This is a genomic window from Staphylococcus sp. LKG4-2, from assembly GCF_050955665.1.
Lineage (GTDB): Bacteria > Bacillota > Bacilli > Staphylococcales > Staphylococcaceae > Staphylococcus > Staphylococcus saprophyticus.
The window spans coordinates 1,153,433-1,211,103 of record NZ_CP194532.1 but is presented as its reverse complement, the minus strand read 5'-3'; the positions used below and the strand labels follow the sequence as shown (position 1 = coordinate 1,211,103).

Annotated in this window: 55 protein-coding genes, 28 tRNA genes and 3 rRNA genes (1 of these 86 cut by a window edge); 12 read left to right on the top strand and 74 right to left on the bottom strand. The window is 34.0% G+C overall.

The annotated features are described in order from the left end of the window. Window positions 1-130 precede the first annotated feature (130 nt). On the top strand, window positions 131-439 hold the full coding sequence (locus ACM6UH_RS06030) for a hypothetical protein (RefSeq protein WP_002482884.1): 309 nt from the start codon (window positions 131-133) through the stop codon (window positions 437-439). Window positions 440-585: 146 nt separating this feature from the next. On the opposite strand, the gene ACM6UH_RS06025 is transcribed toward ACM6UH_RS06030, so the two are convergent. The 4 genes from ACM6UH_RS06025 to ACM6UH_RS06010 form a co-directional block, all read right to left on the bottom strand. Then, window positions 586-765, bottom strand: coding sequence for a hypothetical protein (locus ACM6UH_RS06025; RefSeq protein WP_047502286.1), 180 nt, complete (start codon window positions 763-765; stop codon window positions 586-588). A 439-nt stretch (window positions 766-1,204) separates the two neighbouring features. Continuing rightward, window positions 1,205-2,494: a dicarboxylate/amino acid:cation symporter gene (locus ACM6UH_RS06020; protein ID WP_047502289.1), complete on the bottom strand. Its 1,290-nt coding sequence runs from the start codon at window positions 2,492-2,494 to the stop codon at window positions 1,205-1,207. A gap of 125 nt (window positions 2,495-2,619) precedes the next feature. Then, on the bottom strand, window positions 2,620-3,243 hold the full coding sequence (locus ACM6UH_RS06015) for a response regulator (RefSeq protein ID WP_011302810.1): 624 nt from the start codon (window positions 3,241-3,243) through the stop codon (window positions 2,620-2,622). 14 nt (window positions 3,244-3,257) lie between these two features. Further along, window positions 3,258-4,373, bottom strand: coding sequence for a GAF domain-containing sensor histidine kinase (locus ACM6UH_RS06010; protein WP_433912014.1), 1,116 nt, complete (start codon window positions 4,371-4,373; stop codon window positions 3,258-3,260). A gap of 184 nt (window positions 4,374-4,557) precedes the next feature. Here ACM6UH_RS06010 and ACM6UH_RS06005 point away from each other — a divergent pair, with 184 nt between their 5' ends. Next, on the top strand, window positions 4,558-5,385 hold the full coding sequence (locus ACM6UH_RS06005) for an RluA family pseudouridine synthase (protein ID WP_011302808.1): 828 nt from the start codon (window positions 4,558-4,560) through the stop codon (window positions 5,383-5,385). Between the two features lie 202 nt (window positions 5,386-5,587). Here ACM6UH_RS06005 and fumC read toward each other — a convergent pair whose 3' ends face one another. The 44 genes from fumC to ACM6UH_RS05785 all read right to left on the bottom strand — a co-directional run bounded on the left by fumC (window position 5,588) and on the right by ACM6UH_RS05785 (window position 25,787). Then, complete coding sequence (fumC, locus tag ACM6UH_RS06000; protein ID WP_011302807.1) at window positions 5,588-6,973, bottom strand: class II fumarate hydratase; 1,386 nt, start codon at window positions 6,971-6,973, stop codon at window positions 5,588-5,590. Window positions 6,974-7,350: 377 nt separating this feature from the next. Then, entirely contained in the window at window positions 7,351-7,767 is a 417-nt protein-coding gene (locus ACM6UH_RS05995; protein WP_011302806.1) for a hypothetical protein, read from the bottom strand. Between the two features lie 156 nt (window positions 7,768-7,923). Further along, entirely contained in the window at window positions 7,924-8,109 is a 186-nt protein-coding gene (locus ACM6UH_RS05990) for an SAS053 family DNA gyrase inhibitor (protein ID WP_011302805.1), read from the bottom strand. Between the two features lie 21 nt (window positions 8,110-8,130). Further along, window positions 8,131-8,730 (bottom strand): 6-phosphogluconolactonase, encoded by a 600-nt coding sequence (locus ACM6UH_RS05985; protein ID WP_011302804.1) that lies wholly within the window; start codon window positions 8,728-8,730, stop codon window positions 8,131-8,133. A 180-nt stretch (window positions 8,731-8,910) separates the two neighbouring features. After that, on the bottom strand, window positions 8,911-9,381 hold the full coding sequence (gene trmL / locus ACM6UH_RS05980; RefSeq protein WP_002482875.1) for a tRNA (uridine(34)/cytosine(34)/5-carboxymethylaminomethyluridine(34)-2'-O)-methyltransferase TrmL: 471 nt from the start codon (window positions 9,379-9,381) through the stop codon (window positions 8,911-8,913). Between the two features lie 4 nt (window positions 9,382-9,385). After that, the gene (gene queG / locus ACM6UH_RS05975; RefSeq protein ID WP_433912013.1) at window positions 9,386-10,513 is read right to left on the bottom strand and encodes a tRNA epoxyqueuosine(34) reductase QueG; all 1,128 of its coding nucleotides are present in this window, start codon (window positions 10,511-10,513) and stop codon (window positions 9,386-9,388) included. Between the two features lie 160 nt (window positions 10,514-10,673). Then, on the bottom strand, window positions 10,674-11,393 hold the full coding sequence (locus ACM6UH_RS05970) for an amino acid ABC transporter ATP-binding protein (RefSeq protein WP_433912015.1): 720 nt from the start codon (window positions 11,391-11,393) through the stop codon (window positions 10,674-10,676). After that, on the bottom strand, window positions 11,389-12,852 hold the full coding sequence (locus ACM6UH_RS05965; protein ID WP_433912012.1) for an ABC transporter substrate-binding protein/permease: 1,464 nt from the start codon (window positions 12,850-12,852) through the stop codon (window positions 11,389-11,391). The genes ACM6UH_RS05970 and ACM6UH_RS05965 overlap by 5 nt, the downstream gene beginning before the upstream one ends. Window positions 12,853-13,489: 637 nt before the next feature. After that, entirely contained in the window at window positions 13,490-14,557 is a 1,068-nt protein-coding gene (locus ACM6UH_RS05960; protein ID WP_011302800.1) for a PTS transporter subunit IIC, read from the bottom strand. Window positions 14,558-14,758: 201 nt separating this feature from the next. Next, window positions 14,759-14,841, bottom strand: a tRNA-Leu gene (locus ACM6UH_RS05955). A 299-nt stretch (window positions 14,842-15,140) separates the two neighbouring features. Continuing rightward, complete coding sequence (panD, locus tag ACM6UH_RS05950; RefSeq protein ID WP_047502305.1) at window positions 15,141-15,527, bottom strand: aspartate 1-decarboxylase; 387 nt, start codon at window positions 15,525-15,527, stop codon at window positions 15,141-15,143. Window positions 15,528-15,738: 211 nt separating this feature from the next. Continuing rightward, window positions 15,739-15,813, bottom strand: a tRNA-Gly gene (locus ACM6UH_RS05945). A 9-nt stretch (window positions 15,814-15,822) separates the two neighbouring features. After that, window positions 15,823-15,897, bottom strand: a tRNA-Gly gene (locus ACM6UH_RS05940). Between the two features lie 21 nt (window positions 15,898-15,918). Next, window positions 15,919-15,993 (bottom strand) — tRNA-Gly (locus ACM6UH_RS05935). A gap of 10 nt (window positions 15,994-16,003) precedes the next feature. Further along, window positions 16,004-16,074 (bottom strand) — tRNA-Cys (locus ACM6UH_RS05930). A 9-nt stretch (window positions 16,075-16,083) separates the two neighbouring features. After that, window positions 16,084-16,155 (bottom strand) — tRNA-Gln (locus ACM6UH_RS05925). An 11-nt stretch (window positions 16,156-16,166) separates the two neighbouring features. Next, a tRNA-His gene (locus ACM6UH_RS05920) sits at window positions 16,167-16,239 on the bottom strand. A 2-nt stretch (window positions 16,240-16,241) separates the two neighbouring features. After that, a tRNA-Trp gene (locus tag ACM6UH_RS05915) sits at window positions 16,242-16,315 on the bottom strand. A gap of 15 nt (window positions 16,316-16,330) precedes the next feature. After that, a tRNA-Tyr gene (locus ACM6UH_RS05910) sits at window positions 16,331-16,414 on the bottom strand. Window positions 16,415-16,420: 6 nt separating this feature from the next. Continuing rightward, window positions 16,421-16,496 (bottom strand) — tRNA-Thr (locus tag ACM6UH_RS05905). A 12-nt stretch (window positions 16,497-16,508) separates the two neighbouring features. Next, window positions 16,509-16,581 (bottom strand) — tRNA-Phe (locus ACM6UH_RS05900). A gap of 8 nt (window positions 16,582-16,589) precedes the next feature. Continuing rightward, window positions 16,590-16,665: transfer RNA gene (locus ACM6UH_RS05895), tRNA-Asp, on the bottom strand. Window positions 16,666-16,674: 9 nt separating this feature from the next. Continuing rightward, window positions 16,675-16,748, bottom strand: a tRNA-Met gene (locus ACM6UH_RS05890). A gap of 13 nt (window positions 16,749-16,761) precedes the next feature. Further along, window positions 16,762-16,854, bottom strand: a tRNA-Ser gene (locus ACM6UH_RS05885). A 44-nt stretch (window positions 16,855-16,898) separates the two neighbouring features. Further along, a tRNA-Ser gene (locus ACM6UH_RS05880) sits at window positions 16,899-16,991 on the bottom strand. A gap of 9 nt (window positions 16,992-17,000) precedes the next feature. Further along, window positions 17,001-17,074, bottom strand: a tRNA-Ile gene (locus tag ACM6UH_RS05875). 27 nt (window positions 17,075-17,101) lie between these two features. Further along, window positions 17,102-17,175: transfer RNA gene (locus ACM6UH_RS05870), tRNA-Met, on the bottom strand. 25 nt (window positions 17,176-17,200) lie between these two features. After that, window positions 17,201-17,276, bottom strand: a tRNA-Ala gene (locus ACM6UH_RS05865). A 20-nt stretch (window positions 17,277-17,296) separates the two neighbouring features. Continuing rightward, window positions 17,297-17,370 (bottom strand) — tRNA-Pro (locus ACM6UH_RS05860). Window positions 17,371-17,378: 8 nt separating this feature from the next. Beyond that, window positions 17,379-17,452: transfer RNA gene (locus tag ACM6UH_RS05855), tRNA-Arg, on the bottom strand. Between the two features lie 18 nt (window positions 17,453-17,470). Beyond that, window positions 17,471-17,556 (bottom strand) — tRNA-Leu (locus tag ACM6UH_RS05850). A gap of 7 nt (window positions 17,557-17,563) precedes the next feature. After that, window positions 17,564-17,638 (bottom strand) — tRNA-Gly (locus ACM6UH_RS05845). A 3-nt stretch (window positions 17,639-17,641) separates the two neighbouring features. Then, window positions 17,642-17,723: transfer RNA gene (locus ACM6UH_RS05840), tRNA-Leu, on the bottom strand. Between the two features lie 16 nt (window positions 17,724-17,739). Continuing rightward, window positions 17,740-17,815 (bottom strand) — tRNA-Lys (locus tag ACM6UH_RS05835). 7 nt (window positions 17,816-17,822) lie between these two features. Further along, window positions 17,823-17,898: transfer RNA gene (locus ACM6UH_RS05830), tRNA-Thr, on the bottom strand. A gap of 13 nt (window positions 17,899-17,911) precedes the next feature. After that, window positions 17,912-17,987 (bottom strand) — tRNA-Val (locus ACM6UH_RS05825). 9 nt (window positions 17,988-17,996) lie between these two features. Further along, a 5S ribosomal RNA gene (gene rrf / locus ACM6UH_RS05820) occupies window positions 17,997-18,111 on the bottom strand. 78 nt (window positions 18,112-18,189) lie between these two features. Continuing rightward, window positions 18,190-21,112 (bottom strand): 23S ribosomal RNA (locus ACM6UH_RS05815). A gap of 193 nt (window positions 21,113-21,305) precedes the next feature. Then, window positions 21,306-21,381, bottom strand: a tRNA-Ala gene (locus ACM6UH_RS05810). A 21-nt stretch (window positions 21,382-21,402) separates the two neighbouring features. Continuing rightward, a tRNA-Ile gene (locus ACM6UH_RS05805) sits at window positions 21,403-21,479 on the bottom strand. 100 nt (window positions 21,480-21,579) lie between these two features. Beyond that, window positions 21,580-23,132 (bottom strand): 16S ribosomal RNA (locus ACM6UH_RS05800). The 16S, 23S and 5S rRNA genes sit together here with 27 tRNA genes alongside, the layout of an rRNA operon. A 700-nt stretch (window positions 23,133-23,832) precedes the next feature. Continuing rightward, window positions 23,833-24,279, bottom strand: coding sequence for a peroxide-responsive transcriptional repressor PerR (gene perR / locus ACM6UH_RS05795; RefSeq protein ID WP_002482869.1), 447 nt, complete (start codon window positions 24,277-24,279; stop codon window positions 23,833-23,835). Between the two features lie 95 nt (window positions 24,280-24,374). After that, window positions 24,375-25,325: a phosphoglycerate dehydrogenase gene (locus ACM6UH_RS05790; RefSeq protein ID WP_011302797.1), complete on the bottom strand. Its 951-nt coding sequence runs from the start codon at window positions 25,323-25,325 to the stop codon at window positions 24,375-24,377. Window positions 25,326-25,331: 6 nt separating this feature from the next. Then, entirely contained in the window at window positions 25,332-25,787 is a 456-nt protein-coding gene (locus tag ACM6UH_RS05785) for a peroxiredoxin (protein WP_011302796.1), read from the bottom strand. A gap of 82 nt (window positions 25,788-25,869) precedes the next feature. Between ACM6UH_RS05785 and ACM6UH_RS05780 the strand changes: the two genes are divergently transcribed. Both ACM6UH_RS05780 and ACM6UH_RS05775 read left to right on the top strand, forming a co-directional pair. After that, the gene (locus tag ACM6UH_RS05780; RefSeq protein ID WP_002482866.1) at window positions 25,870-27,159 is read left to right on the top strand and encodes a glutamate-1-semialdehyde 2,1-aminomutase; all 1,290 of its coding nucleotides are present in this window, start codon (window positions 25,870-25,872) and stop codon (window positions 27,157-27,159) included. Between the two features lie 75 nt (window positions 27,160-27,234). Beyond that, on the top strand, window positions 27,235-28,329 hold the full coding sequence (locus tag ACM6UH_RS05775) for an FUSC family protein (protein WP_011302795.1): 1,095 nt from the start codon (window positions 27,235-27,237) through the stop codon (window positions 28,327-28,329). 283 nt (window positions 28,330-28,612) lie between these two features. Here the strand turns inward: ACM6UH_RS05775 and ACM6UH_RS05770 are convergent, their stop codons facing one another. The 3 genes from ACM6UH_RS05770 to mutY all read right to left on the bottom strand — a co-directional run bounded on the left by ACM6UH_RS05770 (window position 28,613) and on the right by mutY (window position 32,203). Beyond that, the gene (locus ACM6UH_RS05770; RefSeq protein ID WP_011302794.1) at window positions 28,613-30,349 is read right to left on the bottom strand and encodes an ABC transporter ATP-binding protein; all 1,737 of its coding nucleotides are present in this window, start codon (window positions 30,347-30,349) and stop codon (window positions 28,613-28,615) included. 194 nt (window positions 30,350-30,543) lie between these two features. Continuing rightward, the gene (gene ntdP, locus ACM6UH_RS05765) at window positions 30,544-31,086 is read right to left on the bottom strand and encodes a nucleoside tri-diphosphate phosphatase (RefSeq protein ID WP_002482863.1); all 543 of its coding nucleotides are present in this window, start codon (window positions 31,084-31,086) and stop codon (window positions 30,544-30,546) included. Window positions 31,087-31,156: 70 nt separating this feature from the next. Further along, on the bottom strand, window positions 31,157-32,203 hold the full coding sequence (mutY, locus tag ACM6UH_RS05760; protein WP_011302793.1) for an A/G-specific adenine glycosylase: 1,047 nt from the start codon (window positions 32,201-32,203) through the stop codon (window positions 31,157-31,159). Window positions 32,204-32,322: 119 nt separating this feature from the next. On the opposite strand from mutY, the gene ACM6UH_RS05755 reads away from it, so the two are divergent. Next, on the top strand, window positions 32,323-33,300 hold the full coding sequence (locus ACM6UH_RS05755; RefSeq protein ID WP_047504973.1) for a metal-dependent hydrolase: 978 nt from the start codon (window positions 32,323-32,325) through the stop codon (window positions 33,298-33,300). A gap of 73 nt (window positions 33,301-33,373) precedes the next feature. Here ACM6UH_RS05755 and ACM6UH_RS05750 read toward each other — a convergent pair whose 3' ends face one another. The 7 genes from ACM6UH_RS05750 to ACM6UH_RS05720 all read right to left on the bottom strand — a co-directional run bounded on the left by ACM6UH_RS05750 (window position 33,374) and on the right by ACM6UH_RS05720 (window position 38,947). Next, window positions 33,374-34,207, bottom strand: a complete 834-nt coding sequence (locus ACM6UH_RS05750; RefSeq protein WP_047504970.1) for a sugar ABC transporter permease — start codon at window positions 34,205-34,207, stop codon at window positions 33,374-33,376. Between the two features lie 9 nt (window positions 34,208-34,216). After that, window positions 34,217-35,749, bottom strand: a complete 1,533-nt coding sequence (locus tag ACM6UH_RS05745) for an ATP-binding cassette domain-containing protein (protein ID WP_047504967.1) — start codon at window positions 35,747-35,749, stop codon at window positions 34,217-34,219. A 14-nt stretch (window positions 35,750-35,763) separates the two neighbouring features. Continuing rightward, window positions 35,764-36,078, bottom strand: coding sequence for a YfhH family protein (locus ACM6UH_RS05740; RefSeq protein ID WP_011302789.1), 315 nt, complete (start codon window positions 36,076-36,078; stop codon window positions 35,764-35,766). Continuing rightward, entirely contained in the window at window positions 36,056-36,874 is an 819-nt protein-coding gene (gene recX, locus ACM6UH_RS05735) for a recombination regulator RecX (RefSeq protein WP_002482857.1), read from the bottom strand. The genes ACM6UH_RS05740 and recX overlap by 23 nt, the downstream gene beginning before the upstream one ends. Before the next feature lie 212 nt (window positions 36,875-37,086). Next, window positions 37,087-37,899, bottom strand: coding sequence for a monofunctional peptidoglycan glycosyltransferase SgtB (sgtB, locus tag ACM6UH_RS05730; protein ID WP_047504965.1), 813 nt, complete (start codon window positions 37,897-37,899; stop codon window positions 37,087-37,089). A gap of 261 nt (window positions 37,900-38,160) precedes the next feature. Then, window positions 38,161-38,679: a type 1 glutamine amidotransferase domain-containing protein gene (locus ACM6UH_RS05725; protein WP_011302786.1), complete on the bottom strand. Its 519-nt coding sequence runs from the start codon at window positions 38,677-38,679 to the stop codon at window positions 38,161-38,163. Window positions 38,680-38,770: 91 nt separating this feature from the next. Continuing rightward, window positions 38,771-38,947 carry an SE1561 family protein gene (locus ACM6UH_RS05720; RefSeq protein WP_002482854.1) on the bottom strand — a complete coding sequence of 59 codons (177 nt, stop codon included), beginning with the start codon at window positions 38,945-38,947 and terminating at the stop codon, window positions 38,771-38,773. 202 nt (window positions 38,948-39,149) lie between these two features. On the opposite strand from ACM6UH_RS05720, the gene yfkAB reads away from it, so the two are divergent. Further along, window positions 39,150-40,289: a radical SAM/CxCxxxxC motif protein YfkAB gene (gene yfkAB / locus ACM6UH_RS05715; protein ID WP_002482853.1), complete on the top strand. Its 1,140-nt coding sequence runs from the start codon at window positions 39,150-39,152 to the stop codon at window positions 40,287-40,289. Window positions 40,290-40,364: 75 nt separating this feature from the next. Here yfkAB and ACM6UH_RS05710 read toward each other — a convergent pair whose 3' ends face one another. From ACM6UH_RS05710 to ACM6UH_RS05700, 3 genes are all read right to left on the bottom strand, one after another. Then, window positions 40,365-40,886: an acyl-CoA thioesterase gene (locus ACM6UH_RS05710; protein ID WP_011302785.1), complete on the bottom strand. Its 522-nt coding sequence runs from the start codon at window positions 40,884-40,886 to the stop codon at window positions 40,365-40,367. A gap of 213 nt (window positions 40,887-41,099) precedes the next feature. Beyond that, window positions 41,100-42,338: an aminopeptidase gene (locus tag ACM6UH_RS05705; RefSeq protein WP_011302784.1), complete on the bottom strand. Its 1,239-nt coding sequence runs from the start codon at window positions 42,336-42,338 to the stop codon at window positions 41,100-41,102. Between the two features lie 13 nt (window positions 42,339-42,351). Further along, window positions 42,352-42,555 (bottom strand): DUF1128 family protein, encoded by a 204-nt coding sequence (locus ACM6UH_RS05700; protein WP_002482850.1) that lies wholly within the window; start codon window positions 42,553-42,555, stop codon window positions 42,352-42,354. A 134-nt stretch (window positions 42,556-42,689) separates the two neighbouring features. Between ACM6UH_RS05700 and ACM6UH_RS05695 the strand changes: the two genes are divergently transcribed. From ACM6UH_RS05695 to ACM6UH_RS05685, 3 genes are all read left to right on the top strand, one after another. After that, entirely contained in the window at window positions 42,690-43,154 is a 465-nt protein-coding gene (locus tag ACM6UH_RS05695) for a low molecular weight protein-tyrosine-phosphatase (protein ID WP_011302783.1), read from the top strand. 6 nt (window positions 43,155-43,160) lie between these two features. Next, entirely contained in the window at window positions 43,161-43,445 is a 285-nt protein-coding gene (locus tag ACM6UH_RS05690) for a hypothetical protein (RefSeq protein WP_002482848.1), read from the top strand. A 410-nt stretch (window positions 43,446-43,855) separates the two neighbouring features. Then, window positions 43,856-45,028: a YihY/virulence factor BrkB family protein gene (locus ACM6UH_RS05685; protein ID WP_047504960.1), complete on the top strand. Its 1,173-nt coding sequence runs from the start codon at window positions 43,856-43,858 to the stop codon at window positions 45,026-45,028. Between the two features lie 156 nt (window positions 45,029-45,184). On the opposite strand, the gene vraR is transcribed toward ACM6UH_RS05685, so the two are convergent. From vraR to map, 5 genes are all read right to left on the bottom strand, one after another. Continuing rightward, a complete protein-coding gene (vraR, locus tag ACM6UH_RS05680; RefSeq protein ID WP_047504957.1) occupies window positions 45,185-45,814 on the bottom strand; it encodes a response regulator transcription factor VraR in 630 nt (209 codons plus the stop codon). Beyond that, window positions 45,804-46,847 carry a sensor histidine kinase VraS gene (gene vraS, locus ACM6UH_RS05675; protein WP_011302781.1) on the bottom strand — a complete coding sequence of 348 codons (1,044 nt, stop codon included), beginning with the start codon at window positions 46,845-46,847 and terminating at the stop codon, window positions 45,804-45,806. Before vraS ends, vraR begins: the two co-directional genes overlap by 11 nt. Continuing rightward, the gene (gene vraT, locus ACM6UH_RS05670; RefSeq protein WP_011302780.1) at window positions 46,844-47,545 is read right to left on the bottom strand and encodes a cell wall-active antibiotics response protein VraT; all 702 of its coding nucleotides are present in this window, start codon (window positions 47,543-47,545) and stop codon (window positions 46,844-46,846) included. Before vraT ends, vraS begins: the two co-directional genes overlap by 4 nt. Window positions 47,546-47,561: 16 nt before the next feature. Then, window positions 47,562-47,948, bottom strand: a complete 387-nt coding sequence (locus ACM6UH_RS05665; RefSeq protein WP_047504955.1) for a hypothetical protein — start codon at window positions 47,946-47,948, stop codon at window positions 47,562-47,564. A gap of 103 nt (window positions 47,949-48,051) precedes the next feature. Next, a complete protein-coding gene (gene map / locus ACM6UH_RS05660; RefSeq protein WP_011302778.1) occupies window positions 48,052-48,804 on the bottom strand; it encodes a type I methionyl aminopeptidase in 753 nt (250 codons plus the stop codon). A 174-nt stretch (window positions 48,805-48,978) separates the two neighbouring features. On the opposite strand from map, the gene ACM6UH_RS05655 reads away from it, so the two are divergent. Beyond that, complete coding sequence (locus ACM6UH_RS05655; protein WP_002482841.1) at window positions 48,979-49,965, top strand: FUSC family protein; 987 nt, start codon at window positions 48,979-48,981, stop codon at window positions 49,963-49,965. A gap of 77 nt (window positions 49,966-50,042) precedes the next feature. Here ACM6UH_RS05655 and ACM6UH_RS05650 read toward each other — a convergent pair whose 3' ends face one another. From ACM6UH_RS05650 to ACM6UH_RS05630, 5 genes are all read right to left on the bottom strand, one after another. Further along, on the bottom strand, window positions 50,043-50,906 hold the full coding sequence (locus tag ACM6UH_RS05650; RefSeq protein WP_231097709.1) for an IS3 family transposase: 864 nt from the start codon (window positions 50,904-50,906) through the stop codon (window positions 50,043-50,045). Window positions 50,907-50,911: 5 nt separating this feature from the next. Then, window positions 50,912-51,217: a helix-turn-helix domain-containing protein gene (locus ACM6UH_RS05645; protein ID WP_064205823.1), complete on the bottom strand. Its 306-nt coding sequence runs from the start codon at window positions 51,215-51,217 to the stop codon at window positions 50,912-50,914. Window positions 51,218-51,234: 17 nt separating this feature from the next. Next, window positions 51,235-51,450, bottom strand: coding sequence for a helix-turn-helix domain-containing protein (locus tag ACM6UH_RS05640; RefSeq protein WP_103301910.1), 216 nt, complete (start codon window positions 51,448-51,450; stop codon window positions 51,235-51,237). Between the two features lie 91 nt (window positions 51,451-51,541). Next, the gene (locus ACM6UH_RS05635) at window positions 51,542-52,261 is read right to left on the bottom strand and encodes a type 1 glutamine amidotransferase (RefSeq protein WP_002482838.1); all 720 of its coding nucleotides are present in this window, start codon (window positions 52,259-52,261) and stop codon (window positions 51,542-51,544) included. Then, complete coding sequence (locus ACM6UH_RS05630; RefSeq protein ID WP_047503213.1) at window positions 52,258-53,577, bottom strand: Mur ligase family protein; 1,320 nt, start codon at window positions 53,575-53,577, stop codon at window positions 52,258-52,260. Before ACM6UH_RS05630 ends, ACM6UH_RS05635 begins: the two co-directional genes overlap by 4 nt. A 166-nt stretch (window positions 53,578-53,743) precedes the next feature. Between ACM6UH_RS05630 and ACM6UH_RS05625 the strand changes: the two genes are divergently transcribed. Together ACM6UH_RS05625 and ACM6UH_RS05620 are read left to right on the top strand one after the other, a co-directional pair. Next, on the top strand, window positions 53,744-54,247 hold the full coding sequence (locus ACM6UH_RS05625; RefSeq protein ID WP_048787462.1) for a ferritin: 504 nt from the start codon (window positions 53,744-53,746) through the stop codon (window positions 54,245-54,247). A 171-nt stretch (window positions 54,248-54,418) separates the two neighbouring features. Beyond that, the gene (locus ACM6UH_RS05620; protein ID WP_011302772.1) at window positions 54,419-54,973 is read left to right on the top strand and encodes a 3'-5' exonuclease; all 555 of its coding nucleotides are present in this window, start codon (window positions 54,419-54,421) and stop codon (window positions 54,971-54,973) included. 61 nt (window positions 54,974-55,034) lie between these two features. Here the strand turns inward: ACM6UH_RS05620 and dinB are convergent, their stop codons facing one another. The 3 genes from dinB to rlmD all read right to left on the bottom strand — a co-directional run. After that, a complete protein-coding gene (dinB, locus tag ACM6UH_RS05615; RefSeq protein WP_011302771.1) occupies window positions 55,035-56,105 on the bottom strand; it encodes a DNA polymerase IV in 1,071 nt (356 codons plus the stop codon). 196 nt (window positions 56,106-56,301) lie between these two features. Next, window positions 56,302-56,862: a DUF3267 domain-containing protein gene (locus ACM6UH_RS05610; protein WP_011302770.1), complete on the bottom strand. Its 561-nt coding sequence runs from the start codon at window positions 56,860-56,862 to the stop codon at window positions 56,302-56,304. 224 nt (window positions 56,863-57,086) lie between these two features. Next, window positions 57,087-57,671: the 3' portion of a 23S rRNA (uracil(1939)-C(5))-methyltransferase RlmD gene (gene rlmD / locus ACM6UH_RS05605; RefSeq protein ID WP_011302769.1), read on the bottom strand. It continues 777 nt past the right edge of the window; the window shows 585 of its 1,362 coding nt (coding positions 778-1,362); the start codon falls outside the window, past its right edge; the stop codon is at window positions 57,087-57,089.

Below are 57,671 nucleotides of genomic sequence, written 5' to 3'. Positions count from 1 at the left end.
CCACCATTATCCGACATTTCATATATGTAATTTGTAATAGACTATTCTCATGTTATACTCAATTAAAATAATTTATAAGTAAATGTTTTGTCAATATATGACAAATAAACTTTAGATTGGGGAATTAATTATGCAAGTAGATATCAATCATCCCGTCATTGCTATAAGTGCTTCGTTAAAATTTTTTCAATTACAAACTGTTTCAGGGCAACTCATTTTGCTAGATGATCGTATCATCTTTAAATCTCTAGAGACAATGCAAATTGGAAATATTAAGGAGACATTTTTATTTACAGATATCAAAAGCTTGAAGACAGGTTTCTCACTTTCACCTTTTAGAATTACAATAATGGACCATGATGGTGAAACATGGATATTTGATCAAGTCCATCGTAAAGATGCAAAAAAATTTGTAGAACTGTATCATGCTATTACATAATACCCATTTAGCCTTCATCATTTTTAATACAAGTTACTAAAAAAATGTTTGTAACAGACAACTGATTATCAATTAAATTTGCCTATCAAACGTGCAACTTACTTATGTTATTGCACATATATTGCATCTAATTTAATCGGCTGTCACTACTTATCTTTATCATCTTTTCTGCCAAAGAAATAATCAATAATTAAAATGATTAAAGGTATAGATAATGTTATGAATACTGAATAATGACCTCTCTTTATAAAAAAGTATGTGCATATCACCGTTATTATTAAACAAATTGCTAAGACAATCAGTACATATAATTTATTTTTATTCATATGCATAGTTCTCCTTCAAATTTAGTTCAATCACAAGATAACATATGATGCAAATCACTTCTAATTTGATGATATCCGTGTTTCAGTGTTTATGATTATTAAAAATACGAACCTATTAAAGCATATCAGTACGCATTAAAAAGTCTGAGACAAAATAGATGTCTCAGACTTTTTCAATTAGGCAGTAGATGATTGAGTTGAAAATATAAAGACTCACTTATTTATAAAAACTATTTTTCCATTTTTATAGAAACAAATCGTTCTTTTGCATAAGCTAAAGCTTAGATATGCCACATAAAAATGCTAGTGAGACTTATGTATGCACGTTAGCTCAGGTAAAGCTTTATTCTAGTCATCTTTGCCTTGATTGCATAGGTAGGACGACGTAATCTATATTAGAAAATTTGATTTCTATGCCCTACCCTTTATTAATCTATATTTATTCATTAAGTGTACGTTCTTTTGCTAACTTTCTTTCTTCAGCATTTGAAATAACTAAAGCACATGCTGCGTCGCCTGTTATATTGACTGATGTTCTTGTCATATCAAGTAATCTATCAATCCCTAAAATAATACCGATGGCTGCTGGATCTAGTCCTACTGCATTTAATACCATTGCGAGCATAATCAATCCTACGCCAGGAACCCCAGCTGTACCAATAGATGCCACAACTGCTATAACGACAACTGTTATAATTTGCGAAACAGATAAAGTCACGCCAGAAATTTGAGCGATAAATATCGTTGCAACACCTTGCATTATGGCAGTACCATCCATGTTAATCGTTGCGCCTAAGGGTTGAACAAATGAAGCAATTTCCCGTCTAACCCCCATTTTTTTCGTGCATTCTAATGATACAGGTAAAGTAGCCGTAGAACTTGAAGCACTAAAACCTAATGTGATAGCTGGAATAAAGTCTTTGAAAAACTTTAATGGACTTGATTTTGCCATAAATTTAACGGCAGCACCATATACCACAAAGAAATGAATCCCTAACCCCAGTAAGACAATAAAGAAATACATACCTAATTGCTGGATTGCCCCAAATCCAGCACCAGTAAAGGCATGTGCTACAAGACCAAATGTACCAATTGGTGCAAAGACACTCATAATCATTGTTACAATATACATGAGTACATCATTGGTTTGTTCTAAAAATTTATGAACCATTTGTGCCTTTGAACCCACCATGATAATACCTACACCAATGAAAATAGCAAATGAAATAATTTGCAACATATTTTCATCCGTCATGGCTTGCAATGGATTTTTAGGAAATAGATTAATTAAAGTTTGATCAAATGTTTGTTTGGCGGCTGAATCTTGTGAACTGTCTTCTTTCTCTAATGTTTGTTGATAACTGGATACATCATCACTATTTAATAGTTCTGATTTTCCAGCACCGGGTTGTAATACTAAAGCCAATGTAATACCAATGATAATTGCAATCGCTGTCGTTGTTAAAAAGAAGGTAATCGTTTTTATACCTATGCCCCCTAATAATTTTGGATCACCTACACCGACTACCCCTAAGACGATGGAAACAAAAACAACTGGCACTACTAACATAAAGATTAAATTCAGAAAGATTTGTCCGATAACATTAAATAGGTATTTATCTACGTTTTCTACAAAAGCTGTATTCGAAAATACATTAAAGATAGAACCAATTGCAATACCTAATACTAACGCTATGACGATCTTTAATGAAAGATGCTTCGTTTTCATAGCAATATCCCCCTTTTAGTTATTACTATTTATTATATAGTATTTTTATATAAATTAAAGTAAGAATTCACCAAAATAGATATATTACCATGCCATGACATTATTTATGATCGTTTTATTACACACTATATTAAATTGTTTTGCATAGCATAAATTGCCGCCTGTGTACGATCCGTTACTTGAAGTTTACTAAATATATGGCTAACATGCGTTTTAATTGTTTTCTCTGATACAAAAAGTGTTTCTGCAATTTCTTTATTTGTTTTACCTTTTGCCATTTCCGTAAGTACTTCTGATTCCCTTTTTGAAAGCTTGTTTGCATAATGTGGCTTTTTACTTACTGTTTCAATGACATGTTGTGCTTGAGGATGAATAATTTTTTCTCCTGCAAGAACATGTTTTATTGTTTTTATTAATTGCTCAGGCTCTACATCTTTCATCTCATAACCATCTGCACCTTTATCAATTGCAGAAATAACATGTTCATCATCAATATAACTTGTTAACACTAATATTTTTACATTTGGATATTTTTTCTTCATCCATTCTGTAATTTCAATACCATTCATTTCTGGCATTACTAAATCTAATAATACAATATCGGGTAACGTGTTGTTTTCTAGATAATCTAAAAAGGTTTGACCATCTGAAAATCCACCTATAACCTCTAAATCTTCTACCGTTGATAATAAAAATTCTAATCCTTGCCTAACAATATGATGATCATCTACAAGTATAATTCGACTCATAACTTTCTTCCTTCCTATAACGACAACGGCACGCTTATATATATTTTAGTACCCTTGTTTTCAATTGATTCAATATCTAAATTACCATTTATCGCTTTCGCACGTTGTCTCATATTATTGATTCCATGTGAATAATTAAAATTTGATTGATTCATATTAAAACCTTTACCAAAATCTTTAATTTCCACGATTAAAGATTGATGATTTTGCGTCAATTTCACATTAATCTCATTTGTATTCGCATGTTTCTTAGTATTATTCATAGCTTCTTGGATAATACGGTAGACATTTTCTTCTATTAAGCTTGGTAAATTAATCAAACCTTCAACTTTTACACTTAACTCAATTTGTAAAATATCACTATAGTTATTTAATGCATTTACTAATCCTTGTTCTAATCCAACAGGTTTAAGTTGCCAGATCAATGACCGCATCTCATTCACGGCTTGTTGACTTGTATCTTCTATTACATTAAAAGCATTCCGTGATACTTCCTCTTTCGTAATACCCTGGGCAGCATGTGCAGTCAGTTTCACAGAAAATAATAATTGATTCACTGAATCATGTAAATCTCGAGCTAATCGATTTCTTTCACTGATACGAGCAGCTTCTTTTTCTTTATTTGTGAGAATAATTCGTTTGATAGCAGAACCTATTTGAAAAGCAACTGACTCTAGTAATTCTAAGTCCTCTTCACTGTAGCTTGTTTTATAAGGTGTCGCCACATTTAATAATCCAAACTGTTCTTCTCCTGAACGTAATGGCACCGTTGCATGATGTGTAATACCATTTGTTTCAGCATGATGTGCACGATTAGCTAAATTAATGCGAGAGCAATTTATAATATTTGATGCCTTAGTTAACTTTTTATTTTGATATGCTTGAACACACCAACACGTGCCTTCACATATGTATTTACAATTGTCTTTGGCTAACGCTCCTGGAAGCTCAAAATGCGAGACTAATTCATGTTGCCCTACATCATCTATAAAGAAAATCCATCCAGTAGTAAAATCCGTTCCTTCTATAAGATATCTCAACGCGCCATCCATCATGCTGTATGTTTCTGTTTCTTCATTTAAAAATTCAGCTATTTCTTTAAGTAATGCAAGTCTTGTCGGTTTTTCCATTTAACCATTCCATTCCGTTACTACTTTAATATATATTATACCTTCTTCATGTTAAATTTTAAAATGTTGCTTCTACAACATTAATAAATGCATTCATTTAAATTTTAAATATAGAATTCATTTGACTAATATTTTTAATACTTTCTTTATGGTATGATAATAGTTGATAATCAAGGAGGATACTATGAAATTTGAAATCCCTAATAAATATAATCAATTAACATTAAGAGAAATTTTTCAACAATTGCACTTACCAAAAAAAGATTTACACACTTTAAATATGTCGAAAGCAATTACCATTAACGAATCGCCTGGAACGCTCACGACTAAAGTAAATACTGGCGATAATGTTTATATTCCAACACCAGATGAAGTGAGTAATTACTTACCTAGTTACCGCTTCGCTCAAATTTATTATGAAGATGATGACATAGCAATTGTCATGAAACCAAAAGGTGTGAAAACACATCCAAATGATTTAAAAGAAAGTAATACATTAATGAACCATGTCATTTATACAATAAAAAGTGATTATGTAGAACCTATTCACCGATTAGACCAAGAAACAGTTGGTTTATTAATCGTCGCAAAAAACCCACTAATGAAAAAAATCTTAGACCGTATGCTAGAGGAAAATAAAATAGACCGTATATATAAAGCAAATGTACATAGTTTATTACCTATCAAACCTCAGACTATCGATATGCCTATTGGTAAAGATAAATTTCATTCTAATAAACGTCGTGTCTCTTCTACAGGTCAATCTGCAATCACACATATTTTAAATTCAAAAATGATTAAAGAAGACGTCTGTGAATTAGAAATAAAATTAGATACCGGTAGAACGCATCAAATTCGTGTACACTTAGCAGAAATTGGTCACCCAGTTATTGGTGATCCATTATATGGTAACTCTACGTTAAGAAAATTAGAATTAAATAGTCACAAAATAGAATTTATTCATCCACTCACACAAGAAAGTATAACTGTAAGTTTAGACGATGAAGTTTAATCATATAAAATAATTGCAATACCTTATCTCTATTAAAATAAGCTAGCATACTATTAAGTGTAAAAAAACTGTTGCATTTGATTATTCTGTAGTCAATTGCTAACGTTCAACGCATTAAAGTATAAAACAAAAAGAGCTAATCCATATGATAGGATTAGCTCTCTTAATTTAAATATTTGTATTTTCAGTGCTCTATGGAGTTTTATTTAGGTTCAACCATATCTTCTGGTTTAATCCATTGTTCGAATTGTTCTTCTGTAACATACCCTGAATCAATTGCTGATTCTTTTAAAGTAAGCCCTTCACGGTGAGCTTTTTTAGCGATACTAGCTGCTTTTTCATATCCAATGTGTGGATTCAAAGCAGTTACGAGCATTAATGATTGGTTTAAATAATTATCAATATTCTCTGGAATTGGCTCAATACCAACTGCACAGTTATTATTAAATGTGTCCATACCATCTGCTAATAAATAAATTGACTGCAAGGTATTTAATAAAATAACTGGTTTGTATACATTGAGTTCAAAGTTACCTTGTGAACTTGCAATACCAACTGCTGTATCATTACCCATTACTTGAACTGCAACCATAGTTAACATTTCACATTGCGTTGGATTAACCTTACCAGGCATGATAGATGAACCAGGTTCATTCTCTGGTATGGAAATCTCAGCAAGACCCGCACGAGGTCCTGAAGCTAACCATCTTACATCATTGGCAATTTTCATTAGATCTGTTGCAAGTGCTTTAAGTGTACCATGCAATTGTACAACTTCGTCATGTGCTGTTAATGCATGGAATTTATTTTCAGATGATACAAAAGGATAGCCTGTATTTTCAGCTATAAATTTAGCTACTTTGTCACCAAACTCTGGATGTGCATTAATTCCTGTACCTACTGCAGTACCACCAATAGCTAAGTTTAAAATATGCGCTTTTGATTCACTTAACAACGTTTCACATTTATCTAACATATAACGCCAACCACTAATTTCTTGACCTAGTCGAATCGGTGTAGCATCTTGTAGATGCGTACGCCCAATTTTAATAATATCGTGATATTGTTCTTCTTTTTGTTTAAACGTATCTCTCAGTGTTTTTAATGCAGGTTCTAATTTTGTTTCAACTTCATTGTATAATGCAACATGCATTGCTGTTGGGAATGTATCATTAGAACTTTGAGATTTATTTACATCATCATTAGGATGAATAGACTCATCGATACCTTGCTCTTTTAAGTAAGTATTGGCAACATAACTTACAACTTCGTTTACATTCATATTACTTTGTGTACCACTCCCTGTTTGCCAAACAACAAGTGGGAAATGTTCATCTAATTCTTTATTTAATACGCGGTCACATGCATAGACAATCGCATCTTTTTTGGCATCTGATAATTTACCTAATGCATGATTAGCTAATGCTGCCCCTCTTTTTAATTGCGCAAATCCGTATACAACTTCAATTGGCATACGTTCTTTACCCACTGGAAAATTACGTTTACTTCTTTCTGTTTGTGCACCCCAGTATTTATCTGCAGGTACTTCAATTTCACCGAATGTATCATGTTCTATTCTTACTGACATTTATAATTCTCCCCTTCATTATTCATTGTTCGCTATTAGTATAGCATTAAACATTTTATAGGAGCAATCGTATTATATAGCGTTTTCATAATTCAATTGATAATTTTAAAATACATAAACAACAACACATTGATATTTTTTCTTTTATATGAAAAGGTAGCAGGAGAGTAATCAAATTTTTTAATCGTTTGTTTAAATAAGTGAGATTTTACCTTTTCAATTCAGTCATCTACTGCCTAAATGAAAAAAAGCGTCTGAGACATCTACTTTGTCTCAGACGCGATAATTGGAAATACAATTAAAATTTTTATATTAGATGAATGAACATAGTGACGTACATTTTATTAATCTTAAAAGCTCTATTATTAAAAATTGTCTTAACGCTCTTTAGTGATATTAACACTTTTAAATTGATTTTTTGCCGCTTGAATCACGCCAACTGCAGTTAAAATTAATAAGATCGCACCTATCACTAATGTAACTGGACTAATTGTTATTAATAATCCTAGGAAACCATCTAAATTATCATAAAAGCTACCTAAAGGCTTAAATAATAATACAGTTATAACAATACAACATAACACACTAATAATGACGCCTGTTTGATTACTTTTTACAAAAGTTGATGCATTCACTTGATCTACTAAACCTTGTGATAAATTAATTTGTAATTTAATAATTTTGAATAATACTGGTAAATAAAGCGCTCCAATTGCCATTGGAAAACCTTTTATAGAAATTAAATTTACAATAACAGCACTTATCATGATATATTTCCAATATTTGCTTAACATTTATATAATTCTCCTTAAATCAATAATGCTTTAATAATAACACATTCACATTTAACATGGCATTTCTTTTTTTACCACATGACTTCGAAAATAATCGTCATCACAATTACACAAAAAACCTTTGTGAACCATAATAATTCACAAAGGTGGCTTAAACTATTCATTTAAATCGGAACGTACTGCTGGGTCATGTGATTTATCTAATTTATCTTCATCATTTTCTTCAGAGATTTGTTCCATTTCTTTTCCTAATTCTACGACATCCTCTAAATCATCAACCATCGCGTTTTCTGACTCTAATTCATCACGATGTAGATTATTTTGATTTTTATCTAAACTCATTGCAATCACCTCACATATAAATTATGCAAAACGTGCAGTGAAATAATGTCTAACATCTTCTGGTAAACCTTCAGCAGCCGCTTCATCTAAAATAACATTAACCATACGGTGCGCTTTTAAATCTGAAGGTTCAAAACTTGTTTTACCATTTTCTTCATAAAGTTTATGAACGACTTCTTTTTTATCGCTACCTGTAATAATTAAAATAACTTCACGTGCCGAGAATAAACCTTGATTCACACTTACATCTAATTTACCATTTGTATCAATAGAAAGTACTTGTGTAATCAATTTCCCTTTATTTTCTTTAGTTTTGATTTTATCTTTAATAAATGATTCCGTATCTTCACCAAATGAAACATTGAAGATTTGGCCTTCTGGAACACCAAGTGCTTCAAAGTATGATTTATTGTTATCATAATCCAGAATATTAATTTGACTAAAATCTACTGCATGTTTATCAACATTTTTCTTTAATTCATCCAATACTGGTGCATTGTCACTTGAAAGGTGTACGCCAGCAATTGTTGTTGGATTGTTGTTAAATTGTTTTCTTAAGATATCTGCAGCATATTCCGCTACAACTTGTTCATTTTCTAAAACTTTAAAGTTCATTGCCATAGTAATTACACTCCTCTTTGTCTATTAAGACGCGTTCTAGCATTATTTTTATTATTACCCTTGTTACAGTAACCATAAACTATTTACTTAATTTAACTTATGATTCTTCTGATTTAAATTATATTTAGGCTTAACTTCATTATACAAAGCTTTAACTATAATTTCATTCATTTTAAACAATTAATGTAACCCAGGGAAACTTTGTTGTCTTAAAGCTTCGTATATAAGTAATGAAGCTGTATTAGATAGATTTAATGATCTAATATTATCATTCATTGGTATTCTTAAGGCAGTTTCAGCATAAGCATCTTTTACCCAATCAGGTAATCCAGTTGTTTCTCGTCCAAATATGAAAAAGTGGTCATGTTCTGTATCTGTGAAATCAAAATCTGAATACGTCTTTTTACCAAATTTAGTCAACAAATAGTATGTACCATCTGTGTTTTCAAAAAATGATTCAATGTTTTCATAATAGGTAATGTTCACAGATTCCCAATAATCTAAGCCTGCACGTTTTAACATTTTATCATCTGTACTAAAACCTAATGGCTTAATTAAATGTAAATGTGTATATGTACCAGCGCATGTTCTAGCAATACTGCCTGTATTACCAGGTATTTGTGGCTGAAATAATACTATATGGTTTGTCATGCTTTTATTCGCTCCTCATTTCAAGTCCTTTTATCATTTCTACTTGGACTTCTTCTATTTCATCATTATAATGTTGTTCTATAAAAGGCCTTGCCGCTTCACCTTGAATTTGACCTATTGCCCAATATGCAGTACCACGAATCATGGGTCTAGGATCATTCAAAGCTACTTCTTGTAATTCTGATATTGCAGTTTCATCTTTAAAATGCGCTAATGCGACGATAGCATTCCGCTGTATCGGTTTCTTCCCTCTCCATGCACCTGCTAAATGACCATAAGTGTTTTTAAATTCCTTATTACTCATTTGCAACAAAGGCGCCAATCTAGGTTTCAAAATTTCTGGTTCTAATACGATATCATCATGTTGAGTATTGATTCCTTTATTTCTTGGACAAACTTGCTGACATATATCACAACCATATAAACGATTACCAATTTTATAACGATATTCATCAGCTAAATACCCTTTAGTTTGCGTTAAAAAGCTGATACATTTTTGACTATTTAATTGTCCATCACCAACAAGTGCTCCAGTTGGGCAACGATCAACACAAATGGTACAATCACCACAACTATCGATTAACGGATCATCTGGTGGAAAAGGTATACTTACAAGCATTTCACCTAGATATGTCCATGTACCTAATTCTGGATTAATAACAAAACCGTTTCTACCTACGTAACCTAAGCCCGCGCGTTCAGCAACTGCGCGATCTGAAAGTACACCAGTATCTACCATTGATTGTATTTCTACACCAGGTACTTTTTCTTCTAAATACGCACCTAATTTATCTAGGCGTTTCCTCATAATCGAATGATAGTCTTGTCCCCACGATGCTCGTGCAAACATACCACGGCGATCACCACGAACACTTTTAGGAGCGCCTTTCAATTTATTAGGATAACCCACTGCAATTGCAATGATTGATCTAGCTGTCGGCAGCGATAACTTCGGTTCAGTTCTCAATTCGATATCCGATTCTTCGAAACCAGATGCATAGCCTTTCGCATGATAGTCAGCTAACTTTTGTTTCAACTCATCAAAAGGATCAGCTGTAGTAAAACCAATACTATCGATACCAATTGTATGAGCATAATCTATGACATCTTGTTTCAATTGGTTTAAATCCATTTAATTACACCCCACATTAAAAACATACATTCCATAGTTTAACACATTCCGAAGTGTTTAGCGTATGACGTATTTTAGTTTTTCATGACAAAATTAAAAACCAAGTATCTAAAGTTACGATTATTAATTAATCTAACTTTAAATGCTTGGTTTCAACAGCTTATAGTACTCTACTCAAGAAGTTTTTAGTTCTTTCATGTTGTTGATGATCAAAAATATCTGTTGGCGATCCAGATTCAACAATCACGCCATCTGCCATAAAGACCACTTTATCACTTACATCCCTTGCAAAGTTCATTTCATGTGTGACAACGACCATTGTCATACCTTCTTTTGCTAGATCTTTCATTACCTTAAGCACATCACCAACAACTTCAGGATCAAGTGCTGACGTTGGTTCATCAAATAATAACACTTCAGGATTCATTGCCAATGCTCTAGCAATTGCAACCCTCTGCTTTTGTCCACCAGATAATTGAGAGGGATAAGCGTCTGCTTTATCTGCTAATCCAACCTTTTCAAGTAATGATTTCGCCTGTTGTTTTAAATTAGCGATATTATCTTTTTTCAATAAACTTGGCGCTAATATAACATTATCTATGACCTTTTTATGAGGAAACAAATTAAAATTTTGAAATACCATCCCCATTTGTTGACGTAAGGTTTCTAACTCAGTGCTGTTATGAGTTAAATGTTGTTCTTTAAAAATAACTTCCCCACTAGTCGGTGTTTCTAACAAATTCATGCAACGAAGTAATGTACTTTTCCCACTACCAGAAGGACCAATGATTGCGACGACTTCACCTTGATTAACCGTTAAATCAATTCCTTTGAGCACTTCATTTTTACCAAAAGATTTATATAAATTTTTAATATTAATAACTAACTTTCATTCTCCCTTCAAAGTAATACATCACTCTAGATAATGTGAATGTAAGAATAAAGTATAGTATTGCAGCAACGATTAATGGTGTAAATGGATCAAATGACGCACCTTGTACAACTTGTGCATTGAACATTATTTCACTAACACCAATGACTGAAACAATTGACGATTCTTTAATTACCGTTACAAATTCATTACCTAAAGCCGGTAAAATATTTTTAATAGCTTGCGGTAAAATAACTGACTTCATTGTCTGACCATAAGTTAAACCTAAACTACGTGCTGCTTCAGTTTGTCCACTATCAACAGCGTTAATACCTGCTCTTATTATTTCGGCAATATATGCTGAACAATTAATTACTAAAGCAATCATACCGCATATAAGCGCTGATATATTTAATCCAAGAACTGCTGTTGTTCCAAAGTAAACAAGGAATACTTGAACTAAAAGCGGTGTCCCTCTTAGGAATTCAATATAAGCTGAAGCAAGCCAACTTAATAATTTAATTTTGCTTAACTTAAGTAAAGCAATACCAGCACCAAACACTGTCCCTAATAGAACACCAACAATGGAAATTAATATCGTGTTCTGAATACCTTTTAAGAAGAAATTACCATACTTAGTGAAAAAATTACCGTCATCTTTTTTCATTGCTTCTGCCGCAGAAGCTTTATAATCCTTAATTAAATTATTATCTTTAACATCTTTGATAGATGCATTCAATTTTTCCATTAATTTTGGAGAATGTTTCGGAGCAGCTATTGCTGTACTTTTTGTACCTTCATTAAATTTAACATTTTCAGCAAATGTTAAATCTTTATTTTGTTTCAAATAAGCTTCAGCTACTGGTCCTTCGATGACCATTCCTTTTACCTTACCACTCTTTAATGACATGATTACTTCTGGAACTCTAGTCAAAGATTGTACCTGTGCATTATCAATTTCACTCTGAGCAATTTTTTCTTGTTGTGTTTGTTTTTGAACACCTATTTTTTTATTTGCAAAATCATCAATATCTTTTAAATTATCTGCATCTGATTTTTTTATTATCATTTTTTGTTGGACTGTCATATATGGGTTAGAAAAATCTACTTCTTTTTCACGCTCTGGTGTTGGTGTCATACCAGAAATAATTAAATCGACTTTCCCAGTCTTAATTGCTCCCAATAAACTGTCAAATTGCATATTTACAATTTTTAATTTCAGATGATTATCTTTAGCTATTTTTTTAGCTAAGTCAATATCGATACCTGCATATTCCGATTTACCATTTACATTATGCTCAAATTCATATGGTGCATAATCTGCAGATAAACCTACGCGTAATTCACCACGCGCTTTTATTTTATCCCATTGATCCTGTTCCGCTCCATGTGCAACAGGGCTAATGTAAGTTAATATACCGCTACTAATTAAAATAACAGTCATAATCAATTTAATCATGTGTTTCATTTTCTAACCCCTTTCTATATAATTCATTATTATACATAATTACGAAATAATATTCAATATAATTTTAGGAATCTATTTAAACTTATATAAACAGCTAATTACCTCAAATTCTGTCCCTTGAGTATAAAAAAGAGAGCCTGGGACAAAACTAGATGTCTCAGACTCTTGTTCAATTAGGCACTAAATGACTAAATTGAAAATGTATAGCCTACTTATTTTAAAGAAACTATTTTTCCTATTCTTATGGAAACGAGTAGTTCTTATGCATAGGCTAAATCTTATATATAATTATAGTGAAACTTATACATGCACGTTAGCTCAGGCAGACCTTTATCATAGTTATCTCTGCCTTGATTACATAGGTGGAACTACAAAAGACCCACTAGAAAATTTAATTTCTGCCCTATGCTTCATAATCAATTACAGGTTGCTGTCATGCTTGTTAATATACATTAATTTATACTCCATACCTTAAAGTAAAATATATAGACATAGAAAATAATGAAAATAATATTGACACTATAATAAACTTAAAGTTTTAGATTTTTAGACTTAACTACACCTATACAATACCTTGAAAATGTATAGATATTCATTTTCTTAGATAACCAACTGCCATACACAAATTCAAAACACTTTATTGTTTTGGTATTTCAAATCTATATATGTCATCTGAATAATTGCCTATGAATTTTTTACATAATTCATGTACAAAAAATGCTGCTACAAATGGAATAATAAGATAACCAAAAATTAAAAGGATAATATTTATTACTGGATCACCATCCATCCGATTAAATGCGTTTATTGGCCCTACTAAACCTGTATAACCAAAACCAGCAGACATTGGTGTCCCTTGAATTCCTATGAAATAAGCAATTAACCCTCCTATGATACCATTAATAACTAAAGGCACCGCGATGATTAAATGTTTAAAGTATACTGGAATCATCATTTTAGCTGCACCAATAATTAATACAAGATTGACACCTGCACCATTCACTCGTATTGAACCGAATAAAAATGTTACACAAGCTGCTACAATACCCATATTAGCTGCACCACTTCCTAAACCAGACAAACCAATTGCAGTGGCAATTGCTACCACAGATATGGGTGTAACCATTAATAAAGAATATGTAACACAGATAAGGATAGACATCAACATAGGATTCAGTTCTGTAAAAGAACTCACTAAATGTCCAATTCCTTTCGTCACATTCGATACATACCCTAGTGTATAAATACCTATAATGCCACTTACAACCGGAATCACTACCGGTAAAATAATCATTTCAAGCGATCCTAATTTGTTTTGAAGTATTAAATATAAAAAACAGGCTACCATGACTACTAATATCGTATTTATAATATCTCCAATACCATTTAACATAAAACCGTTTGATGTTATTTTTACTGCCCCACTACCAAGCATTGCAGAAACGCCAACCATCGTTGCACCAGCACCACTAAATTTAAATTGATGCGCTGCTAATACTCCAATAATAAAAGCCATAAATGATTGAATTAATACAACCAATTGATACACTGATTCTAATAATTGATTATCTTCTTTGAAGAATTTTAATAACTCTCCTAACATTGCATTCGGTATTAATGCAATTACAACACCAGCACCCACAGCTTGAAGTATGTTGCTAAAAAATTGTTTACTACTATTATTTTTAGTTTTACTCTTAGACATTCATTTTCCTCCAAATAAAGCATTAGACTCATAATATTATACTTTCTTAAAAACCACAATATAAAGTTATAATGGTAAATATAATATCAATGATTTATATTCTTTTTTTAAATTTAAAACAAAACGTATATTTGACATAAAAAAAGAACCTCGTAGATACGAGGTTCAAAAACAAACAGAGTCTGTTTATTACTATAGTTATACCGGTGGTCGGGATCGAACCGACACTCCAAGAAGGAACGGGATTTTGAGTCCCGCGCGTCTGCCAATTCCGCCACACCGGCTCAATAAAAAATTGAGCGATCACTTATTTTACAAAAAGTAACCGTTTATGTTCGAAACAGCATAAATACATTATATAACTTAGAACTTTTGTCGTCAATAGATTTCTTAATAAAGAGCGTAATCACTAGCTTTTGAAAGAAAAACACCTTACTAAAAAAGTATAAATTGTCACTATTCATAATATCTTTGCCTTATAAATAAATTAAACTAATTACCACGTCTTAATTTAAATAAATTCATCATTTTTAATTAGAAGCAAATTATTAAGTACAGATCAAATTAACTATTTACTTAAAAATCAATCTAAAATTATTTCATTTTCCTTTTCACCAATCATTTGTGTTATTTGGTTAAATTCATTCATTACAGCTACTTTAGGTACGTGATTTATAAGCTCAGTTTCATTTAATTGAACATATGTCATAATAATCACAACATCGTCTACTTCTACTAACCTAGAAGCAGCTCCATTTAAGCATATCTTACCACTTCCACGTTCTCCTTCAATAACATAGGTTTCAAAACGTGTACCATTATTATTATTTACAATTGCCACTTTCTCATTGGGTAATATATCTACTGCTTCCAATATATCTTTATCAATCGTAATACTACCTACATAGTTTAAATTAGATTCTGTTACTCTTGCTCTGTGAATTTTTCCATTCATCATTGTACGTATCATAGAAATTATAGCTCCTATAGTTCAAATTTTTAATTATACATAAATCAAGTATTAATTATTACTTCATATAACATAACCATTTAATAATACCACATTGATTAAGACGTTAAAATAATATTTACCTCAATATAAATAAACAACAATCCAAAGTGATTATTAAATTTATATACTTAAAAAGTGTAAAAAAAAACTTCCTCAATGGAAGAATAAATGGAGCGGAAGATAGGACTTACACCTATACCTCATTCCGGGAAGGAATGTGTTCTAAAAGTTGAACTACTCCCGCAAAATAATATGGAGCGGAGGATAGGACTTACACCTACACCTCGTTCCGGGAAGGAACGTGTTCTAAGAGTTGAACTACCCCCGCATGGGATATAATAATTTAATATGGAGCGGAAGATAGGACTTACACCTATACCTCATTCCGGGAAGGAACGTGTTCTAAAAGTTGAACTACTCCCGCATATTGTTGAAGGCGGCAACCGGATTTGAACCGGTGATAAAGGTTTTGCAGACCTCTGCCTTACCACTTGGCTATGCCGCCAATAAAAAACTGGGCTAGCTGGATTCGAACCAGCGCGTGATGGAGTCAAAGTCCATTGCCTTACCGCTTGGCTATAGCCCAATAATACTAAGGGCGGATGATGGGAATCGAACCCACGAGTGTCGGAACCACAATCCGATGCGTTAACCACTTCGCCACAACCGCCATGGCAGGGGCAGTAGGAATCGAACCCACATCAAAGGTTTTGGAGACCTCTATTCTACCGTTGAAATATGCCCCTATTAAATTAAATAAATGGTGGAGGGGGGCAGATTCGAACTGCCGAACCCGAAGGAGCGGATTTACAGTCCGCCGCGTTTAGCCACTTCGCTACCCCTCCAAAAGATGGTGCCGGCCAGAGGACTTGAACCCCCAACCTACTGATTACAAGTCAGTTGCTCTACCAGTTGAGCTAGGCCGGCTTGCATTAAAAATGGTTCAGGACAGAATCGAACTGCCGACACATGGAGCTTCAATCCATTGCTCTACCAACTGAGCTACTGAACCATAATAAATGGCGGTCCCGATGGGATTCGAACCCACGATCTCCTGCGTGACAGGCAGGCGTGTTAACCGCTACACTACGGGACCTTTTAAAAATTGCGGGAGGCGGATTTGAACCACCGACCTTCGGGTTATGAGCCCGACGAGCTACCGAACTGCTCCATCCCGCGTTAATAATATAAATGGCGGAGGAAGAGGGATTCGAACCCCCGCGAGCCGTTAAGCTCCTGTCGGTTTTCAAGACCGATCCCTTCAGCCGGACTTGGGTATTCCTCCACAAATATTAGCTAAAAATAAATTATATTCAATTATTACAAAGATGGCGGAGGAAGAGGGATTCGAACCCCCGCGGGCCGTTAAGCCCCTGTCGGTTTTCAAGACCGATCCCTTCAGCCGGACTTGGGTATTCCTCCAAAATTATATGGACCTTGCAGGACTCGAACCTGCGACCGAACGGTTATGAGCCGTTAGCTCTAACCAACTGAGCTAAAGGTCCTAAATATAATTTACAACTAATAATTAGTGGCGGTGGAGGGGATCGAACCCCCGACCTCACGGGTATGAACCGTACGCTCTAGCCAGCTGAGCTACACCGCCGTTGTATTTTAGTTTGTATTAAATATGGTGGAGACTAGCGGGATCGAACCGCTGACCTCCTGCGTGCAAAGCAGGCGCTCTCCCATCTGAGCTAAGCCCCCATATATAAATTTTCAGGGAATCGGGAAGACAGGATTCGAACCTGCGACCCCTTGGTCCCAAACCAAGTGCTCTACCAAGCTGAGCTACTTCCCGTAAATTAGTGCGCCCAATAGGGGTCGAACCTATAACCTCTTGATTCGTAGTCAAGTACTCTATCCAGTTGAGCTATGGGCGCATAATTTTTATAGGATGATGCCGAGGACCGGAATCGAACCGGTACGATAATCACTTATCGCAGGATTTTAAGTCCTGTGCGTCTGCCAGTTCCGCCACCCCGGCAAAATAATGGAGCAGAAGACGGGATTCGAACCCGCGACCCCGACCTTGGCAAGGTCGTATTCTACCGCTGAACTACTTCTGCATATGCGGGTGAAGGGAGTCGAACCCCCACGCCGTAAGGCGCTAGATCCTAAGTCTAGTGCGTCTGCCAATTCCGCCACACCCGCGATATTAAAATGATAATGGTGAGCCATAGTGGGCTCGAACCACTGACCCTCTGATTAAAAGTCAGATGCTCTACCAACTGAGCTAATGGCTCATCAAAATGGTGCCGGCCAGAGGACTTGAACCCCCAACCTACTGATTACAAGTCAGTTGCTCTACCAGTTGAGCTAGGCCGGCTAAATTAAATAAATGGTGGAGGATGACGGGTTCGAACCGCCGACCCTCTGCTTGTAAGGCAGATGCTCTCCCAGCTGAGCTAATCCTCCATATAAATTGCCTGGCAACGTCCTACTCTTGCGGAACGTAAGTCCGACTACCATCGGCGCTAAGGAGCTTAACTTCTGTGTTCGGCATGGGAACAGGTGTGACCTCCTTGCCATTGTCACCAGACAATGAAATGTATGAAATTATACATTCAAAACTAGATAGTAAGTAAAATATGATTCAACCAAACAAAACATTTAAAATTTGATTAAGTCTTCGATCGATTAGTATTCGTCAGCTGCACATATCGCTATGCTTCCACCTCGAACCTATTAACCTCATCATCTTTGAGGGATCTTATAACCGAAGTTGGGAAATCTCATCTTGAGGGGGGCTTCATGCTTAGATGCTTTCAGCACTTATCCCGTCCATACATAGCTACCCAGCGATGCCGTTGGCACGACAACTGGTACACCAGAGGTATGTCCATCCCGGTCCTCTCGTACTAAGGACAGCTCCTCTCAAATTTCCTACGCCCACGACGGATAGGGACCGAACTGTCTCACGACGTTCTGAACCCAGCTCGCGTACCGCTTTAATGGGCGAACAGCCCAACCCTTGGGACCGACTACAGCCCCAGGATGCGATGAGCCGACATCGAGGTGCCAAACCTCCCCGTCGATGTGAACTCTTGGGGGAGATAAGCCTGTTATCCCCGGGGTAGCTTTTATCCGTTGAGCGATGGCCCTTCCATGCGGAACCACCGGATCACTAAGTCCGTCTTTCGACCCTGCTCGACTTGTAAGTCTCGCAGTCAAGCTTCCTTATGCCTTTACACTCTATGAATGATTTCCAACCATTCTGAGGAAACCTTTGAGCGCCTCCGTTACTCTTTAGGAGGCGACCGCCCCAGTCAAACTGCCCATCTGACACTGTCTCCCACCATGATAAATGGTGCGGGTTAGAAATCCAACACAGCGAGGGTAGTATCCCACCAACGCCTCCACGTAAGCTAGCGCTCACGTATCTCAGGCTCCTACCTATCCTGTACAAGCTGTGCCGAATTTCAATATCAGACTACAGTAAAGCTCCACGGGGTCTTTCCGTCCTGTCGCGGGTAACCTGCATCTTCACAGGTACTATGATTTCACCGAGTCTCTCGTTGAGACAGTGCCCAAATCGTTACGCCTTTCGTGCGGGTCGGAACTTACCCGACAAGGAATTTCGCTACCTTAGGACCGTTATAGTTACGGCCGCCGTTTACTGGGGCTTCGATTCGTAGCTTCGCAGAAGCTAACCACTCCTCTTAACCTTCCAGCACCGGGCAGGCGTCAGCCCCTATACATCACCTTACGGTTTAGCAGAGACCTGTGTTTTTGATAAACAGTCGCTTGGGCCTATTCACTGCGGCTCTCCTGGGCGTTAACCCTAAAGAGCACCCCTTCTCCCGAAGTTACGGGGTCATTTTGCCGAGTTCCTTAACGAGAGTTCGCTCGCTCACCTTAGAATTCTCATCTTGACTACCTGTGTCGGTTTGCGGTACGGGCACCACAATTCTAGCTAGAGGCTTTTCTTGGCAGTGTGAAATCAACGACTCGAGGAAACAATTTCCTCTCCCCATCACAGCTCAATCTTAAGAGTGCCGGATTTGCCTAACACTCAATCTCACTGCTTGGACGTACAATCCAATCGTACGCTTCGCCTATCCTACTGCGTCCCCCCATCGCTTAAAACGAATAATGGTGGTACAGGAATATCAACCTGTTATCCATCGCCTACGCCTATCGGCCTCAGCTTAGGACCCGACTAACCCAGAGCGGACGAGCCTTCCTCTGGAAACCTTAGTCAATCGGTGGACGGGATTCTCACCCGTCTTTCGCTACTCACACCGGCATTCTCACTTCTAAGCGCTCCACATGTCCTTGCGATCATGCTTCAACGCCCTTAGAACGCTCTCCTACCATTGTCCTTACGGACAATCCACAGCTTCGGTAATATGTTTAGCCCCGGTACATTTTCGGCGCAGTGTCACTCGACTAGTGAGCTATTACGCACTCTTTAAATGATGGCTGCTTCTAAGCCAACATCCTAGTTGTCTGGGCAACGCCACATCCTTTTCCACTTAACATATATTTTGGGACCTTAGCTGGTGGTCTGGGCTGTTTCCCTTTCGAACACGGACCTTATCACCCGCGTTCTGACTCCCAAGTTAAATTGATTGGCATTCGGAGTTTGTCTGAATTCGGTAACCCGATAAGGGCCCCTCGTCCAAACAGTGCTCTACCTCCAATAATCATCACTTGAGGCTAGCCCTAAAGCTATTTCGGAGAGAACCAGCTATCTCCAGGTTCGATTGGAATTTCTCCGCTACCCACAACTCATCCGCTCACTTTTCAACGTAAGTCGGTTCGGTCCTCCATTCAGTGTTACCTGAACTTCAACCTGGTCATGGGTAGATCACCTGGTTTCGGGTCTACGACCAAATACTCAACGCCCTATTCAGACTCGCTTTCGCTACGGCTCCACATTCACTGCTTAACCTTGCATCAAATCGTAACTCGCCGGTTCATTCTACAAAAGGCACGCCATCACCCATTAACGGGCTCTGACTACTTGTAAGCACACGGTTTCAAGTTCTATTTCACTCCCCTTCCGGGGTACTTTTCACCTTTCCCTCACGGTACTGGTTCACTATCGGTCACTAGAAAGTATTTAGCCTTGGGAGATGGTCCTCCCAGATTCCGACGGAATTTCTCGTGTTCCGTCGTACTCAGGATCCACTCAAGAGTGAACAAACTTTCGACTACAGGATTATTACCTTCTTTGATTCATCTTTCCAGATGATTCGTCTAGTCTGTTCTTTTGTAACTCCGTATAGAGTGTCCTACAACCCCAACAAGCAAGCTCGTTGGTTTGGGCTCTTCCCGTTTCGCTCGCCGCTACTCAGGGAATCGATTTTTCTTTCTCTTCCTGCGGGTACTAAGATGTTTCAGTTCTCCGCGTCTGCCTTCAGATATGCTATGTATTCACATATCGATAACACGACATAACTCGTGCTGGGTTTCCCCATTCGGAAATCTCTGGATCAAAGCTTACTTACAGCTCCCCAAAGCATATCGTCGTTAGTAACGTCCTTCGTCGGCTTCTAGTGCCAAGGCATCCACCGTGCGCCCTTAATAACTTAATCTTTTTTGACTTTCAACACGAACAAGTCGGTTGAAAACCCAAAATGTTATTAATCTGTGAGTGTTCTTTCGAACACTAGCGATTATTTCTTTTTGAATTCAAAGCTTGTTAAAAAACTCTAATTCACTCGGTTTTGCGTGGTAAAATCATAAATTTTACTTACTTATCTAGTTTTCAATGTACAAAATTTTTCATGGTGGAGACTAGCGGGATCGAACCGCTGACCTCCTGCGTGCAAAGCAGGCGCTCTCCCATCTGAGCTAAGCCCCCATAAAAACTTATTAAAATCAATGGTGGGCCTAAGTGGACTCGAACCACCGACCTCACGCTTATCAGGCGTGCGCTCTAACCAGCTGAGCTATAGGCCCATTCACGATGTGAATACTCCAATGAGCATTCAAAACTGAATACAATATGTCAATGTTATTCCTGCATCTTCGTAAGAAGATGTTCCGAATATATCCTTAGAAAGGAGGTGATCCAGCCGCACCTTCCGATACGGCTACCTTGTTACGACTTCACCCCAATCATTTGTCCCACCTTCGACGGCTAGCTCCATAAATGGTTACTCCACCGGCTTCGGGTGTTACAAACTCTCGTGGTGTGACGGGCGGTGTGTACAAGACCCGGGAACGTATTCACCGTAGCATGCTGATCTACGATTACTAGCGATTCCAGCTTCATGTAGTCGAGTTGCAGACTACAATCCGAACTGAGAACAACTTTATGGGATTTGCATGACCTCGCGGTTTAGCTGCCCTTTGTATTGTCCATTGTAGCACGTGTGTAGCCCAAATCATAAGGGGCATGATGATTTGACGTCATCCCCACCTTCCTCCGGTTTGTCACCGGCAGTCAACCTAGAGTGCCCAACTTAATGATGGCAACTAAGCTTAAGGGTTGCGCTCGTTGCGGGACTTAACCCAACATCTCACGACACGAGCTGACGACAACCATGCACCACCTGTCACTTTGTCCCCCGAAGGGGAAGGCTCTATCTCTAGAGTTTTCAAAGGATGTCAAGATTTGGTAAGGTTCTTCGCGTTGCTTCGAATTAAACCACATGCTCCACCGCTTGTGCGGGTCCCCGTCAATTCCTTTGAGTTTCAACCTTGCGGTCGTACTCCCCAGGCGGAGTGCTTAATGCGTTAGCTGCAGCACTAAGGGGCGGAAACCCCCTAACACTTAGCACTCATCGTTTACGGCGTGGACTACCAGGGTATCTAATCCTGTTTGATCCCCACGCTTTCGCACATCAGCGTCAGTTACAGACCAGAAAGTCGCCTTCGCCACTGGTGTTCCTCCATATCTCTGCGCATTTCACCGCTACACATGGAATTCCACTTTCCTCTTCTGCACTCAAGTTTCCCAGTTTCCAATGACCCTCCACGGTTGAGCCGTGGGCTTTCACATCAGACTTAAGAAACCGCCTACGCGCGCTTTACGCCCAATAATTCCGGATAACGCTTGCCACCTACGTATTACCGCGGCTGCTGGCACGTAGTTAGCCGTGGCTTTCTGATTAGGTACCGTCAAGACGTGCACAGTTACTTACACATTTGTTCTTCCCTAATAACAGAGTTTTACGAGCCGAAACCCTTCATCACTCACGCGGCGTTGCTCCGTCAGGCTTTCGCCCATTGCGGAAGATTCCCTACTGCTGCCTCCCGTAGGAGTCTGGACCGTGTCTCAGTTCCAGTGTGGCCGATCACCCTCTCAGGTCGGCTACGTATCGTCGCCTTGGTAAGCCGTTACCTTACCAACTAGCTAATACGGCGCGGGTCCATCTATAAGTGATAGCAAAACCATCTTTCACTTTAGAACCATGCGGTTCCAAATGTTATCCGGTATTAGCTCCGGTTTCCCGAAGTTATCCCAGTCTTATAGGTAGGTTACCCACGTGTTACTCACCCGTCCGCCGCTAACGTCAAAGGAGCAAGCTCCTTATCTGTTCGCTCGACTTGCATGTATTAGGCACGCCGCCAGCGTTCATCCTGAGCCAGGATCAAACTCTCCATAAATGAATTATGATGTTTGATTAGCTCATAAAATACTAATTTGTGTTATTTCTAACACTTGTTTTGAACCAACAATTTAATGTTGTGTTCGGAATTAACGTTGACATATTGCAATTCAGTTTTCAATGTTCAATAATGCGTTACAAGAATTTATTATAACATTAAGTTTTTGTTAAGTCAACAATAAATTTTTGTTATTTTTTATTAAGTTTGTTGCGTTTTTTAACTCAACATTTAATATTGTATTATCTTTCAACTATATTAACAAGTGTCAAATTTACACTTTTGATAATTTCTGTTGATTCGATTTATATTGCAGTGCGTCGTGTTTTGACGACTTTTATATAATATCAAGATTATTTATAACCGTCAATAAAAAATACAGATCTTTTTAGTTTAATTTTACTACGGATATTACCAAATATCGTTTAAATGTATTTAAATTTTATTTTGTGTAAATAGATTGTATAACCAATTTCACATTTTGATTACTTTATTACCTTTTCTTATTATCATTAAGTTAAATTCATATTAGTTAATGTTGAAAAATTAAATTCACCTTTTTAAAAATGCACTTTATTAAATCACTTACTTCTATAATAACTAAAAGTGAAAGAAGGGACTTACTATTCAGTAAGTCCCTTCTTCATGATTAAAATTGATTTTAAAAATAGCTTTGCTTAATTATTTCTCATCATCAAGTTTATTTATCTTGGCAATCTTTGCATAACCCATATATTTCCATACGGTGATGCGTTACATTAAAGTCTGTTACGTGTTGTGCTAACTGTTCCACTTCATCTAGTTGTGGATAATGGAAGTCAACGATTTTACCACATTGTTCACATATAACGTGATAGTGATTGTGTGTACTAAAATCAAAACGACTCGAAGAATCTCCATAAGGAAGTTCTTTAACGATACCAATATCTTTAAATACACGTAAATTATTATATATAGTAGCAACACTTATATTTGGAAAATCAGGTGAAAGTGCTTGATAAATTTCATCTGCTGTCGGATGAGTATGTGAAGCAATTAAAAATTTAAGAATTGCCTGTCTCTGTGGAGTGATTCTTACACCATTATTTCTCAATGAAGTAATCGAATCCTCTAATTGATGCTCTATCGTTTCCAACTCTGCACTCATTCCCCTCACCATCTTTCTATTTAAGAATTATTATTACTTAATATTAATATAACTGTTCACATGGGGAAATGTCAATAAACAAAGCTATAAACACATCAATAGCCATTCAAAGGATTTACGACATTCTCAATTAGTTCATTGTTATTGAGAATGGATTTTAAATTTTTCTCAAATATACCTGTCACTTCACTTTTATTTTCATTACCATTACCTGTAATATGCGCTGTAATCGTTACATTATTCAATTGATATAGCTCATTACTCGGTTGCAATGGTTCATTTTCAAATACATCTAAGTATGCATGTCTAATTAATTTTTCTTTTAAAGCTTCTATTAAAATTTCTTCTTTAACTACTGTGCCTCTGCCTACATTGATAAAAAGACAATTATGGTCCATACATTCAAAATGCTCTCTTTCAAGTAGATGAATTGTATCTTTGGTTTCTGGCAAAGTGTTTATTACAATATTCGCTTCCTGCAACGCTTCTTTCAATTCATTGATTGGATATATCTTACTAAACCCTTCAATAGTATGTCCAGTTGTATTAACACCCATCACTGTCATGCCCATAACATTTGCAATTCTCGCTGTTTGTTGAGCTATGCTTCCTGTTCCTATAAACAATATCTTTTCTCCACTTAATCTTGATCCAGTTAACGAAGAATCATAATATTTATTTTTTTGATTTATGTAGGAAGTTCTCATCTTTTTATAATCATCTAATATGTACGCAAATATAAACTCCGACATCTGTTTTGCATGTACACCTTTAGCGTTCGTTAGTTTAATATTATGCTTGCTTATGTATTCTAAAGGCAAGTTGTTTACACCTGTGGCATACCAAGCAATCCAATTTAAATTAGGACATTGTTTTAAAAACGATTCATCCAATTTACCATCATAACCAAATAATATTTCTAAAGTTTCTCTGTCCTTGTCATCTATATCTGAGAGACCATTGCTAAACACAAAGTCTACATTTGGAAAGCGTGCTTTCAATTCATTTTCTAAATCGCCCAATTTCATTAGACTGACTGCTTTCATTTATGCTCACCCCAAGATTTGTTTTAATTCATCTATTTGCGTTTTCACTTTAACTTTTTCAATTATATCAATAATTTGACCAGTTTCATCTATTACAAAGGTTGTTCTCACTATACCCATGGATTCTTTTCCAAATGATTTTTTCAGTTGATATACACCAACCGCTTCAGATAATTTATAATCTGTATCTACAAGTAAGTCAAAATTTAGATCTAATTTGTCACTAAAATTCTGATGTTTCTTTTTACTGTCACCACTAATGCCATAGACACTGGCATTAAGTTCATTAAATAAAGCGATATTATCTCTAAAATCGCACGCTTCTGTAGTACATGTTGGTGTATTATCTCTTGGATAAAAATACAGAACTGCCTTTTTACCTTTAATCGTCTCATTCGTGATTAGCTCACCATTTTGATTTTCTAATTCAAATAAAGGAAATTGATCTCCTTTTTTCAACATATAACTCACCCTATTTCTTTTTATGATTAATTTTATGATACGATAATAAGCGAAAATATTAAATTAAAAGAGGTTGATAATAATGAAATTTACTGAAAGTGAAAAACTTCAGAAATTATCTGATGAATACATTTTGGGTGGCGTTAACTCTCCATCGCGTTCTTATAAAGCAGTAGGTGGTGGCGCACCTGTAATGATGCGTTCAGGTAAAGGCGCTTATTTATACGATGTGGATGGTAATAAATATATAGATTATTTACAAGCATATGGCCCTATCATCACTGGTCATGCACATCCACATATTACAGAAGCAATACAAGAACAAGCAGCGTTAGGTATACTATATGGCACGCCAACTGAATTAGAAATAGAATTTGCAAAAAAATTGCGCGATGCTATTCCTTCCTTAGAAAAAATTAGATTCGTCAATTCTGGTACTGAAGCCGTTATGACGACAATTCGTGTAGCACGTGCTTATACAAAACGCAATAAAATAGTTAAATTTGCTGGTCAATATCATGGACACTCTGATCTTGTTTTAGTTGCAGCTGGTAGTGGCCCATCACAATTGGGTTCGCCAGATTCAGCAGGTGTACCATTGAGTGTGGCTCAAGAGGTCATTACCGTTCCATACAATGATATAGATGCTTATAAAGAAGCAATCGATTATTGGGGAGATGAAATTGCCGCTGTTTTAGTTGAACCTATCGTTGGTAATTTTGGTATGGTTGAGCCAAAACAAGGCTTTTTGGAACAAGTTAACGAAATTACACACAATAATGGAAGTCTTGTTATTTACGATGAAGTCATTACTGCTTTCCGTTTCCATTATGGTGGCGCTCAAGATTTATATAAAGTTTACCCTGATTTAACTGCTTTCGGTAAAATTATTGGCGGCGGACTCCCAATTGGTGGTTATGGTGGCAAACAAGAGATAATGGAACAAGTAGCACCATTAGGTCCGGCATACCAAGCTGGAACAATGGCTGGTAATCCCCTTTCAATGAAAGGCGGTATTGCATTATTGGAAGTATTAGAACAAGACGGTGTTTATGAACAATTAGATGCACTAGGTAAACGATTAGAAGATGGTTTACTTTCTTTAATTAACAAACACAATATAACAGCAACAGTCAATAGAGTATACGGGGCACTTACGCTATATTTCACAAATGAAACGGTTGTTCATTATGACCAAGCAGAAAATTCAGATGGAGAAGCTTTCGCTAAATTCTTTAAACTAATGTTAAATCAAGGTATAAACTTAGCACCTTCTAAATTTGAAGCTTGGTTCTTAACTACTGAACATACAGAAGAAGATATCGATTCTACGTTAAAAGCTGTCGATTATGCTTTTAGTCAAATGAAATAAACTTGAAATTTACTGCTAATAATTGTATAACAAGTATAAACACAATTATTATTAATATATTAAGGAGCGGTACTTTTGAAATTAGGAGCCCGTATTCTCAAGACAGGTATAGCCATTATACTTGCTTTGTTTATCGCTTCTCTACTACCTAATGAAGCTGGTTTGAAAGCAATTGCTGGGGTCAGTGCGGTTGTTGCAATGCAGCCTAGCGTATTTCGATCAATTAAAACTGTTTCTGACCAAGCAATAGGTAATGTTTTTGGTGCATTACTTGCTGTAGCAATGGTTACGGTATTTGGAGATAATGTTGTAATTATGGGTGTAACCGTAATATTATTAATTGCTGTACTTTTCCGCTTTAATTTAGCACATGTTGCTACCTTAGCTAGTGTGACAGCATTAATTATTATGGGACAACACACAGGAGATTTTTATGTTTCTGCATTTTATCGTTTTGCGCTCGTTATGATTGGTGTAATCAGTTCTTCAATCGTAAACCTAGTATTCTTACCACCAAAATTCGAATCAAAAATTTATTACAACTCTTTAAATATTTGTTCCGATATTTTTGTTTGGTTCAAATTAGTCTTAAATGATACATCTGAGTACCATCATATTAAAGAAGATAGAGGCGTAATTAGTGGTAGAATTAAAAAACTAGAACAAACATTTGTTTATTATGAAGAAGAACGACCTTTAACTAAAAAACAAACGTATGCCCAAAACAGGAAAAAAATACTTTTTAAAGAAGTGGTTAGAAGTACGCGTCATGCCTATGACGTGCTGAAAAAAATGAATCGCTACCAAAACGATTTACACAATTTGAATCATGAATTGCTATTACAGATTAAATTAGAAATTGATACGTTGATTGCATATCATGAACAAATATTTATTAGCCTTTCTAAAAAAGCAAAGTATGACGTGGGCCAATTTGAAAATCAAATTGAAAATCCACAAAAGAAAGAACTAATGGATGCCTTCCAAAAGGAACTTATTAGAAATCCTTATCAAACGATGTATTCATACGCAAATGTCATGCAAATCATTTCAGCTATTGAAGAATATCGTTACACATTAGAACATTTAGACAGATTACGTATTAGTTTCTTCTCATACCATAACAATGACAATGAAATTGATATTTTAGACGAAGATTTTGATTTATAACTAATTATCGCATAGCGCAGCTAACATAAGCTGTACTATGCGATTTTTTTATCAAGCGTCATTCCACAATGATATGCCGTGTATAAAACACCTTATTATCTAGTTAACAAAGATAAAACGAACGATTTTTGTGTATAAAAAAGCGAGACAAATATCAAAACTGATTCAGTTTGATTAGTTTGCCTCGCTTTTTTTAATTTTTATAAACATCATTAACATAATTAAATATAACTTATAGATTTAATTGTTCACATATTAATTGATTATTTTGAGTAACGAATATTTATAAATTTTGAATACTATATAAGTGTTCGTAAGCACCTTTTTTAGCTAATAAAGCTTCATGGGAACCAACCTCTACAATTTCACCATTTTCAACTACCACTATTTTATCTGCATGTGTGATCGTCGACAATCTATGTGCAACAATTAATGTTGTTCTATTTTCACTCAATACTGTCAATGCATCTTGAATGATAGATTCACTTTCTAAATCTAATGCACTTGTTGCTTCATCTAGGATAATGATTGGAGGATTATTCAAGAAGATACGCGCAATGGATACACGTTGTTTTTGTCCTCCTGACAATTTAACGCCTCTCTCCCCGACTTCAGTATCGTAACCCTCAGAAAGTTCCATAATAAAATCATGTGCGTTAGCCATTTTCGCTGCTTTAATAACCTCTTCATCCGTAGCATTTGGTCTACCCAATAAGATATTTTCCTTAATTGTATCTGAGAATAAGATATTATCTTGCTGTACTAATCCAATTTGATTTCTCAAACTGCCAGTTAAATAAGATTTAATGTTCGTACCATCTATCTTAATTTCTCCGCCTGAAACATCATAAAATCTCGGAATAAGATTAATTAATGTCGATTTACCACCGCCACTCATGCCAACGAATGCAACTGTTTCACCTTTATTAATCTTCAAATTAATATTATTTAATATAGTTGCTTCTTCTGAATTATATTTAAAGCTCACATCGTTTATCTCGATATCGCCTTCTTTAATTTCAAGCGGAAGTGCGCCTTTTTTATTTTTAATATCATAACCTTCATCCATCAATTGAAAAACACGATCCATGGATGCGAAACTTTGCGTTAATGTAGTAAATGATGACACTAATCTACGTAATGGACCAAATAATTGTTCTAAATATCCTACAAACGCAGCTAAAGTACCAACCGTGATAGATCCATTAATAGCTAAGAAAGCGCCCGAACCAATAACAATTAATGGGCCAACATCTGTCACAGTATTAATTGCTGAAAATGAATACGCATTCCAACGCGTATGATTAAACGCTCTCTGCAAGAAATTTTGGTTATGTTTATCAAAATTTTGTGCTTCATTATCTTCAATTGCAAAGCTTTTAATTACTGACATACCTTGAACACGTTCATGTAAGAATCCTTGAACTTCAGCCAACGCCTGTGATCTTTTTCTGGTTAAATTTCTTAAACGCCCAAAGAAGAAATATACAGTCAATATATACACAGGGAAAATAACTAATGCTGCTAACGTCAGTTTTACATTTAAATAAAACATAATCGTCAATGCAATAACTATCGTTATACAATCTAGCCATATATTCATTAGACCAGTTAATATAAAATCTTTTGTTTGCTCTACGTCATTAATCACTCTTGAAATAACTTGCCCTGCTTGATTATTAGCATAGAAACGTGCGCTTAATGCTTGTAAATGATTATATAATCTTTTCCGTATATCATATAAAATTTTGTTACTTGTCCATTGCGCCAAATATTGTCTTAAAAATTCAATTGGTGGTCTCACAATTACAAAGATGAATACTGCAATGCCCAATGCAATACCTAATCTAGTGAATTTTTCCTCCGCTGTAATCGCTCCATTATTTATGATATCGTCAATAACATACTTTATTAATAATGGAATTAACATTGGAATACCGAATTTTAAAATTCCGACAAGAATTGTAGCAATGATTCGCCATTTATATGGTTTTACAAATTGTAAATATCTTCGAATCATAAATTTATTTCCTCCCCACACTTACTCGCAAATGAAACAGCCTGCGCTGAATTTCAACGAGGCTGCTATAAACGGACGATCTTTAATTGTTTATGTTCATTTGCCATACCATTTTTCAAATAAAAGATTTTGGTTGCTATTAATTACACGCATACCACTATATAGGATAATTTAATTAAAAACATTAAATGTGCTTAATAATTTCTAATTTTTTTATATCGTTCACGCCAAACTTTTATAAAATCAGGAGCAAATGGACCTTTTTTCTGTTCAATCCATTGTTGTAAGATATCTACATTGCGCCTTAAAATGACATCAATATCTGAAGAATAATTCATCTGTCTCATATGTTGTTCATATTCATCTTCATCTAATAAATGATACTTACCATTTGGATATACTTTAATATCTAAGTCATAGTCAATATATTTTAACGCTTCATCATCACACACAAATGGTGAAGATAAATTGCAATAATAATAGACGCCATCTTCTCTAAACATACATATCACATTAAACCAAAATTCTGAATGGAAATATACAATTGCTGGCTCACGCGTAATCCAAGTACGACTATCACTCTCTGTGACAAGCGTATGATCATTTCCACCTATTACAACATGTTCCGTACCTTTTAATATAGTAGTTTCAGACCAAACACGATGAATATTCCCATCATGTTTATAACTTTGTATTTTTATTGTCTGACCTTCTTTAGGTATGGATTCTTTTACCATGCTCCACACCACCTTTTCTTAATTTCACATTATAAATTATAACATAACTAAGTAGACTACACCGAGTCTATCAATGCGATAATAAAAATTTATATATTTTTGTCATGCTCACTGGAAAATTATAATCTTCTTTTTCATCTAAATTCATCCACTTCATATTGTTAGGTAAACTTATTTCATCTTTGTTATTAATTACCTGATCTGCTAAATAAACTTCAATGTCCCAAGTTAAATGTGTAAATTGATGTTTCAATTTATAAGCTGGTTGTTCTGAAAATTGGATATTTGTATTTAAAATTGAATTAATTTGATGTTCCGCTTCCGCTTCATACATCGGAAATTCCCACATATTATTCAATAATTTTTGCATACGTTTTTCAATTAATACTTCATTATCTTGCGTTTTAATGATGTAAACATGTTGCTTAATATGTTTCTTTTTAACTTTAGCGGTTTTCACAGGTAATGTTTCAACTGTACCGTTTAAAAATGCTTCGCAATGCTCTTGTACGGGACAAAACATGCACAGCGTATTTTTCGGTGTACAAACTAATGCGCCTAATTCCATCATAGCTTGATTAAATGTACCAGCGTCACTTTCGACATAAGACTGTAACTCTTTTTCAAATGCCTTTCTAGTAGATTGTAATTTAATATCTCGTGTATCATTATTTAGCCTCGACCAAACTCTAAATACATTGCCATCTACCGTTGCTAGAGGTAAATCAAATGCGATACTCATTACAGCAGCTTGAGTATATGGCCCTACACCTTTCAATTTCCCGAACGTTTCTGGATGATTCGGTACTTCTCCATCAAAGTTATGATGTACATCTTGAATGGCAGTATGAAAATTTCTAGCACGACTATAATAACCGAGCCCCTCCCAATATTTAAGCACTTCATCCTCCTGTGCATTACTTAAATCTGCAATAGTAGGAAATCGATCAATAAATTTATGATAATAGTCTATTACCGTTTTAACTTGTGTTTGTTGGAGCATAACTTCACTTAACCAAATATAATATGGATTTGAAGTTTCTCGCCATGGCATCTCTCTCTGATTTTTATTAAACCAGTCAACTAGATTTTTTTTGAATTTTGGTTCATTAAGCATAAAGCACATCACTTTCTATTTTCTAAAATTTTTCTATATGATATATAGTGTGTTATTTTTAATATTGGACGTATTAGATTATAATGAATATATTATAGACATGAAATGAGTGAATACTTATGGATACAGGAACACATATTGTCATGGGTATCGGACTCACAGCATTAGCGACCCAAGACCCTGCCATGGCGGGATCTTTTGCAGCCACTGCTACAACTTTAGTAGTTGGTTCATTAATTCCGGATGGTGACACCATTTTTAAATTAAAAGATAATGCTACTTATATATCAAATCATAGAGGCATCACACATTCAATCCCTTTTACAATTTTATGGCCTTTGTTCATTACATTATTAATATTTACATTCTTTAAAAATGTAGATACGACCCATGTCTGGTTATGGGCGCAACTTGCCGTATTTCTTCATGTATTTGTGGATATATTTAATTCTTATGGTACACAAGCACTTAGACCCATTACAAATAAATGGATTCAACTCAGTGTTATTAATACATTTGATCCAATCATATTTGTATTATGGTGTATAGGTATATTACTGTGGATCGTTGGCGTACATCCATATCTCGCATTTTTCCCAATCGTTGGCATACTTGTTGTATATTATATTATTCGCTTTAGAATGCAAGCGATTATAAAACAACAAGCATTGCGACAAATTAAACAAGAACACAATCCTGTAAAAGTATTTGTTGCACCAACAATAAGGTTTATGCAATGGCGCGTCGCAGTACAAACGGAAATGCACGATTATGTTGGTCGTAGCTATGGAAGAAACATCGTATTTAGTGACAAATCGAAACGTCAATCATTCCCAAGTGATGATTTAATGCAATATGTAAAAGACGATAAAAATATTAAAACATTTCTTAATTTCTCGTCAATATATCGTTGGCAATCACGCAAATTAAATGATAATACCACAGAAATTAGATTAATCGATTTACGTTATCTAAAAAATGGTCATTACTCATTTGTTGCAATTGCACATTTAGATGAAGATATGGTTATCGATCATTCTTATATTGGTTGGGTTTTCAGTGAAGATAAATTACAGCGTAAATTATTTGCTAAATAAAGTAATTAAAAACTGGAGGTACGCGTTATTATTAACGTGAACCTCCAGTTTTTTATCTTTTAAGTAACTAACATTATTTATTTTCATCTGCTTTATCTTCTAGATTTTCAGAAGTTTCGTTCTCTGCTTGTTGCTTATATGAATCAACATATGAATATTTTTTATGCGCAATACTTCTATATAATGCATAAATAATGACACACACTATTGCTAAAAATAATAGGAAGTATATATGCTGTGGTATATTATTTAGACTCAGCGTTCCTAATACAACCGACTGTGAAATCCCTTCAATTAAATAATATAAGGGATTGAGCATTAAAATATGCGACACTAATGTCGTATTTGTATTAGGTATGAAAATAATTGGAACAATGAAAAACATGACTGCACTTACAATATAATAAATTATATTGATTTTGTTACTCACAATCGCTATTAAACCTAATACTGTAGAAATAACTACAATGAATACTAATGACATAGCAACAAAGAATAATGTAGATAGCACCGAACTTTCAATATTTACGGGTGTAGCTAAAATAATCATTATAAGTGAAATGAACATCACCAAACTAAACAATAGCGCTATGATAATATTTTGAAAAATTGGATTGATATTAAATAATTTTCCAGTAAAGTAATCATGTTTAAATGTGTTAAAACTTTGATATATCGCAATCCAAATATATGCAAAACTCATCACCGCTGCTAATCTAAAAAAGCCCCGTGCTTGTTTAATTTCTTCCGTACCATTCATTTTAAATATCAACATCATTATTAAGAGTACTACCATACTTACTATAAAGGGTATTACTAACCACATCCATTGCGATTTCAAACGATGGTACGCATGTTTAATGAGATGTGGTGTATTTATAAAATAGTTAATCATACTATCAATCATTTTTCACACCTACAATTCGATATAAATCCATTTATTATTTTTCATATCTGCCATAAAATACCCATCATCCGATTTTGTTATCCAAAAATTAGTTTCAATATTAAATTTTTCTTTTAGTTTTTGTTTATCTTTTATAGTAATCGTAAAACCAACTAATTTATTTTGATCATTAAATAACATCGATATCGGTTGTTGAACGATGGGTACAACAAAACGGTCATCTTTACCACTTTCAGGTACGAGCGAATCGGTCACCGTGCTATGTTTTTTATGCAAATGGCTATTAAAGAACTCATTATAGTTACTATAATTTTTATGCATATAGGGCGCTAATGCACTTGCACTATGTTCTTCAAACAAGCTTGCTGGATCAAAATAGCGTAACTTGTTCTTTGCAACTTTATAGTTATTGTTATCAATTTCAATACGATAATTTTTTGTGTTTTCACCTGTTATCGTAACAAAAGCATATTTATCTGCTTTTATCTTTTTACCATTCGACATATTTTCTAAACTTATCGCATCTTTTAAAACAATGCCATATGCTAATTTTTCTTCATATGGATTTTTTTGCTGGTTTTGTATTGTCGTTTGATCATCATTTTTGCCTATTTCAAGCTTGCCTAAATCATTAAACATTAATAATGCCATGATGACCATACCTAATAAGAACACAATAAACAATGTCCAAAAACGGACAAGTGCTACTGGTGGCTTAGCATGATTATAGCGTTCAATACGTTTGAAATTATAGGTTAACTCAGGGATTCTTGTTCTGCTTTTTTTCCAATCAACATCAAAATTAGATTTTTCTTCTTCACTCGTCAGTGATAGCCGATCTTTTTCATGTTCTCTAAAAGCAGGTAATACTTGGTTAAGCGATCCATCCATTCTAAGCTGACCATGTGAAATCCACGCAATATAATTACTCGTTCGTGAAATTCGTTCTATATTGTCATCGATAAGTATTATGGTCAAATTTTCATTTATGTATTCGTTCGTTAGTTCAATCGCTTTTTCAAAGTAACTTTCATCTAAATAACTCAGTATTTGGTTCATTACAATAATACTGGATTTTGATGTTCTCGCTAATGTGAATTGCAATCTCGCATAGGCTTCATCCGTCAAACTTTTAATAGGTGTATTTGTATCTTCTTGAAGATGGGCAAACTTAATAATCTGTTCTACTTTATGATCAGATGTTTTATAAGGAAATAACGTGGTTACATTTTTCACATAATCTATCACCGTCGTAGATTGAAGCAATTTATCTTCGATATCTGCAAAAAATATATCTTTCTTTCTAACAACTTTACCCTTATCTGGTTTAATTTCACCACTTAATAAACGCCCTATCAAAGATTTAGAGGAGTCGCCTTCACCAATAATACCTAGTGCTTCCCCCTGATAGATATGTAGATTAATATTATTCAATTCAATATCTTCTGCATCATATCCAAATGGTAAATACCATTTTTTAGATTTTTTATTTCTATAATAATGAGTTACATTGAGTAACTTTAATATAATTGAACTACCCATCTATCGTCATCCTTCTATAATTTTAATAATGCAATTGGTAAACCTTCTTCAGGTTCTGCACTTTTTATTCTAAAGCCCCAAGCAAAAACACCTTTTAATCTTTCAACTTTAAAATAATTCTCAGTCCCGTCATTTAGCTTATAAATTCTACCGATTTCTATTTTTGTTCTATCTACCAAATAGCTCTCTGCAATGATGACCTTACTTTGATAAACATCATATTCATTAAATATGCCATTCATCTCTGCTTTCCTCATTTTTTCTTTGTAGCCTTGAATTTCGTGACGTAACTCAACCTCACTCATTTCACTCAATTTCTTCTGTTCCATCTACAATACCACTCTCTTCCAGTTTAGCTTTAATTTTATCATATTTATAGCCTTTTCTCATAAGACCTTCTATTGTTTTATTAATTAATTTTCTACCTGAAAATTTTCTTGAATATTTATTATAAACCTTCTCTAGTTCTTGTTGTAACAAACCGTCTAATTCTGCTTCAGGTTGTGAGAAGTCCATTTCATCCATCACTACTTTTATTATTTCAAAGCTATAACCTTTTTGCATCAAAGCTTGCGATAGTTTTTCTTTCCTTTTAACTGTAGGACCTTTTTTTTGTCTTAATATTTTATTTGCAACTTTAATAATATCTTCCATTGGTTGTTCGTTCTCATAACGCTCAGCATATACATCAATAATTGTTTGTTCAACACCAGCATCTCTCAATTTTTGTCTGAAAATACCTGGCCCCTTATCTGTAGTAAGTATCATAGTGTTTTTTAAACTATTAGCGTAGTCTTCATGATCGATTAGTCTTTGCTCATGACAATAGTCAATGACACTTGCTATAACAGATTCGGAAATTTCTTTCTTTTGTAAATGTTGTATCACTTCATGATCTGTTCTTTTTCTATATGATAAAAATTGAATTGCTACATTCACTGCTTGTCTATATTGGTCATACTTTTGGATTTTTTCCATGTCAGCAGCATCAACGATTTGACCTTTTTTTAAATTGAAATGTACATAAGTATCCATATCGATACCCATTTCAAATTCCTCATCTAAATATAAATTAAAACGCTCTTTATTTTTCTTTTGTACTTCTATTTTTGTAATTTTAGGCATTATCCTCACTCCACCTCTAAGGATAACGCATATTGTTTGGTAATGGAATCATAGTGACTAGCTTAATTAAAATGCTTAAAGATTTATTAATCTAAAAAGTGTGAGGATACAAAATCAATCACTCTTTTTGATTTCGTACCCTCACACTTAGTTATTTTATTTTTTTAAATCTCTCTTATAAATACCATTAAAAATTAAGCGCTATTTTGATATTAAACACCTAGTTCTTGAATTGCATTCTCGTATTGACTATTTGAAATATATCCTTGCTGCTTCATTTTTTCTAAATCTGTTTTAACACGGTTAGTAAAATTATCTGACATGTCATTGATATTATATACACTTGGGGCATTTATCTTGCTTGCTAATATAGCACTTTGTAATACCGATATTTGTGGTAAATTTGGATTGTTTTTATCAGTCGTTACCCCAAAATAGTGATTAGCAGCAGATTCAATCGTGTATTGGTCACTCCCATAATAGATGTTATTCATATAAAAACTTAAAATTTCATTTTTATCATATTCTTTCTCTACTCTATGTGCCACGAACAACTCTTTAATTTTTCTAGTAATTGACTGTTCATTATCATAGTAATAGTTTTTAACTACTTGTTGGGTAATGGTACTTCCACCTTGGACACTTTTGTCACTCAATGTTGAAAATAATGCACGTGAAGTTCCTTTCACATCAAAACCATGGTGTTTATAAAAGCGTTCATCTTCCATAGCAATGAAAGCACCTTTTGTATAATCTCGCATATCTGATGCATAAACAAAAGATTCTTTTTCTGTTATATTCTTCAACTCATCTGTATTAGCTCTAAGTGATAATGCATACATGACGCCGATGATTATTCCAATAATAATTAAGATGGGAATGAGTAGTTTTAAAATGATACCTTTACCTTTTTTCTTTTTCTGCGGTTTATTCACAGGTTTAAAATACGTATTATGATGTAATTGATTTGAGTCATTTGAGTCGTTTGGTTTGTTGTACGTTTTATAACGATCACTTCTTTTCATGCGGTAGCTCCTTTATGTTGCTCTCATATCATTATAAGTGAGTGTATCAATAGTTTAAATGTTTATCTATAGCTAAATGCAAAAATCGGTCCAAGGGTGTATGAATGTATCCACATGAAGTTTTACAACAATGCGTTTTTGGTTATTATGTTCAACTTAGACAACAAAAAAACTGGAAAACGACAGGTATTTTATACTACCTATCGCTTCCAGTTATGAACTAACTCACGAAAAACTATTTTAATTACTTACCTATACATATTAATCGTTTAATTGATTTACAATTTCTCTATTAAAATCATCTAAATCATCTGGTGTACGGCTTGTAACGATATTTTTATCTACTACAACTGATTCATCAACAACTTGTGCGCCAGCGTTTGCTAAGTCTTTACGCACATTTAATACTGCAGTTAAAGTACGTCCATTTAAATCATCTGTATCAATTAAAATTTGAGGTCCGTGACAAATTGCGAATGCTGGTACATCATTTTTAGTAAAGTATTTCGCAAAAGTGCCATATCTGCCTTCAGCATCGCCACGTAAGTGGTCAGGAGAAAAGCCACCAGGAATTAATAAACCATCAAAGTCTTCAGGTTTTGCGTCAGCAATACTAACGTCTACCGCAACTTTTGTGCCATGTTTACCTACGACTTCACTATTCGCTTGATCACCTATAACAACTGTTTCATGTCCCGCTTCTTCAATCGCTTCTTTAGGACTAGTTAATTCAATATCTTCAAATTCATTTGTTAAAATGATTGCTACTTTTTTAGCCATTAATAATCACCTTTCTCTATTTATGTTCTACGTTATATATAGACTAAAACTTGAAAGTTTAAACATCGGCCTAAGATAGCATTCAATTAACTTATTTATCTTCTGATGATTTTGAAACAGTTTTAACTTTTTCTTCAAGTTGATCGAGCAAACCAATCCACTCATCTATATCTTCTACGCGCACTTCGTCCGGATTTACGTGATCGATATCATCAATAAATTTTTCTAATCTTGCTCTAATTTGATCAATTGTTTGATTTTCATTCATTTTAAAAATGACTCCTTTTTATAAGATAGTATAATCCTAACATGGATTTGACAAAATTTGGTATAGTCTTAATAATATTAAGGTGAAATATTAGATGTGAGACACATACGATTATTCATAAATTTGTATACACCGTTCCCTATACAAATAAAGTTTAGTATATACTCATAGCAGATAAAAGTTAAAAAAGGGAGTTTTAATTATGTTGAATTTGTATGCATCAAATGTTAAGAAACCAATTTCAATTCATAACGACCCGTGGGAAGCATACAATGATATGCAAGAACACGATCGTTTGACGTTAAGTAATATCGAATTTACGACGACGAATTTATGTAATATGCGTTGTAGTCATTGCGCTGTCGGTTATACATTGCAAACCACAGACCCAGACCCGTTACCTATGGATTTAATTTATCGCCGTTTAGATGAAATTCCAGACCTTAAAACCATGTCTATCACAGGTGGCGAACCTATGTTTTCAAAAAAATCCATAAGAAATGTTGTAAAACCCTTGTTAAAATATGCACATAGCCGTGGTATCTATGTTCAAATGAATTCTAATTTAACTTTACCATTAGATCGTTATTTAGATATTGCTGAATATATTGATGTCATGCATATTTCACATAATTGGGGAACAATTGATGAGTTTACAGATGTAGGATTTGGTGCCATGGACAAGCAACCTCCATTAAAAGCAAAACTGAGACTGTATGAACAAATGTTATCTAATTCCAGTACCTTATCTCAACAAGGTATGTTTATTTCTGCCGAAACGATGTTAAATCAAAGCACTGTACCCCATCTTGAAAAAATACATAATGAGATTGTCCATGATATGAAATGTCAAAGACATGAAATTCATCCCATGTACCCTGCTGATTTTGCTAGCCAACTAGAAGTGCTTTCTCTTAAAGAGATGAAAACAGCAATCCATCATATTTTAGATATTCGTGATCCAAATTTATGGATGCTATTTGGTACATTACCTATTTATCCATGTATCAAAGATGAAAATGATCAAGCCTTATTGCAAAGACTGAGAGATACACCGAATGTAACGATGAGAAATGACCCTGATGGACGCAATAGATTGAATGTGAATGTTTTTACAGGTAACGTCATAGTTACTGACTTTGGTGATGAAAATGGTACTATTTCTAACATTAAACATGATAAATTACCAGACGTATTTAACCATTGGCTTGCGACACCTTTAGCTCAATCACTTAATTGTCATTGTTCCGAATTTAGTTGTCTTGGACCCAATGTACTTGTTAAAAACATGTACTACCCTAATACGGATTTTAAAAAGAATGAGAAAATCATGCATCGTTGAAATGCAACGTATAACTAAAAAAGCGAAAGTTGTTATTTAATCTAAAGTGATTAACTGTACAACTTTCGCTTTATTTTATTCTATATTTTGTACATTGGATAAAAATTCTATCGTTTCTTTACTTTCTTGTCTGCGCTCTTTCCTACGTTTTACCCTAGCAAGTGCTGTGTCATGAAACCATTTTTCTGTTTGTGTTTCTGGATATACTTGTGGGACTTCTTGTGGTTTCCCATTTTCATCTAAAGCAACAAATGTTAAAAAGCTAAGTGCCGCTAAATGACGTTCGCTCTTAACAACATCTTCAATAATGATTTGTACACAAACTTCCATCGAAGACTTACCAGCATACGAAACCATTGCTTCGTAAGAAATGATATCCCCTGTTTTAATAGGTTTTAAAAAGTCGACTGAATCTGTTGACGCAGTTACCACTTGTGAATTGCTATGCTTCGTCGCCGTAATAGCAGAAATCTCATCTACATTGGCCATCAATATACCACCAAACATCGTGTGAAGATGGTTCGTATCTTGTGGGAATATTTGTCTTTCTTTTATACTTCTAGATTCCGACATTGATTTGCTTGCTACATTTCCCATAATTTTAGCTCCCTTTTCAATTCTCAATGACATAAACTAAGGAGTGAGTCCGAAATCAGCATAATATAGATTTCATATCCTCACTCCCAATTTAAATAACATCAGACTTTATCATTTTTTGTAAATGTATTTAATATGATTTAACACCTATGCTTACTTTAATCGCTTATTAGCACTTATTTGATTTATAAAATAAAAAATGTTTCCATTACATTATTTCGACCAATTACCATTTTCAAATACAAGTTCTTTTTCATCATCTTGTGTTATTCCATAAATAGTTAGATCAGGGCTTCCAATCATAAAGTCTACATGAATTAATGAGTCATTCAACCCATGCGCTAATTTTTCTTCCGTAGTCATTTCTGTGCCACCTTCAACATTAAATCCATAAGCTGAACCTAATGCAATATGACAAGATGCATTTTCATCAAATAATGTATTGTAAAAAATAGTGTTACGATTTGAAATTGGCGAATCATCAGGTACAAGTGCGACTTCTCCTAATCTTCTTGCACCTTCATCGGTATTTAGTAAATCTCTTAATACATCTTCGCCTTGATCAGCTTTAAAATCAACAACCTCACCATCTTTGAACGTTAATGTGAAGCCGTCAATGATATTACCATTATGACTAAGTGGCAACTTATTTGTGACATGACCATTTACATTTAAGCGATGTGGTGCGGTAAATACTTCTTCAGTTGGGATATTAGCAACAAAAGCTTGGCCTTCACTCGTATAACTCGTAGCATCTTCCCAAATATGTCCTTCCGGTAGTCCAATAACTAAATCCGTACCTTCTGAAATGTAGTGCAGTGCTTTATAATTTTTATCTTGTAATTTACGCGCGTGAATACTTAAATTTTCTACATGGTTTTTCCAATTTTCAACTGGATCATTACCATCTACACGCACGATGTCTAATACTTCATCAATAAATTTACTATATGCTTCTGTTTCAGTCAGGTCAGGATATACGCGTTGTGCCCATGCTTTTGAAGGGAATGCTGCCACACACCAAGGGAATTGATTCTTTTGACTTGCTTCCATATAACCTTTATAAGCAGTAGAATATTGTCTTTGATATGTCGATAACTTTTCACTATCAATACCATTCAATAGATCTGGATCTTGTGTAATGAGTGCTAAGTTGGCTGCACCACGTTTCACATAGTCCATACGTTTTTCAACTTCATATGATTTCACAGCGTCTTTCTCAAAAAATTCAACAGATTCATATTCAAATTTTAAACGCGATAACTTGTCATCGCTATATTCTACTTTAACGTCGGAAGCGCCACGTTTATATGCCGCTTCAACTATGTAATGTGTTAGTTCTAATGCATCGACGCTAGAGCGAATAAATACTGGTTGATCCTTTTGAACATTCATGCCCACACCAACTAATAGTTCGGCATATTGTTGAAGTTTATCTTGTAATTCTGTCATATGGTAACTCCCCCTATTTACGAATTTGACCAAGTGCATCAGCGATTGCCGATGCTTCACTCGGTGTAAATGATGCTTTTGATGTTACATATTCATGAATTTCACGAATTTCTTGTTCATCTGCTGATTTATAATTATCTGGATCAATCAAACTTTGATTCACAAGATTTAATCTATCTCTTATTTCTTCTATCATTTGTTCTATACTTTTTGCCACAAAATTCACCTCTTTTTCAATTTATTTTATCAAATTTACCTATCTTGTAAAACTTTTATGGCAATTACCCTTTTGAAATGATTAAAAAAGCTTTAAAATGGGAAAGAGGAGTATATAAATTTGGAGGTACACAAATGATTACAGTAGCATTCGTATGTTTAGGAAATATTTGTCGTTCACCTATGGCAGAAGCAATCATGCGACAAAAATTACTTGATAGAAATATAAATGATATAAAGGTTACCTCTAGAGGCACAGGGCAATGGAACTTAGGTGAGCCACCTCATGAAGGTACACAAGCCATTCTATCTGAACATGACATACCTTTTGATGGTATGATTAGTGAACTGTTTGAATCAAACGATGACTTTGATTACATTATTGCAATGGATCAAAGTAACGTTGATAATATCAAACAAATTAATCCTAATATTAAAGGTCAATTGTTTAAACTATTAGAGTTTAGCGATATGACTGAAACAGACGTTCCAGATCCTTATTATACAAATAATTTCGAAGGCGTCTATAAAATGGTACAATCATCTTGTGATAATTTAATCAATTTTATAATTAAAGATGCAAATTTAAGAGAGGAGTAACACATCATGCAAAACAAACTCATTCCAGGAATTTTATTAGGTGCCGTAATTGGAGGCGCAGCAACATTAGCTGATAAATCAACACGTCAATCTTTAAAACAATCTATTAAAGACAGAAAAGAAGGTACGCGTTCTCAAAAACCTTCTGCAATCAATAACATTAAAGACGAAGTGTTATATTGGAAAGACGTTGTAGAAGAAATCAGACGTAACAATCCAGAATTAGAACGTTCAATCAAAGATGCAAAAAATACTTTTGTAGAGCGTAAGAATAATCGTTTAAACGGCTAATTCTACTTATTTTTGTATTTCAAATATAAGCTTCAATAAATGATTTAAGAGCCTGGGATGTATGACATATCTCAGGCTCAATCATTATGTTAACTTTGCTTTGTAATATCAATTTTGTGTTTATATACGAATTTACAAACGGTTGCATGCATTTATATCATTGTCTTAATATTATGTAGCTTTAATTATTATGATGCATTACCGTATTTTCACATTAATAACACTTCATTATTTACTTAGGTTTTAACATTCATTTGATACTTACGCATACACATATGCATTATGCTATTTTTTATTAATCTAATTATCTATTTTTCCGAAAGAAAATAGCATCACATATTTACCTAAACTACATTTTAAAGTATATTAAAATGTATATTGAAAAATATCAATACATAAGGAGATTAGATATGTCTAAAAAAGATAAAACAACTTCTAACTTTTTGAATGAGGCAAAAAGTGTAGAAGAAAATGACAAACAGTCTAATGAAACAAACGGTCAACAAATCAAACGCGACCGCACTTACATCACACCTGATGAATTTAAATCTAAGTCACCTAAGAAAGATAACCAAGCATTCTTTGTTTCACGTATCAATAAACCAGCAAAATATACTAAAGATTCAAATTTTTTCTCATATCTTGTATATAGAATTGGTAAAGATGACGCATCAGGACTGTCAGCACAGTTATCTTATTATTTCATGCTTTCATTGTTCCCAATGCTACTATTCTTACTCTCTATCGTACCAGTTGTTGGTGTGAAACAGTCGACGATAAGAGATTTAATAAAAGCTCATGTGCCATCTGATTATGCACCTCAAGTTTCAGGTATAATTGGTGATATTATGGAGAATGCGAGCGGTGGATTACTATCTATCGGGTTAATCGCAGCATTATGGTCCGCATCTAACGGAATGACTGCGCTAATGAATGCCTTTAATGTTGCTTATGACGTTGAAGATAGCCGAAATTTTGTAGTTGCTAAACTTTATAGTGTATTATTCACGCTTGCCATGATTATCGTTATGCCAGTTGCACTCGTGTTACCTACATTTGGGCAACAAATTGGTGATCTGCTATTCGGCCCGCTAGGCCTTGGAGATCAAGTAAAATGGCTGTTTGATACAATACGTTTTGTATTACCTGTAATTGTTGTTCTTATAGCATTCATGGTGTTATACACATTAGCTCCTAATGTTAAAATTAAATTATTGTCTGTTATTCCAGGCGCTATATTTGCAACAATCGTCTTCTTAGGTGGGTCATATTTATTTGGAATTTATATTTCAAACTTTGCTAATTATTCTAAAACATATGGTAGTATTGCCGGTATTATCATCTTAATGTTATGGTTATACATCACAGGTTTCATCATCATCATTGGTGCTGAAATCAACGCCATCTTCCATCAACGTAAAGTGGTATCTGGTAAAACACCTGAAGAACAAACCTTGGACGATATCGAACATAATAGAAATACATCTATTGCAGATAATCAAGATTCTGAAAATGAAAATACTGATATTACATCATCAAACAAAGCAGTTAATGATGTAGATACATCGAAAAATAACGGATAATATTAACTAATCCCCCTCAAACAAATGAGATGTCATTGTTTGAGGGGGATTTTAATAAATATAAAAGCTTTTATTGTTGCATAAAAATTAAAAAGCTAAAACAGCGTGTATGTCTACCATACGCGTTTGTTTTAGCTTGCTAGATTTATATTCCCTTTATTGAATTAAATTGTGCTGGAATGCATATATGACGGCTTGAGTTCTATCTTGAACTTCTAATTTACTTAGGATATTACTTACATGCGTTTTCACTGTTTTAATCGTAATATGTGAAGCGCTGGCAATCTCTTGGTTAGAGTAACCTTTAGCAATCAGTAATAAAATCTCCATTTCACGTTCTGTGAGCATTTCATACAATTCAGCTCGTTGTTTCATCCTATTTCTCATTTTAACTAGGACTTCTGCTTCAAATACTGACTCATTATTGTAAGTCTTACGAATCGCTTCAGCAATATCACTAGCACTTGTTGTTTTCAATATATAGCTATCTACACCGGAATCAAGTGCACGATAGACTTCGTTATCTTCAATATAACTCGTAAGCATGACAACTTTAATATTTGGCAAGTCTTTTTTAACTTGTTCAGTTGCTTCGACACCATCCATATCGTCCATAAGTAAATCCATTAAAATTAGGTCCGGTTTCAGTTCATGTGCTTTTTCGATTGCATCTTTTCCTGACTTACCTTCCCCTATGACATCTATATCTGATTGTGTGGATAAATAACTAGAAATACCTATTCGAACCATTTCATGATCATCAACAAATAATACTTTAATCGGCATTTGAATCCTCCTTATTTAATGGTGCCTTCACTTCAATTCTCGTACCTGCATCAGGCAAAGAAACGATATGAAATGTTGCACCTATTTCTAGTGCACGTTCGCGCATATTTTTTAATCCATAACTTTGTTCTACCTTATCATCTACATTAAACCCTTTACCATTATCTTGTATACGCAATAACAAATATTCTTCCCTATTAAATAATTCAATTGTGACCTTCGTTCCTTTAGAATGTCTTAGCGTATTAGAAATGGCTTCTTGCGTAATACGGAATAAATGGTCCTCGATACCTTTTGGTACTTTGAATTCTTCAATATCATGTACCACTTTCATTGGTACTTTTTTCTGTAAATCAACGACTAAATCTTTAATACCCTCACCTAAAGATTTATCTTTCAAACCAATAGGTCTTAAGTGTAATAGTAGTGCTCTCATTTCTAATTGGGAATCTTGAATCATTTTTTCTAATACTGGTATTTGTTGGTCCAATGGGGCCTTCAATTCTGTCTCTTTAATTGCTGATAACATCATACTTGCTGCGAATAATTGTTGACTAACTGAATCATGTAATTCACGCGCTAAACGTTGGCGTTCGTCTTCTATAATTTTCTTAACTTTAACATCATTGATATTATAAGATTCATTCGTCAGGTTCTGTGTTTTCATTCTTAATTTATGTACTTCTTGATTTAAAGGCACAAGCGTTTGATATAGTTCGATTGTTTCGTTGTATAATTCAATATTTTGATCATTGATACCCACTGTTTGACCTTCTATTGAACGTTCAATTTGATCTTTTAACCAATGATTTTGCTGATTGATTTTATATGCTAAGACAGAACCTACAATAATACAGAGTAAAATCACCATTAGATTTAAAAAAAGCAGTACAGGTATGCCAAATATTTGAGTATAAAACATACCTTGAAAATACATTATATTAACAAACACTTTATCAATAAAGAATATGGCAAAAAACGTACTATATACTAATATCAACATGGACCCGATCGCTCTAAAGTAGTGATTCATTTATAAATCACCTCAACATCACCTAAAAATGATGAGACATAAATATTTACAGCATAGTTCTCTGCTTTTGTTTCTTCTACTACCTTAATATTATTATTCTCAACTTTATAAGAGGTTTCGTTTACATAGGCATTCCCGTATAACGTTGTGAAATGTAATATAATATTATAGTTAAGTGGTACCACGATTTGAACTTTTCCAATGATATGTCGAATAACGATTGTATTATTTTCTTTAATGTTTGCTGCTTTAGACATATCAATATGAATATCACCAATGCCATGTTGAATTTGTAAATCTTCCCATTTATAAACATATACAGGTGATCGTTGCTCGCCAAACCATTTTTGTTTTATAAATTCCGGTGAGTCTACTTCTTCTTCTGTTGCAGTAATTTTTAAAGGTTTAAATTTATAAATAATATATCTAACGATGAGTACTATTAAAAATATAAATAATATGATAATCGTATACTTATTAGATAATAAGGTAAATGCTATTAATAACGCACCAATCCAAAAAGCTAATAAACCACGTACTTTATGAAAATAGATATAACCCACATAAACTAAAATACAACCCAATAATAACACAAGTAAAAAGCCAATTTTTTCAAAGAAAATATAATAAAAATTGGCAATAATCATTAATGCTGTAAATACGATAAGCATCTCTGTGGATATATATTTATGAGTCATGTTTCGCCACCTTTCTTTAAGCGACTAAACTGATACGTTCGATTAAATCACATTCAGTTTCAATGTTTGCACGTTCAACTGCCTGATGAGATAAATCGGATTCAATTCTCGCATAGTCTGCTTCCATTTCGTTTAATTCTTTTTTAATTTTTTCTATTTCAGAATGCTCTATTTCTTGAGCACAGTAAATGTAATCTTCATCTATCATATCAATATATTTATTTTCTAGCGTTAAAATTAAGCAGTCTATTAATTTTTCAACATACGCTTTTCTTTCAATTAAATATTTTATGTACATTTCAATGCTTCTCATTTTTTTATCTAAATACTGTCTATATTCTACTAAACTTGTATAAAAAGTGTTTTTAGTCATTTTGTCTAAATAAGTCGTAATATAATTCATAGAATCACCTCATGATTGATTAGATTCCATTATAAAAAATTTCCGGAACCATTGGTATAGGCTCCGGAACCATCTTATATTAGGACTTTAGACCGAAACAAGATTAATCTATTTTAGTAGTTAATAATGGTCCATCTTTTGTCACAATAACCGTATGTTCAATTTGAGCAACAAAACTTTTATCGTTTGTTTCAAATGCCCATTCATTTTTACCTTCTGTTACAAAAGTTGCCTTTGTAGAAATAAATGGTTCAACAGCGATTACTGTGCCTTCTTTTAATAGTGTTTTATCTTTAGGTTCATAATAATTCATAACATGGCTTGGCGCTTCATGTAGAGATTGGCCTACGCCATGACCTGTTAGGTTTTTAATTACTGTAAGGTTATTTTTTCGTGCAGTCGCATGTACTGCTTTACCAATTTGGCTTAATTTAGCACCAGGTTTTACACGTGTCATTGCCGCTTCGAATGCTTCTAATGCCACATCACACACTTTTTGTTTTAATGGATTGTCCGGTTCACCAACAACAAATGAAATCCCTGTGTCTGCATAGTATCCGTTTTTAAGCGCAGACACATCTATATTCACTAAATCACCTTCACGTATTTTACGTTTACCAGGTATACCATGAGCTACTTCTTCGTTTACACTGATACATGTTTGACCTGGAAAGTTCTCATCATGAATTGGCGCTGATATCGCTCCATGCTTTTCAAATAAGTCCTTTGCAATATCGTCTAGTTCTTTTGTTGTAATTCCTGGCTTAGTTGCTGATTGCATTTCATCTCTTACTAGCGCGCAAATATAACCAATATCTTTTAATGCTGTTAATTCTTCTTCTGTTTTTACAATCATATTATCCCGTTCCTTTTTGTAATTTATATTCTTTCTTATTATAGCAGACTTTTTTTGATATAATAAATTAGAAAATTTTATCAACTATAGTTTAACATTTCACAGATATTAATAATACGACTACTCACCATTTTGAGCAGTTATTTGACTATACATCACATTAGGAGTTTTTAAATGAATGATAACTGGTATAAAAAAATTATCGGTGCTCGTACAATTAAAACGGGTCTAGCCACATTCCTGACTGCATTATTTTGTTTAGCTTTAAACTTAAATCCGATATTTGCTATATTAACGGCTATTGTGACGATTGAACCTACAGCTAAAGCTTCATTAAAAAAAGGCTATCGTCGTTTGCCAGCAACGATTATTGGGGCATTATTTGCAGTCATATTCACATTTATATTTGGGGACCAATCCCCTTTCGCATATGCATTGAGCGCTACGTTCACAATTATTCTATGTACCAAACTTAATTTACATGTGGGTACTACGGTAGCTACATTAACAGCTATGGCTATGATTCCAGGTATTCATGAAGCCTATTTCTTTAATTTCTTTTCTAGATTATTAACTGCTATCATCGGACTCGTAACAGCTGGATTAGTAAACTTTATTATTTTACCTCCAAAATATTATGATCAAGTTGAATCATCTATTAATTTGACTGAATCAAAAATGTACGAACTCTTTGAATTACGTATGCGTCAATTATTACTTGGTAAATTTACAAAAGGCGCGCCTTATCGTCAATTAAATCAATTAATCGATTTAAATCAAAAAGTGGAAACCTTACTTTCTTATCAAAAAGATGAACTAAGCTATCACAAACACCATGATTCAGAATGGATTCAACTTAAAGCACTAACTACGCGCGCGCATACTAATAGGTTGTTTATTACCCATTTATCTAATTTAGTTTATTTACCGAAAGATACGATAATTACTTTTACAAACGATGAAAAATTGGCGATTTTAAGTATCGCACAAAGTATAAACAATATATATTCGACTGGACACTTCGAGCGTAAGAAACAACATGCCTCTTTACTAAAAATGTCTGTGAAAGGTTTAGATGAGTTTGATAGCAATCAACTTAAAAGTCATGTCATTTATGAAATTCTATTGATTTATCGCATATTAGATCATCGTTTTGCATAAATCTAAATTTATTCTTAAATAAAAAGCACACTCGTATAAGCATATATTGTACTGAACCCCAAAAGTTGTACTTTGGTTTAGTGTAATATTTCAAAGGTTTGTTTCCTAAAATTTTTAGGAGACAAGCCTTTTAATTTTGATTTAATTCTTTCATCATTATAAAAAATAATATAGTTTTGAATAGCTAGCTCCAATTGATAAAAATGATCAAATTTTTTTCCATAAAACATTTCTTGCTTCAATAATCCAAAAAAGTTTTCCATAACTGAATTATCGAGACAATTTCCCTTTCTTGACATACTTTGAAACACTTTATTTTCTTTTAAAATATTTACGTATTTCGCATTTTGATAATGCCAACCTTGATCTGAATGTATAGTTAATCGATAATTAACATTTGGACATTTATTTAAAAGTTCTTTTAGTGGATTGATAGCCATATCTAGTGTTGGGTGACTTGAAATACTATAGCTCATAATTTCTGAACTATATAAATCAATATATGCAGATAAATATAATTTTGATCCATTATTTAACTTAAATTCTGTAATATCAGTCACTACTTTTTGATAAGGGCGATTCGTATTAAAACGTCGTTTTAATAAATGTTTTGCTATTTTGCCTACATTTCCTTTGTAAGATTTATACTTACGTCCTCTATGTGTAAATTTTGTACAAGTGAGTTTTAATTCTTTCATTAACTTTCTTACCTTTTTATGATTCACTTTAATACCTTTATTTGATAAGGATTGAGTAACTCTTCTATAGCCATAGATATATCCACATTCTTCACATATCGCTTTAATAGTTTCAATTAATTCTTTATCTTTATTTGGTTGTTTAAAACGTTCTAGCCAATAGTAATAAACAGATTTAGCTACTTTTGAAACTTTAAATAATAGACTGAGCCCAAAATTTAATGTTTCATGTAATACTTTTATGATTTTTACTTTTTCGAATGTTTTGTTTCGTAATTTTGAGTCAAGGCTTGTAACTTTTTTTGATAAGCTATACCTGCTTTTAATATCTCATTTTCATTTCTTAGTCTTTCTAATTCCTCGCGTTCACTTTCTTTTAATTCGGTTGATTTAGACTTTACTTTCGAATGTTTTTTATCCATTTTATTTGGACGTCCTTTCCGATTGTTGTCTAGTCCGAGGATACCTTTCTCTTCAAATATACGTTGCCAAGCACATATCATGGCGCTATTACTTATTTTAAAATGGCTTGCTGTTTCTCGATAAGACAACATGTTTTCTTGTCTAAATCTTAAAACATATAGCTTAAATTCTCTAGTATAAACTTTATTTTCAATCGTTTACTTAACCCTTCGGGTCCAAATTCTTTATATTGTGTAACCCACCTTTCGATTAAACTTTTATTCGATATTTCATATTTCTTTGTTAATGCTCTATAACCTAATAAACTATTCAAATATTCTTGAACTACCTTTAATTTAAATTCATATTTGTAATGTTTGCCCATAAAAAATACACCCCTAAAAGTTAGATTTTTAGTCCAACTTTTGGGGTGCGCATCAAATTCATATCGCTTTACGAGTGTGCTTTTTTATAATTTAATTTTTAGCTACGCGATCAACAATAACTTGTTTAGCAGCTTCTTCTTCAGTATTATCTACTTGTTTAGGCTCAAAAGCAATGCCTTTACGTTCACATGCTTTTTCTAATAAATAATCAGTAATTTCATGGTTTTTTGGTAAAATTGGACCATGTAAATATGTACCTAATAGATTTTTATAATGAATACCTTCTTTTGCATCTTCATCATTATTTCCATATCCATGTGTAACGTGACCTAAAGTACCAAATTTATGATATGTACGGCCACCATGATTTTCAAAACCAACTATTGTTCCAAAAGTTTTACTTTCAATCACAATATCGCCTGTAAGACGATTTGTTTGTGACTCAGTATAAAAGTCTAAAATATTTAAACCAGCTAATTCTGTACCATCTGGTGTAATGTATTTACTCCCCAAGAACTGATACCCACCACAAATTGTCAGACCGGGCATGCCTTCTTCAATGGCATCTTTCAATACCGTTTTTATTTTGCTTAATTCTTTCGTAGCCAAGGCTTGTTCTCTATCACTGCCACCACCAATGAAAAATATATCACAGTTATCTAGCGTGATACCTTCTGTTTCATTGATATCAACTACATTTAATTGGATATTCCTCAATTTAGCACGTTGTCTTAACGCAATGATATTACCAATATCACTATATAAATTTAATTTATCAGGCATAAAATGATAAACAGTTAATTCATTCATTTCGCTTTGACCTCCTCAAAAGAGTGGTTTAATTGTTCTAACATAGGTGCGAGCGAAGTATAATTTGGAATTGCTACAGTAAAGCTCTCTTTATATTCCATAGATTTAGCAGTCGCTTTGTAAATATCGCGCTCTAAGATAACAGGTACTGTAACACCAGCCAATTTTAATCTTAATTGAAGTTCTTCTGCTCTAGTTCCTGTAACAATAATTGTCTCTATTTGTTGTCTTGTTAATTTTTCAAAATCTGCATCATATATCCACGATGTATCTCTACCATCTGCAGCATTATCATTTAAACTGATAAGGTAAACCTTACTACCGCTTAATTGTTCACCTACTGAGAGACTTGCGTTCATCCCTGCAGGATTTTTGGCTAAGTTTATCATAGCTTCTTTGCTATCTTGTTTAAAATATTGCATACGGCCGTTGTCTGATGTATACGTTTCAAAACCTTTTCTGATGCCGTCATCATTAATGCCTAACTCTCTTAATACAGAATATGCAGCAATCGCGTTATAAGCATTAAAATCACCAGCTATTTTCATATTAAACGTTTTAGAACCAATATTTAAGTTTATAAACGGTGTCAGTGTAAATGAGGATACTTCATATTGTGTATCCTCACGTTTAAAACCACATTCACAGTGATAATGACCAATTTGGTTATATTGGATATAGTCATAATGGAGTAAACGTCCGCAGTTTGGACAATAACGGCTTTCATTCATTGTACTTTGTTCAAATTCGTGTGCGTGTGCCTTCATGCCATAGTAAACAACCGTGTCACTCGCAATTTTCAACCTACTCACAAATGGATCATCTGCATTCAATAATAATTTAATGCCCTTATTATTAATCGCCTTTGCTATGTTATTAACCATAATATCAATTTCACCAAAACGGTCCATTTGATCTCGGAAGAAATTCGTAACAACCATCATCGTTGGTGTTACTTCGTTAAGCACTCTCGGAATAGAGCCCTCGTCAATTTCAATGACTGCGATTTTTGTATTTTTCTTATTTTGCAAAATAAAAGCAGATGTAATACCTGCAGCCATATTTGCGCCTTCATTATTATGTATGATTTCTATATCATTAGCTTTTAATGTATGACCGATTAGGTTTGAAGTGGTTGTTTTCCCATTCGTACCACTTATAAAAACAATCTCATCAACTTGAGATGCTAACTTTCTTAATATATTTTTATCTACTCTTCTAGCTACTTGACCGGGCAAGTCTGTGCCTTTTTTGCCAGCAGCTTTACTTGCTTGCCTTGCCAATTTTGCTAAGCGGGTTGCAGTCCAGTATCTCATTTAGCTCCTCCTCTACTCTTCACTCAAATATTATAACACGATTATGTTGTATTCCAAACAATTCTCAACCCAATTTACATGAGTCTTTTTCAAATAAAGTAGCGTATAATTTACTACTAAGTCTAGTTTTGCTATACTGAAAAAAAGTATAGGAGGCTTATTAATTATGTTAAACAAAGAACTATTAGATGCTTTAAATGAACAAATGAATCATGAATTTTATACTGCTCACGCTTATATGGCTATGGCTGCCTTTTGTGACGACAATTCTTACGAAGGTTTTGCAAATTTTTATATTCAACAAGCTAAAGAAGAAAGATTCCATGGTAAAAAAATATATGACTATATTAACGATCGTGGAGAACATGCTTTATTTACAGCAATTCCTGCACCAAAAACAGAGTTCAGCAGCATCTTAGAAACGTTTGAAGATGGTTTGGCTCAAGAACAAGACGTTACACATAGATTCTATAATTTATCAGATTTAGCTAACAAAGATAAAGATTATGCTACGATTTCATTCTTAAATTGGTTCTTAGACGAGCAAGTTGAAGAAGAAGCTATGTTTGAAACGCATATCGATTACTTAAATCGTATTGGTGATGATAGTAATACACTTTACCTTTATGAAAAAGAGTTAGCTGCACGTTCATTTGATGAATCAGAATAATTAATAGGTAATACTCACGAATTTATATATCAGAAAAGTCTGGGACATCAATAAATGTCCCAGACTTTTTTGATTAGGTAGTAAATGTTAGTTCAATTTCATTAACTTGACTGTTTTTCATTTATTCTATAAAGTCATAACATATTCCATTATAGAAAGGGAACTTGCTCCATGAGTAACGATGCATTTATAGCTTTAGATTTTGAAACTGCCAACGGTAAACGTACAAGTATTTGTGCTGTTGGTATGGTTAAAGTAGTCAACCACCAGATAACAGAATCTTTCTATACACTTGTTAACCCTAATGACTATTTCTCACAACAAAATATCGCAGTACACAGCATACATCCTGAACAAGTTGAAGATGCGCCTACATTTCAAACAGTATATCCCTATATGTTGCAATTTATCGGCGATTTACCCGTCGTTGCACACAATGCAGCATTTGATATGAACGTTCTACACGAAAGTATTAGTGCTTTTGGTTTTGATACCCCTAACATGACTTACTTTTGCTCTTTACAACTTTCAAGAAGAACAGTAGAAAATCATCGCTATGGTTTAAATTACATGATGCAATATTATAATTTAGATTTTCATGGACATCATGATGCGCTCAATGATGCTAAAGCATGCGCTATGATTACGTTCCGTCTCTTAAAACATTATGATGATTTACCTAGTATGTTAAATATCTACGGCAAGGATTTAAAAGATAAAGATTAATTCTATTTCCTTGATATGTCTGTAAAATAGCTTATCTACTATAAATCATTTTCTATCTTAATTAAATATAATCGTATATTGTCATATTTTCATATGTCGCTTTTTCAAGATTACCAACAGTCACCCCTACAAGACGAATAGGCGTTTCAGGATTTTTTAATTCTGTATATAAATCATAAGCAATATTGTATATGTCAGTTTCTGAGCGAACCGGGTCTCTAAGACTACGTTGTTTCGACAAAGATTCAAACTTAAATGTTTTAATTTTTACTGTTACTGTTTTTCCAGATTTTTGTAATTTAGCTAGACGTTCTGCTGTTTTATTACTTAATTCCCAAATTTTTTGTAAAATTTCTTCATCATCATTCATATCTGTGGCAAATGTTCGTTCTGTACCAACAGATTTCCTGATTCTAGTAGGCTTTACTGGATTATGATCTATACCCCTCGCTTTATTGTACAAGCCATGTCCACGCTTACCAAATAGTCTAATAAGGTCCCGTTCACTTTGATTATATAAATCTTGTCCTGTATAAATCGCTTCTTGATGCATTTTTTGTTTTGAAGCTTTACCAACACCAGGAAAATCTCCAATATCTAAGCCCATTAAAATATCATGAACATTTCTATAGTCAATAACTGTTAAACCGTTGGGCTTGTTCATACCACTTGCTAATTTAGCTAAAAATTTATTATATGATACACCTGCTGACGAAGTAAGCATTGTAGCTTCATAAATATCTCTCCTGATATATTGAGCGATTCGAGAGGCTGGTAAATCAGGTCTGACAAGATGTGTGATATCCAAATATGCTTCATCCAAAGACAAAGGTTCAACAACCTCTGTATAACTTTTAAATATATTCATAATCTTTTCCGATGCAGTTTTATAAGCTTCGAATCTTGGCGTCACATAGTACCCGTTAGGACATAATTTATGCGCTTGTGCAGTGGGCATCGCAGAATGTACACCATATTGTCTTGCCTCATATGATGCCGTTGATACGACCCCTCTTCCACTAGCTTTACCACCAACAATGACAGGTTTTCCTTTTAGTTTAGGGTTATCCCTCATTTCTACTTGTGCGAAAAAGTAGTCCATATCCACATGTATAATCCGTCTTTCTGACAATGCCCTCACCTCCTGTATTCGATATAATTTATAATTGTGTTGTTTTTATCTTACATCCTCCATCATCATTTTTCTTTGAATTTGCTCAATAAAAAAAAGGAACAGTACACGTTTAAGTGAATCAGTTTGAATTTAATATTCAAATGATCATTTACTCAAACGGAGCTGATCCTTTATCAAAGTTACATTTATCATTTTATGATTTCAATTCAGTTCGAAATTCTTGAGCAGGGGCAGGCGCTTGTGTATAAAATTTAATCCCTTCTTCTGTATCTTCAATAAGTTGTACATGTTTATTTAATAAACCTGTAAGGAAATACATATCCATTACGCAATATCCTATGTGAAAACATGCAATAAAGATAATAGATGAGTAAGCAAAATACGAAAATATTACTAATAATACGCTTGTGATAATGACTAAAGGGGCTAACATAATTGTCATGTATTGCCATTTTTTAAAATAAACATTTGGCATATGTGTTGTAATCAAACCTGATTTAATACGATATGTAGGTTTATTACCTTTTGACATTACTCTGAACATTATATTATGAATAAATTCATGTAAGAAATACACTACTGCAAAACCAACAATACCAAAAATAATATTAAAAATTATGTTTTGTTCTATAATATGGGTCATAGAATATGCCATTTTATAAGAAATCAAAATGCTAATCATCACAATAGTTAATTGAAATAAAATAAAACCTTCAACTGCTTTTTTATTAGAAAACAAATCAATTTTAAACATTAGACGCCCTCCTCGTCACTCGTTATTAACTAAAGTATACAACGATTATCACCACTATGAAAGGGGGTAAAGTGAAAGTAAGTTGCTTGTAATTGAATTTTAACAAACTTACTCATTTTGCAATATTTTGCAATGTTTAGCAAACAAATTATTAATTATTTTTACACAAGTCATATATACAAAACGTATTTAATTATAAGTAATACAGTCTTTACATCAATGCTTTATATACGTTCAAATTGTGCCACTGTTTCAACATGTGTCGTATGCGGAAACATATCAACCGGTGTAATTTGTGTTAACTTATATTGGTTTGCTAATAATTGTGCATCACGCTGTTGCGTTGATGGGTTACATGATATGTAGACAATTTTTTGAGGATTTAGCTCTAATAATGTCTTCAAAAATGTTTCGTCACAACCCTTTCTAGGTGGATCAACCATTACAACATCTGGTCTTATTCCTTCTGATTTCCATTTTAAGATAACTTCTTCTGCCTTACCACAGACAAAAGTAGTATTTTCAAATTGGTTTATAGTCGCATTTTGTTGAGCATCTGTAATGGCTTCTGGCACAACCTCAACACCATAGACATGTTTTGCTTTGGGAGCCATATATAAACCAATGGTACCAATACCGCAATAAGTATCCAACACTGTTTCTTCTCCCTGTAGCTCAGCATAATCTATAGCACGTTGATATAGTTTTTCTGTTTGGATAGAATTAATTTGATAAAATGATTGGTCATTAATTTTAAATGTGACATCTGACAACATATCGACAATCTCATCTTTACCATAAAGTGTATA

Excerpts from the sequence above, each read along its gene's own strand:
- ACM6UH_RS05745 (WP_047504967.1), bottom strand. The coding sequence starts at position 35,749 with ATGGGTAGTTCAATTATATTAAAGTTACTCAATGTAACTCATTATTAT.
- map (WP_011302778.1), bottom strand. The coding sequence starts at position 48,804 with ATGATTGTAAAAACAGAAGAAGAATTAACAGCATTAAAAGATATTGGT.
- ACM6UH_RS06015 (WP_011302810.1), bottom strand. The coding sequence starts at position 3,243 with ATGAGTCGAATTATACTTGTAGATGATCATCATATTGTTAGGCAAGGA.
- ACM6UH_RS05640 (WP_103301910.1), bottom strand. The coding sequence starts at position 51,450 with ATGGGCAAACATTACAAATATGAATTTAAATTAAAGGTAGTTCAAGAA.
- ACM6UH_RS05665 (WP_047504955.1), bottom strand. The coding sequence starts at position 47,948 with ATGAATTATATTACGACTTATTTAGACAAAATGACTAAAAACACTTTT.
- ACM6UH_RS05685 (WP_047504960.1), top strand. The coding sequence starts at position 43,856 with ATGTCTAAAAAAGATAAAACAACTTCTAACTTTTTGAATGAGGCAAAA.
- ACM6UH_RS05960 (WP_011302800.1), bottom strand. The coding sequence starts at position 14,557 with ATGTCTAAGAGTAAAACTAAAAATAATAGTAGTAAACAATTTTTTAGC.
- ACM6UH_RS05720 (WP_002482854.1), bottom strand. The coding sequence starts at position 38,947 with ATGAATGAAAATCAAACAATTGATCAAATTAGAGCAAGATTAGAAAAA.
- sgtB (WP_047504965.1), bottom strand. The coding sequence starts at position 37,899 with ATGAAAAGAAGTGATCGTTATAAAACGTACAACAAACCAAACGACTCA.
- ACM6UH_RS05655 (WP_002482841.1), top strand. The coding sequence starts at position 48,979 with ATGAATGATAACTGGTATAAAAAAATTATCGGTGCTCGTACAATTAAA.
- ACM6UH_RS05630 (WP_047503213.1), bottom strand. The coding sequence starts at position 53,577 with ATGAGATACTGGACTGCAACCCGCTTAGCAAAATTGGCAAGGCAAGCA.
- ACM6UH_RS05995 (WP_011302806.1), bottom strand. The coding sequence starts at position 7,767 with ATGTTAAGCAAATATTGGAAATATATCATGATAAGTGCTGTTATTGTA.
- queG (WP_433912013.1), bottom strand. The coding sequence starts at position 10,513 with ATGGATTTAAACCAATTGAAACAAGATGTCATAGATTATGCTCATACA.
- mutY (WP_011302793.1), bottom strand. The coding sequence starts at position 32,203 with ATGCTTAATGAACCAAAATTCAAAAAAAATCTAGTTGACTGGTTTAAT.
- ACM6UH_RS05740 (WP_011302789.1), bottom strand. The coding sequence starts at position 36,078 with ATGGAACAGAAGAAATTGAGTGAAATGAGTGAGGTTGAGTTACGTCAC.
- ACM6UH_RS05790 (WP_011302797.1), bottom strand. The coding sequence starts at position 25,325 with ATGAAAGCAGTCAGTCTAATGAAATTGGGCGATTTAGAAAATGAATTG.
- ACM6UH_RS05705 (WP_011302784.1), bottom strand. The coding sequence starts at position 42,338 with ATGACAGAATTACAAGATAAACTTCAACAATATGCCGAACTATTAGTT.
- fumC (WP_011302807.1), bottom strand. The coding sequence starts at position 6,973 with ATGTCAGTAAGAATAGAACATGATACATTCGGTGAAATTGAAGTACCT.
- ACM6UH_RS05635 (WP_002482838.1), bottom strand. The coding sequence starts at position 52,261 with ATGAATGAATTAACTGTTTATCATTTTATGCCTGATAAATTAAATTTA.
- ACM6UH_RS05645 (WP_064205823.1), bottom strand. The coding sequence starts at position 51,217 with ATGTTGTCTTATCGAGAAACAGCAAGCCATTTTAAAATAAGTAATAGC.
- yfkAB (WP_002482853.1), top strand. The coding sequence starts at position 39,150 with ATGTTGAATTTGTATGCATCAAATGTTAAGAAACCAATTTCAATTCAT.
- ACM6UH_RS05785 (WP_011302796.1), bottom strand. The coding sequence starts at position 25,787 with ATGTTGAAAAAAGGAGATCAATTTCCTTTATTTGAATTAGAAAATCAA.
- vraR (WP_047504957.1), bottom strand. The coding sequence starts at position 45,814 with ATGCCGATTAAAGTATTATTTGTTGATGATCATGAAATGGTTCGAATA.
- ACM6UH_RS05710 (WP_011302785.1), bottom strand. The coding sequence starts at position 40,886 with ATGGGAAATGTAGCAAGCAAATCAATGTCGGAATCTAGAAGTATAAAA.
- vraS (WP_011302781.1), bottom strand. The coding sequence starts at position 46,847 with ATGAATCACTACTTTAGAGCGATCGGGTCCATGTTGATATTAGTATAT.
- ACM6UH_RS06025 (WP_047502286.1), bottom strand. The coding sequence starts at position 765 with ATGAATAAAAATAAATTATATGTACTGATTGTCTTAGCAATTTGTTTA.
- ACM6UH_RS05985 (WP_011302804.1), bottom strand. The coding sequence starts at position 8,730 with ATGGCAATGAACTTTAAAGTTTTAGAAAATGAACAAGTTGTAGCGGAA.
- panD (WP_047502305.1), bottom strand. The coding sequence starts at position 15,527 with ATGATACGTACAATGATGAATGGAAAAATTCACAGAGCAAGAGTAACA.
- ACM6UH_RS05780 (WP_002482866.1), top strand. The coding sequence starts at position 25,870 with ATGAAATTTACTGAAAGTGAAAAACTTCAGAAATTATCTGATGAATAC.
- ACM6UH_RS05620 (WP_011302772.1), top strand. The coding sequence starts at position 54,419 with ATGAGTAACGATGCATTTATAGCTTTAGATTTTGAAACTGCCAACGGT.
- ACM6UH_RS06010 (WP_433912014.1), bottom strand. The coding sequence starts at position 4,373 with ATGGAAAAACCGACAAGACTTGCATTACTTAAAGAAATAGCTGAATTT.
- ACM6UH_RS05770 (WP_011302794.1), bottom strand. The coding sequence starts at position 30,349 with ATGATTCGAAGATATTTACAATTTGTAAAACCATATAAATGGCGAATC.
- ACM6UH_RS05690 (WP_002482848.1), top strand. The coding sequence starts at position 43,161 with ATGCAAAACAAACTCATTCCAGGAATTTTATTAGGTGCCGTAATTGGA.
- recX (WP_002482857.1), bottom strand. The coding sequence starts at position 36,874 with ATGCCTAAAATTACAAAAATAGAAGTACAAAAGAAAAATAAAGAGCGT.
- perR (WP_002482869.1), bottom strand. The coding sequence starts at position 24,279 with ATGAGTGCAGAGTTGGAAACGATAGAGCATCAATTAGAGGATTCGATT.
- ACM6UH_RS06030 (WP_002482884.1), top strand. The coding sequence starts at position 131 with ATGCAAGTAGATATCAATCATCCCGTCATTGCTATAAGTGCTTCGTTA.
- ACM6UH_RS05990 (WP_011302805.1), bottom strand. The coding sequence starts at position 8,109 with ATGAGTTTAGATAAAAATCAAAATAATCTACATCGTGATGAATTAGAG.
- ACM6UH_RS05625 (WP_048787462.1), top strand. The coding sequence starts at position 53,744 with ATGTTAAACAAAGAACTATTAGATGCTTTAAATGAACAAATGAATCAT.
- ACM6UH_RS05725 (WP_011302786.1), bottom strand. The coding sequence starts at position 38,679 with ATGGCTAAAAAAGTAGCAATCATTTTAACAAATGAATTTGAAGATATT.
- ACM6UH_RS05750 (WP_047504970.1), bottom strand. The coding sequence starts at position 34,207 with ATGATTGATAGTATGATTAACTATTTTATAAATACACCACATCTCATT.
- ACM6UH_RS06020 (WP_047502289.1), bottom strand. The coding sequence starts at position 2,494 with ATGAAAACGAAGCATCTTTCATTAAAGATCGTCATAGCGTTAGTATTA.
- ACM6UH_RS05610 (WP_011302770.1), bottom strand. The coding sequence starts at position 56,862 with ATGTTTAAAATTGATTTGTTTTCTAATAAAAAAGCAGTTGAAGGTTTT.
- vraT (WP_011302780.1), bottom strand. The coding sequence starts at position 47,545 with ATGACTCATAAATATATATCCACAGAGATGCTTATCGTATTTACAGCA.
- trmL (WP_002482875.1), bottom strand. The coding sequence starts at position 9,381 with ATGACAAACCATATAGTATTATTTCAGCCACAAATACCTGGTAATACA.
- ACM6UH_RS06005 (WP_011302808.1), top strand. The coding sequence starts at position 4,558 with ATGAAATTTGAAATCCCTAATAAATATAATCAATTAACATTAAGAGAA.
- ntdP (WP_002482863.1), bottom strand. The coding sequence starts at position 31,086 with ATGGTAAAAGAATCCATACCTAAAGAAGGTCAGACAATAAAAATACAA.
- ACM6UH_RS05755 (WP_047504973.1), top strand. The coding sequence starts at position 32,323 with ATGGATACAGGAACACATATTGTCATGGGTATCGGACTCACAGCATTA.
- ACM6UH_RS05695 (WP_011302783.1), top strand. The coding sequence starts at position 42,690 with ATGATTACAGTAGCATTCGTATGTTTAGGAAATATTTGTCGTTCACCT.
- ACM6UH_RS05965 (WP_433912012.1), bottom strand. The coding sequence starts at position 12,852 with ATGAAACACATGATTAAATTGATTATGACTGTTATTTTAATTAGTAGC.